This is a genomic window from Pseudomonas sp. IT-P171 (assembly GCF_949767765.1).
Lineage (GTDB): Bacteria > Pseudomonadota > Gammaproteobacteria > Pseudomonadales > Pseudomonadaceae > Aquipseudomonas > Aquipseudomonas fluorescens_B.
Genome location: NZ_CATKQN010000057.1, coordinates 227,958 through 283,054, shown reverse-complemented (window position 1 = coordinate 283,054; position 55,097 = coordinate 227,958). Strand labels below are relative to the sequence as shown.

Here is a 55,097-nt window from a genome sequence, read left to right as displayed (position 1 = left end):
TTTGCAACCGGATGACACCTTGCACACCCTGCTCTCTCGGGCCGATCATGCGATGTATCGGGCCAAGCAATCCGGCCGTAACCGTACCTGCGCGGAAATGCCTCACACCAGTTATGCATAGTCCTACATGAACAAGCCTGAAATCTGCCCCGCTTGCGGCGCCTCCAATGCCTGCACCCTGGCCGACCCGCGAACCGCCGATCGGCCCTGCTGGTGCTACAGCGTCAGCATCGACCCGGCGGTACTCGAAACGCTGCCCGCCGAGCTGCGCGACCAATCCTGCCTGTGCCCACGCTGCGCGCAGGTCGAGTCGCAGTTGTAAGCAGCGGCCCGGCGGATCGCGTAAGATGCGCGGCCCTTTTCCTGCCGATCTCAATTCATGCGCGTTGACCGCTTCCTCAGCAACCTGCCCCGCTTCAACCGTCAGCAGGTTCGCCTGTTGCTGGTGGAAAAACGCGTGCGGGTTGACGGAAAAGTCGTCAGCGACCCGCATGCCGAAGTGCTGGAGTTCAGCCGTGTCGAGGTCGATGAGGAAGTCTTGCAAGTCGGCAAACCCGCCCGCTACTTCATGCTGCACAAACCGCCCGGATGCGTCAGCGCCACCCGCGACCCGGAACACCCGACCGTCCTCGATCTGATCCACGAACCGGACAAGCAAGACCTGCACATCGCCGGCCGCCTCGACTTCAACACCACCGGTCTGATGCTGATCACTAACGACGGCAGCTGGTCGCGACGCCTGACTCAACCGCAGACCAAACTGCCCAAGGTCTATTACGTCGAGACCGAACAGGAGATCGGCCCGGAATACGCCCTGAAATTCACAGAAGGCCTGTACTTCGCCTTTGAAGACCTCACTACCCAACCAGCCGAGCTGATCGTGCTCGGGCCGAGATCGGCACGACTGAGCATCGTCGAAGGCCGTTATCACCAGGTGAAGCGGATGTTCGGCCACTTCGACAACAAAGTGCTGCGCCTGCACCGCGAACGCATGGGCCCGCTGGTGCTCGATAACGCGCTAAAACCGGGCGAGTACCGCGCGTTGCGCACCGAAGAGATCCATTTGATCTAAGCAGCCTACCGCTCAGCAGAAGTTGTCGAACAATTTACCAATGGCACTTGCGCGAACCCCTCTCCCCTGCTTGAATCAGGTCGTCAGCCGAAATGTGACTGACGAGTCACAACATACTTCTAAGAAACTTTTTGTCGGTTAGAGAACCCTCAGGTTCCGCCTCAGACCGGCAGACTGCCCGCCAATAACAATACCCGTCGACCGGACTGCAATGGATCGACATGGGCCTCCAAAATTCCAGGCGTATGCCTACCTGTCACAAAGCTCGTGCAATCTCATTTGCGCGCATACCCGCTTGCCAGGAGTCTTATGACATGAGGCCAGAAATCGCTGTGCTGGATATACAGGGTCAGTATCGGGTTTACACGGAGTTCTATCGCGCAGACGCCGCAGAGAAGACCATTATCTTGGTCAACGGCTCGATGGCCACGACTGCGTCGTTTGCACAAACCGTGAAAAACCTGCACCCGCAGTTCAATGTGGTCTGCTACGACCAGCCCTACGCGGGCAAGTCAAAAGCCCACAACCTGCATGAGAAATTGCTGACCAAGGAAGTCGAAGGGCAGATCCTCCTGGAGCTGATCGACCACTTCGCCGCCGAACACGTGCTGTCGTTTTCCTGGGGTGGCGCCGCGACCCTGGTTGCCCTCGCCCAACAACCGCGACGGATCGAAAAAGCCGTGATCAGCTCGTTCTCCCCGGAGATCAACGCGCACATGCTCGACTACCTCGAGCGCGGTGTGGACTACCTCGGCAGCCGTGACGGCGACCGGGTCGGCAACCTGGTGAACAGCACCATCGGCAAACACCTGCCGACCCTGTTCAAGCGCTTCAACTACCGGCACGTCAGCAGCCTGGCCGATCATGAATACGGGCAGATGCACTTCCACATCAGCGACCTGCTGCACAGCGACCGCCAATGCTTCTTCAAAGCCGCTGAGCAAATCAACGTGCCAGTGCTGTTCATGAACGGCGAATGGGACGAATACACCGCCGCCGATGGTGCCCGGTTGTTCGCCGACCACGTGAAACAAGCCACCTTCACGACGCTGGATGCGACGGGCCACTTTCTCGACATGGAACACAAAGCCGCCTGCCGAGACAGTCGCAACGCATTGCTGGGTTTCCTGAAACCTGAGCAGCAGGCAAGCCGACCGCGTTACCACTACGTCCAGGACCACCATGCATTCGCAATCTGAAAAAGCGTCATCGCGAGCAAGCTTCGCCCTATAGCGTTAAACGCATTCCTGTAGGCGCGAGGCTTGCCCGCGAACGACCGTCACCCGGTCCGATGTCTTGATTCACCTGCGCTAAAGCCATTCCGCGCAAAGAAAAACTTCATTTCCACGCGCACATCTGGTACAAAGTCAGCCGCTCTGAGCGGGTGTCGTATAATGGCATTACTCCAGCTTCCCAAGCTGATAACGAGGGTTCGATTCCCTTCACCCGCTCCAATCGAATTTTTGGTCTCGCGTTAAGATGGTTTTGACGGGGATGTAGAAAGAAAAAAACCGGCCCATGTGGCCGGTTTTTTTATACCCGTCGATTGAGCTGCAGGAGCGCTTCAAGGGGTGCGGCAAAAACCTGCAATACAGAAAACGCCTCATTTGCGGCCATCTCCGAACTCTATCCTCACGCCCTCCTAGACTCGTTTTTCACACCACCTTTCCATCGTGACCGAGAAGGCTCAGTGGTTATAGTGTTGATCATATAAATTCAGTGGGTATAGTAACCACCTAAGCACACCACACGGAGGTGATGTGAATAGCCGATTTTTGATAAGCCAAATTGTTGCGGATGGCTGGTATCTGGTGCGTATCAAGGGCAGTCATCATCACTTCAAGCACCCGACCAAACCGGGGCTGGTGACAGTTCCTCATCCGAAAAAGGACCTGCTCAAAAAAACCGCCTTGAGTATTTTGCAACAGGCGCTGCTCTGACGAATTCAAAGCGCAGCGCCTCAGAGGACAGTGAAGATGCTTTACCCGATTGCGATTTCAATGGGCGATAACGAACACGCTTGGGGCGTGGAGGTACCGGATATTCCAGGGTGTTTCTCCGCAGGTGAGGATCTGGATGATGCGATGGCCATGGCTCGTGAAGCCATTGAGGGCCATTTCGAAATTCTTGCCGAAGACGGTTCACCGATTCCACCTGCGAATAAAGTGACCCTGCATGCGGCGAATCCGCAGTACGCCGGTTGTACATGGGCGGTGGTGGACATCGATGTTACCAAGTACCTGGGCAAAGCCCAGAAGCTGAACATCACCCTGCCGGGGTACCTGCTCAACCGCATTGACGAATACGTATTGCATCACCCGGAAGAGAAAAGCCGTTCAGGTTTTCTGGCATCGGCAGCACTGAAGGTGTTGCAGCAGAGCTGATGCCCTTGTTTCCAAACAGCAAAAACCGGCCCCAACGGCCGGTTTTTTTATGGTTCGGATTCGGTGACACGCCGCATTCATTGCTCGGCTCCGCCTGCCGTTAAATCCTGCCGCTCGTCAGCTGTCCGGCACACTCCCTCGAACCTGCCTTCCAATGAGTACATCCCTCGGACGGAAGGCTTAAGCATGAACACCAAAATCGCTGCTCTGACGCTTGCGGGCCTACTGTCTTCCTGCTCGTTTTATGCGCTAGCGGCTGAGAAGACGACAGGAACTGCCGTTCCTCCTGCCGCTCTTCCCGGTCTTAATCAGGGGCAAAGCGCTGAATCAAACGAGGAGAAGGCCAGCAAAAAGGGCGAGGAGTCTTCGGGTGCAAATTCCGGAGCCGATTCGAAAACGCTGGAGAAAGACTCAGGTTCTTCGCACAAAGCGGAGGAGTACCAGAAAAAACAACGTGAAAGCCATCCTGGTGGCGTGAAGCAACCGGCCTCGTGAGCATCATTAGCCGTTTCAACACGGAAATTAACGTTTTCCCATGAAGTCGGCGTTTTGTTAGCGTTTTCGCTGGCGAATTAAAGGATTGCCGTCACTGACGCCGCAGAGCCAATGCCCATTCTCCGGGGGTTTAAACGAGGCCGTATGCGGAAAAGGCAAGGTCCTACACTACTCTGGGAATTGTCCGTAGACTTGCGCATTGCTGTGCCTTTGTCATGAGACCTATAGTCCGAGCGCGCCCAAATGGCGTATTGGGTTTGGCGACTCGATGACTGGTACAGAAGCCTCCGAGAATTTCTCGGAGTGCATTTGAACGCACTTGGCTGCCTCTTTTTTTGGTGGCTGTGCGTGGGAGACCCCACGGTCTGCCGGTTTTACCATGTCCCGGTTCGCCAACCCACGTACAGCTACCACCCTATTGTTTGGCGACGATTGAGTGGTAGGTCTTCCCTCCGATATGGTGATCACTCATGAATGACTACATGGCTTTAACCAGCAACGCCGACGACCTTCCCACCTTCTACGTCAACACCACCCAACCGCTGCATTCCCTTCTCAGCTCCGCCCGTTACAGAATCGGCGCGGTGACACAGGTCCTGGAAAACCTCGCGATGCGCGGCGAAATCAATTCGGATTCGGTGATTCTCAGCGACTTCGCAATGCTCTGCAGCATCCCCTTGCGCGATAGCTGCGATGTACTGGATGTCATTGCACGACGTATGGATGCGGAACCGTCCTGACACCAAAAGGGGCGTCTTTTTGACGCCCCTTTTGATTTGTAGATCAACTGCTGCGCCGTGAATTTCTTTAACAATAATGTGGCGAGGGAGCTTGCTCCCGCTGGGTCGCGAAGCGGCCCCAAAACAAGGACTGCTGCGCAGTCCAACGGGAGCAAGCTCCCTCGCCACAGGTTTTTTTGGCGCCCCACGTATAGTTTCCGTATAGATCCCCGCCCCCCAGTAAAGAAGCCGTAGCCCAGCATCAACCCCAACCAAAAAACCCCTACCCTGCCCTCTCACCTTTCACGCAGAGATCAGCATGGACAATTCAGAGTTGGGGATCATGATCATTTCAATGATTGGGTTGTTCGGCTTTGCGTCGTTTCTATTCGATTACCTGAGTGCCAAACGAAGGGACAGATAACGTTATCTGTCCCTTTCTGGCATCAGCGGGTCGCGACGATGAACAATCGCGGGAACGGCAGCAGCACCGAACCATCACTCAGGGCCGGATACGCCTGCTCGATCGCGGCGTGATATTGCTTGAGGTATTGCGCCTTTTCCGCATCATCCAGCGGTTCGAGAAACGGCCGCAAACCACTGCCCTTGAACCACTCGACCACGCCGGACGCCCCGCCCGCCAGCGGATGATGGTAGGTGGTGCGCCATACATCGACGCGCGCGCAGTGCGGTCGCAGCATCGAGTAGTAATCGCTGGCACTGGCCATTTCCGTGCGTTGCCCGGCGGCGTCCGCCAGCTTGCTGGCCCACGGGCCATCGGCAGCCACTTCGCGCATCAGGCGATGGGACGCTTCGTTGAGGTTGTCGGGCATCTGAATGGCCAGGCTGCCGCCCTGGGTCAGTCGGGCGGCCAGCGAAGGCAGCAACGTCGCGTGATCGGGCAGCCACTGCAGCACCGCGTTGGCGAAGATCACGTCGAACGGGCCGCTCTCATTCCAGGTGCCAATATCCACGGTATCGAACTGCAATTGCGGCAAACGCTTGCGGGCGGCTTCGATCATGTCGGTCGAACTGTCAACGCCTCGCACTGTGGCGTTCGTGAAGCGCTCCACCAGCAATTCGGTCGAGTTGCCGGGGCCGCAACCGATGTCGATGGCCGAGCGTGCGTCCACAGGCGGGATCGCCGCAAGCAGGTCGCGTGCAGGGCGGGTGCGTTCATCTTCAAAAGCGACGTATTGCTTGGCGGACCAACTCATTGCGTTCTCCTGTCGAATCGTTGTCCGGACCTGGGCCGACAACCGGTTCGCTACGATACAGCGCCTGGCAGGCTCCGCTCTACTCCACCTTCGGTGGGCAATATCACTGAACGCCTCCGCAAAAAATACCGGCTTTACTGGCCGGTTTTTTCGTCGCGGGATAAAGCACTTAATCGTAATACCCAACCGTCTTCTTCAAATGATCCGAGTACTCGTAGATGTCGTCGACCGAGTTGATTGCATGCCGGGTTTCATTCTTCTCTTCGTCAAATATGCCGATGTATTTCTGTGAACGATTGAAGTGCAGACGGCAGATCGGTTTGCGATTGTTGTCGTCCAGCAGAATGCCGAAGTAACTCTGGGTATCGCGCTGAACAATACGTTTGGCATCCACGACTGATCGAACCACTGCACGAACGATGTGATAACCCTCTAGCTCTTCCAAAGTTGTCAGCACCTTATCTTCTGACTCATCCCGCACATCCGGCTGCTCGGTGCCACTGGAAGAAACCGGTAAAGCTGCCAGTGCTGGTTGAATAGAACCACTCATGGCCGATTTGAGCCGGTCATTTATCTGGTCATTGAGAAATTGAACCACAGCCTTTCTAGTCAGCTCATGAAACTGCTCACGGACTTTCTGAGTAATCACGCCGTCGTAGACACGCGAAGCGAACACTTTCACAAAATCATCGTCGGGCTTGCTGACTTGTGAAGCGATGATTTTTTTGATTTGGCTGACGTACTTCAACTCACCAGCGGCACTGATAATCGAATCCACATCGAACGCCGATTTGGTGAGCTTTACTAATTCGGGGACGGAGTATTCGTCGATGTCCAGAAGGTCGAGTTCAAGAAAAGGCTTCTCGTCCATTTTGTTGGGCGCGTCCAGATCGGTGAAAAACTTGTAAACCTGGCCGTTGGTGAGGATGGAGATACGAGCGCTGGTGACATGGAAATAACGAAACAGCTGTGAGGCATGATTGATGTGCAGCGGTTCGCCGATTTTTTTGCACTCGATCAAGATCTGAACCTCACCTCCCTTCATGATCGCGTAGTCAATTTTCTCCCCCTTCTTCGTTCCGATATCACAAACGAATTCAGGAGTAACCTCAGTCGGATCGAAGACATCGTAGCCGAGCACCGTGCTGATAAAGGGCATGACAAAAGCGTTCTTGGTCGCCTCTTCCGTTTGAATTGCAGCGCTCTGCAAACGAACTTTGGCGGCTAGACTTGCTAACTTTTCGAAAAATTCCATGCGTGACCCCTTCCTGTTCGATCCGTGTGTTTGCATGCTGGCAAATTGACTGCCTTTGATACTAGACATAAACCGGCACAAAGAAAGATTCCGCCCAAGAATAGCGAACAACCGCCTCCAGGCTTCGATCCGGGACTTCACCGCTTTTCAGGGAATCAAAGAATGTAAGTAGAATTTTCAACATTCCGTCGCTGTCACAAACTCAGGCGCATCCCTATAAGGACAACGACAATGAAATTCGCAAAAATCTCGCAGAAACTCGCCTTGTGGGCCGGCAGTCCCAAGACGTTCATGGGGGCGTTGATTCTCATCGGTCTGTGGGGGTTGAGCGGGCCGATTTTTGATTACAACGACACCTGGCAACTGATCATCAACACCTCGACCACGATTATTACGTTCCTGATGGTGTTCCTGATCCAGAATACGCAGAACCGCGACACTGACATTTTGCATTTGAAAATCGATGAGTTGTTACGGGTGAACAAGGAAGCGCAGAACGCGATGCTCGGGTTGGAGTTACTCGACCTGAAGCAACTGGAAGCGCTGCGTAGACACTACCGTGCCATGGGCGAAAACGAAGTGCATGGCCTGGCGGGGCTGGCAACCGAGGGCAAGCACAAACAGAACCTGAACGACTGCTGAGCACCAACAAAAACGGCGCGTGATGTAAGTCACGCGCCGTTTTTTTTAAACGCCGTCAGCGTGGTGTCATCGACCCGCTTGCAGCGCCCTGGCCATTTGCAGATGGTTCTGCAGCTTGGGCAGGGTCTCTTCGGCGAAGGCTTTGATTTCCGGCACGTCGGTCGTCTGCGCAGTCTGCTGAAGCTGCTCGATAGCCTCCTGCGTTGTCTTCACCTGACTGGCGGCGTACGCCTGATCAAACGATGCGCCGTCCTGAACTTCCGGCATCAAGGCTTTGGCCTTGTCGACGACCTCTTCCCGTGGGGCCACCGGCAGATCCAGTTGCTTGGCGATTTTCGCCAGGTGCTGGTTGGCGGTAGTGCGGTCGTTGATGACGACGACGGTGTAATCCTTGACCTCTTTGGACTCGGATTTCTGGTGCGCCAGGCGACTGGCCTCGATATCGGCCATGCCTTTGGCCGAGGCATCGTTGATGAATTCGGCGGGGGACTGGGCAAAGGCAGTGCTGGCGCACAGGCCCAGTAACGTGGCAATACTGGCATTGCGTAATCGGGTGGCCATCCGGCTCATGGTCGCGCCCTCCTCTCTATAAATTCAAACGGGAGCTTTCGCTCCCGCCTCTCAATCAAAACCACCTTCACCACTACTTGGATTTCTGGCCGCCTTTGCGGCCCATATCGGGTTTCGCAGGCTCTTTATCGACAGTCGTGGTGGTGGTCTTCCCTCCTTTGCGACCGGCTTCAGACGCCTTCGTTCGATCGTTGGCGAAATTTCCCGAGTTCGAGTTTCTTGAGTTAGGCATGATTCTCTACCTCTTGGTAATGATCGCGGCGAGCAGGAGCCCGCATAGAATCTGAATTTCGATCACTGCAAAGGTTTAGAAAAACTGGGATCGATGCGACGAACGGTGACTGATTTTCAAGCCCTGTACTTCAGGTGATTCTGGCGTTTGGCGCTGTACATGGCCTCGTCGGCATGGCGAAACAATTGCTTTTCTTCCGAACCGTGTTCGGGGTAATGCGCAACGCCGATGCTCGGCTGGATGTTCAGGCTGTGGCCATCCAGCCGCAGCGGCTGAGCCAGTATCTGACGGATTTTTCCGGCAATGCCGTCAGCGTCTTCCGCAGCCTGAATGCTGTGCAACAACACCACAAACTCATCACCGCCGATGCGCGCCACGGTGTCGGTTTCCCGCACGCAGCCTTTCAGACGATTGGCGACCGCTTGCAGCAGCATGTCGCCGACGGCATGGCCGTGGGTGTCGTTGACTTCCTTGAAGCGATCGAGATCGACGTACAGCAGCGCCATGCGCCCGCACTCCAACTTGGCCAGTGTCAGCGAGGCTTTCAGCCGGTCACGGAGCAACTCGCGATTGGGCAGTTGGGTCAGTTGATCGTACTGGGCCATGCGCTGCAGCCGGGCATGCAATTGCTTGCGCTCGATGGCAGTCGCGACCTGGGCGCACACAAACTGCAGCAGTTCCTTGTCTTGCTCGGTGTAGCGCTCGCCGCCCGCCACGCTTTTTACGATCAGCGCGCCGATGGTGCCGTTCTGCGAGTTCAACGGCACGCCCAGCCAGCAGGGCGAGTGCTGGCCGGCGACCAGTAGCTCGAATCCTGCCGGGGCGTCGTCCTGGTCCGGGGTCAGCAGAATCGGCTGGCCGCTGCGGATCACCTCGGCACACAGCCGTCCGGTGACGGTTCCGGGCTGCTCGGGTTGCTGTTCATTGTCATCGACGTGGTAAGGGAAATTGAGCTGCGCGCACTGCTCGTCATACAGCGCGACGGAAAAATTCAGCGCCGGCAGCCATTCACCGATGATCAAGTGGATGCGTTTGAACAACGCCAGCAAATCTTCTGCCGCGTGGGCCGCTTCGGAGATCGCATACAACGCCGCTTGCCGGGACTCGGCCTGCTTGCGCTCGGTGATGTCGCGGGCCACGGCGATGCGCAGTTGATCGACTTCCGACCAGCGCGCAGACCACAGGATGTGTACCACGCGGCCATCTTTGCGCAAGTAGCGGTTTTCGAAGTTGAGTTTGGGGTCACCGCCCATGATTTCCCGCGCAGCGTCGAGGGTGCGCTGGCGATCGGCGGGATGCACCATATCGATCATTGGCAGGCCGACCAGCTCTTCAGGCGTGTAACCGAAAATGCGTTCGCAGGCTGCGCTGACAAAAACAAAGCGACCTTGTTTATCAACCGCGCAAACGGCGTCCAGCAGTAGATCGATGTAACTCGCCAGCGGCGCGGAATTCCTGGATGCCATGGTGCAGAGAGCATGTCCGAACAATGCAACAAAAAAGAACCATCCCTGACCCGTGATGTAGCCGCTGACGCGTCCCTGCGATCAGTTTCAAGCCTTGTTCGGCATCAGCCCCGGCAAGGCATGCGCCAGGGCGTTGATGGCAAAACCGATAAACATCACCCCGCACAGGCGGGTAATCGCCAGTTCATGGCGTTGATACAGGCTGCGCACCTGCCGCGCACCAACGATGCCAATGAGGATAGCGTAGGCGATCAGACCACCGACGAAGCTCAGAACGATCAGCCAGGGCAGCATCGACCAATGCAGCAACTCCGCACGGCTGGACAGTAACGCCGTAAAGGTCGCCACCGCCACCGGATACGCCTTCGGATTGGTCAGACCGAACAGAATGCCGTGCCAGAACGGTTGCCGCGCCGGGCCCTGCGGCGTTTCGGCGCCGCTGCGTTTGGCCCGTACCGCGCGTAAACCGAGCCAGAACAGATACAACCCGCTGAGCACACCCAGCACGTCAAACGCCGTACTGCCGATTTCCCGTGCCCCGACTATCGCGATCAGCGCAGTGCTGCACCAGACCACGTCCCCGAGCAAATGCCCGCACAAAAAACCCGCCCCTGCCCGCCGCCCACGCGCCGCGCCGATGCCGAACACCGCCAACACCCCCGGCCCCGGTGTGATTCCGTAAATGAAGCCCGAGGCGAGAACGGCCATTAGCAGCGATGGGGTCATCGGGGAAATCCTGTTGAACTATTTGGTGAATGGCCGCAAGTCTATATCAGGTCCTTGCGAATCGACTGACTGATCGTCAAAGAACTTCATTCCCGCATAGGGACGCTGCCGGCAAGCTGCCAGTCGTGAGGCCAGATCGCCGACATGGGCTTCAAGCTTGTGACCCTCCGGGTCGAGGAAGTAGAACGACGCGCCTTCGCTGCGGTTGTCGCGCCATTCCCGGACGTTGGCCGCTCGCAGGCGCTCGACGAATGACGAGAAGTCGGGTTCGCCGATGCTGAAGGCGTAGTGGGTGTAATCGGCGGCGGGCCCGGCGTTGCGCAGGGGGTCGAGGGAAAGGCATAGCCAAAGGCCGGGCAGCGAGAGGTAGGCGCCGCTATCCCAAGTGGCTTCGAGCTGAAGTTGCAGGAGGTCGTGATAGAACGCCACGCTGCGGTTCAGGTCGGTGACGGCGAGGGTCAGGTGGTTGAGGCCAGATAACATTTTTTCAGTAACCCTTGAGTTTTTCAGGCACGACGTAGTTTTTACCGTCATGGTGCGGCAACCTCAATCCGCCCGTTCAACCAGTTCAACGCCTGATCCCCGCCTCGCCGCTTGTGCCACGCCAACACGAACGTAAACGACGGAATAGCAAACGGCGGCGGAACAACGACCAGCGACTGTTCATCAATATTGCGCAAGGCGCGCGATGCAACCGTGAGAATCAGGTCCGTGCCACTGATGAACTCCGGCGCCACGCTCCAGTGCGGCAGGCTGATCGCTACGCGGCGGCGCTCACGTATCGCGGTCAACGCCCGTTCGATCTCCGGAGTGCCGCTGCCGCGCATTTCCAACAAGACATGCGGGCGCGACAGGTAGGTTGGCAAGTCGAGCACGCCATCGGCGGGCAGGCTGTTGCGGTCCACGAGGCAGGCGTAATGTTCTTCGAACAAAGGAGTGCTGCGCAACTCGTTCGGCAGCTCTGGAAAGACGCCCGCCGCCACGTCAATGTCGCCGTTGAGCACTGCGTCGAGCATGCCTTCGCGGCTGGCGTGGCTGATTTTCAGGTCGATGCCCGGTGCTTCCCGGCGTAACGTGCGGATCAGGCCTGGCAGGACGATGGCGGCGCCGTAGTCGGACATCGCCAGGCGAAAGGTGCGCTTGGCCGTGGCCGGATCGAAGGCATTGGGCGCCAGCAGCGATTGCACCTGGGCCAGGGCTTCCGCAAGCGGTGCGATCAGTTCGAGGGCGCGTGGGGTGGGTACCAGACCAGCTCCTGCCCTGACCAGCAATGGATCGCCAAGTACATGTCGCAACCGCGCCAGCGCATGACTGACCGCCGGCTGACTGAGGTGCAAACGCTCAGCCGCACGAGTGACATGTTGCTCGCTGAGCAAGGCGTCGAGAATCACCAACAGGTTAAGATCAATACGCCGAAGATCATTCATCCGATGCATGCTCTGGATAGCGATTTGGAATTTAAATCTGCGCGACGAATACTCTAGAGTCCAGCAAAACCTGTTGGAGAATGATCATGAGTACGTTGCATTGGGCCGGTTTGTTGCTGTTGGCGGTGATTGCCGGAGCGGTGGTGCCTTTTCAGAGTGCGATCAACGCCAACCTTACACGTGGGTTGGGTCATCCGCTGTGGGCGACTTTTGCGTCGCTGGTGGTGAGTATTGCGGTGCTGTTGCCGATCATGTTGGCGCTGCGCTTGCCGCTGCCGTCACTGGATTTCATCACTCGGGCACCCTTGTGGATGTGGGCCGGCGGTGCGTTGGGGGTGTGTTTTATTTCACTCGCGCTGATGTTGCTGCCCAAGCTGGGAGCGTCGGGGTTTATTGCCTTGGCGCTGGCGGGGCAAGTGGTAGCGTCGTTGGTGCTGGATCACTTTGGATGGTTTGGGTTGGTGGAGCGGCAGATGACGGTGCCGCGGGTGTTGGGGGCGGCTTTGTTGATCGGTGGTGTTGCGCTGATTCAGTTCAGTGATTCACCCGCCAAAGCGGTGATTGCGACGTCTTGAAAATCAAAAGATCGCAGCCTTCGGTAGATCCTGCGGGGATGCGTGGTCCCTGTAGGCGCTGCCGAAGGCTGCAATCTTTCAAAACTTGTCGAGCGTGCGCAGTTTCTGCGGCAACCCCCACAGCAGCAGGGCAACAGCGATCAGCGCGCAGACCCCGATGACATACAGCGCCGGTGTGGTGCTGCCGGTCAGGTCCTTGATCCGTCCGACCATGACAGGGCTGACGATGCCGCCGAATTGGCCGAGGGTGTTGATCACCGCGATCCCGCCCGCAGCCCCCGCGCCGGCACCGGCCAGCAGTTTCGGCGGCAGGGTCCAGAAACTCGGAATGGAGGCGATGATCCCGGCGCCGAGCAAGCCCAGTGCGACGATCAGGAAGGTCGTGTGGTTGGCGAAGATACCGGCGCAGAAGAAGCCCAGCGCACCCGCTGCCACCAACCCTGCGACAAACTTGCGACGCTCGCCGGTCGAGTCGGACAACCGTCCGATCACCACCATGCTGATTGCCCCGCAGATGTACGGAATCGCCGTCAGCAAACCGATCATCACCGGGCTCTCGGTGCCCGCGCTGCGGATCAGTTGCGGCGCCCAGAAATTCAAGCCGTAGGACGCCACTTGAATGAGGAAGTAGATCAGCCCCAGCGTGAGGAAACCGGGAATCCGCAGCGCCGCGAGCAACGAGCCGCCGCTCTTGTGCGGTTCATGGTGGGCGATGCGGCTGGCCAGCAGGGTTTTCTCCGACGGTGTCAGCCAGTGGGCGTCTTCAATGCGGTCCTTGAGCAGGGTCAGCACCAGCAATCCGAGGCCGATGCAGGGCACGCCGCCGAGCAGAAACAGCCAATGCCAGCCGCGCATGTCGAGGACGCCGTCGAGGTGTTGCAGCACCAGCCCGGAGAACGGTGCGCCGACCAGCCCGGCAAACGCCGATGACAGGAACAGCATCGAGGTGATGCGTCCGCGATAGTGCTGCGGGAACCACAGCGTCAGGTAATACAGCACGCCCGGCGCAAAACCGGCCTCCATCGCGCCGATCACGAAGCGCAGCGCGTAGAACTGCCATTCGCTGTTGACGAAGACCATCGCCGCCGTCGCGAGGCCCCAGGACATCATGATCCGCGCGATCCAGCGGCGGGCGCCGACTTTGTACAGCATCATGTTGCTCGGCACTTCGAAGATCACGTAACCGACCACGAACAGCCCGGCGCCGAGGCCGTAAGCGGTGTCGCTCAGGCTCAGGTCAGTCTGCAACTGGAACTTGGCGAAGCTGATGTTGATGCGGTCGAAAAACGCGAACAGGTAGCAGACCATGATCAGCGGCATCAGGCGCCAGGCGACTTTGCTGACCAGGGCTTTTTCTTCGTCGTGGCTAACGGACGGGCTCGCGCCCGCCTCCAGTACATTGAGGCTCATGGTGCTTTCTCCAGGCGGACTGCCCTTGGGGGTCCGATTGTTTTTGTTGTCTGGTTGAGATGTAGCTTCTGTGGGCGTTGTTCGGTGTGTCAGAAAGGGGTTGGGTGCAAGTCGCAATTGCGTCCGGCCTTGGCCAACTGGCCTGGCACTTCGTGCCCCAACAGCGCGGGTAATCCTCGCGACAACCTCAACAACAGCGGCAGGTCGATGCCGGTGTGAATGCCGATTTCATCGCACAGGTTCACTAGGTCTTCGGTGCAGATATTGCCCGAGGCACCCGGTGCAAACGGGCACCCGCCGAGGCCGCCGAGGGCTGCGTCAAAGCGTCGGGCGCCGGCCTCGTAAGCGGCCAGCACGTTGCACAAACCGAGGCCGCGGGTGTTGTGGAAATGCAGGGTCAGGTCCGCTGGCGAAACCCGCTGCAAGACCCGGCGCACCAGTCGGTCGACCTGACGCGGATTGGCCATGCCGGTGGTGTCGGCCAGGGTGATGCCCTGAATGCCGAGTTCCTGATAGGCCTCGACGATTTGCAGTACACGGTCCTCATCGATCCTGCCTTCGAACGGGCAACCGAACGTGGTGGCGATGCTGCCGTTCAGTCGCACCTGAGTGTCACCCACGTAGTGCACGATCTCGCCGAACGCGGCCAATGAGGCTTCGCACCGCATGCGCATGTTCGCCAGGTTGTGGGTCTGGCTGGCGGACATCACCAGGTTCAGCTCATCGGCCCTTGTCGCCAGCGCCCGTTGCGCACCTTTGAGGTTGGGGATCAACGCGACGTAAATCACTCCCGGTTGACGGGTGATGCCCTTGAACACCAGCTCGCCGTCGCGTAGCGCCGGAATGGCCTTGGGCGACACGAACGAACCGGCTTCGATGCGGCTGAATCCGGCCAGCGACAGCTGATCGATCAGGGCAATCTTGTCGACCGTTTCAACCCACGTCGGCTCGATCTGCAGGCCGTCGCGGGGGGAGACTTCCTGAACGATCAGGGTCTCGGAAAAATCAGTGATCATTGCACCACCCCTTCAGTTTTCAGGCGTTCGATGTCTGCGTCCGTCAGGCCCAACCCCGCGAGAATCCCGTCGGTGTGCTGGCCCAGGCTCGGCCCCGACCAGTTCACGCCACCGGGGGTTTCGGAGAGTTTGGGCACGATGCCCGGCATCGTCACTGTCGCGCCGCCAGGCAGGTCGGCGCTGAGCAGCATGTCCCGCGCCTGATAGTGCGGATCAGCGACGATGTCAGCCACCGAATAGATGCGTCCGGCCGGTACTTCAGCGGCTTCCAGCGCCGACAGGACTTCGTCGATCGGCAGGCTGCTGGTCCAGTGAGTGATGGCAGCATCCAGCACATTGCTCTTGGCTGCGCGACCATCGTTGTGGGCAAACTCCGGCGCGTCGGCCAGATCGCGGCGACCGACGACTTCCATCAAGCGCTTGTAGATCGGATCGCTGTTGCCGGCGATCACCACGTAGGCCCCATCGGCCGTCAGGTAGGTGTTGGACGGCGCGATGCCGGGCAATGCCCCGCCGCTGCGCTCACGCACATGACCGAGCATGTCGTATTCCGGCACCAGGCTTTCCATGACGTTGAACACGCTTTCGGCCAGCGACACATCGACCACTTGCCCGCCGCCCTGCCCGGTCTTGACCCGCAGCAGCGACATCAAGGCACCGATCACCGCGTGCAGCGACGCCAGTGAATCGCCAAGGCTGACACCGACCCGCGCCGGTGGTGAACCGGGGGTGCCGGTGGTGTAGCGAATCCCGCCCATGGCCTCGCCGATGGCGCCGAATCCTGGACGGTCGCGGTACGGACCGGTCTGGCCGTAGCCGGAAATGCGCACCAGAGTCAGGTTGGGATTCAAGGCGTGCAACACGTCCCAGCCCAAACCGAGTTTCTCGAGAGCGCCAGGGCGCAGGTTTTCGATCAGCACGTCGGCGCTGGTCGCCAGTTGCTTGACCAGTTCAATGCCTTCGGGGGATTTCAGATTCAGCGCCAGGGACTTCTTGTTGCGCGATTGCAGGTACCACCACAACGAGGTGCCTTCGTGCAGCTTGCGCCATTTGCGCAGGGGATCGCCCTGGCCCATGGCTTCGATCTTGATCACCTCGGCGCCGAACTCGGCGAGCATGCGCGCGGCGAACGGCGCGGCGATCAGCGTGCCGATTTCGATCACCTTGATTGCACTCAGGGGGGCAGTCATCGCGGGGTACCTCTGTTGTTCTTGGAATATGCGCCAAGGCTAGAGGAGCGAGGGGACTGGAATCCAACCTTCTGTTGGCAACGGGCGTTCGTGAAACGCGAACGCTCGGGGAGATTACCGCGACCTCAGGTCGGTCATCGCTGGCAGGCCAGCTCCCACAGTGATCTGCGGCGTTCACCAATCCTCTGTAGGAGCGGGCTTGCCCGCGATGAGGCCGGCCCCGGCAATGAAAATCTCAGACCTGCCCCCGCAACTGCTCAAACAACATCCTGCTCACCGGCGACAACGCCGCTTCATCGCGCACGACCAGAATCAACGCCCGATCCGACCAGTCATCGGTCAACGGCACCGCACGCAACCCCAGCGCCCGGCCAAACAATTCGTAAGCCTTCTGCGGCAAAATCCCGATGCCCATGTTGGCCTGGACCATCCGGCACATCGCATCGAACCCCGGCACATGAATCCGCAATCGCAACACCTTGCCCGCCTCACGCGCGGCGGCGTGGGTGCGCATGTTGATGGAACTGGCGGAATGCAGGCCGACGTAATCGCTGCCCAGCGTATCGGCGAACGCCAGGCTGGAACGGCTGGCCAATGGATGATCCGGCAGCATCAGCACCATCAGTTTGTCCTGGCGATACAGCACGCTGTGCAGGCCTTTCACATCGCTGTCGCTGGAACAGATCCCGAGGTCCGCCACGCCATCCAGCACGCCTTGAATCACACCGCCGCTGGGACGCTCTTCGAGATCGGTCTTGACCTGCGGATGTCGTTCGGAAAAGCCCCGCAGGTCTTCCGGCAGAAACTGAATGATCGCCGACAGGTTGGCGAGCATCCGCACATAACCACGAACGCCATGGCTGTGTTCACCCAGTTCAAAGCCCATTTTCTCGACGTTGAACAGCATCTGCCGAGCATGGTGCAACAGGGTTTCGCCGGCCGGCGTCAGGGTCATGCCCTTGGCCTGACGCACGAACAGGCTAATGCCCAGCGCCTCCTCCAACTCCATCAACCGCTTGCTCGCCGCCGACACCGCGATGGCCTCGCGGGTCGCAGCACGGGTCAGCGTGCCTTCTTCGTGGACGGCGACGAATAGCTGGAGGGTGATGAGGTCGAGGCGGCGGATCAGGCTTTTTTGCAGCATCTGGGACTCGCGATGTCGGCTCGGACGAAGACGCAGCATAACGTCCTTTGCGCCCGAGCCGTGCGACCGTCAAAACGCGCTGCAGAAAATCTCCTCGATTTGCCGCTGATCCGCGGCCCGTGGATTGGTCACGCCACACGCGTCTTTCAAGGCGTTGGCGGCGAGGGTCGGGATATCGTTGAGCCGGGCACCGAGTTCGCGCAAGCCAGCGGGAATTTCGACGTCTTTCGCCAGGCTACGAATCGCCGCGATGGCCGCCTGGGCGCCCTCTTCCGGGCTGAAGCCGCGGATATCGGCACCCATTGCATGGGCCACGTCGGTCAGGCGGTCGGCGCACACCAGCGCATTGAAACTTTGCACATGTGGCAACAGCACGGCGTTACAGACGCCGTGGGGCAAGTCGTAGAAACCACCCAACTGGTGGGCCATGGCATGCACGTAGCCAAGAGACGCATTGTTGAACGCCATGCCCGCAAGGAACTGTGCGTAAGCCATGTTTTCCCGCGCGGACAGGTCGCTGCCATCTCGCACGGCAAGGCGCAGGTTGTTGCTGATCAACGTGACGGCCTTCAACGCACAGGCATCGGTGATCGGGTTGGCGGCGGTGGACACGTAGGCTTCGATGGCGTGGGTCAGCGCGTCCATGCCGGTGGCGGCCGTCAGGCTTTTGGGCATGGCGACCATCAGCGCCGGGTCGTTGACCGACAACAGCGGCGTGACGTTGCGGTCAACGATGGCCATTTTCACGTGACGCGATTCGTCAGTGATGATGCAGAAACGCGTCATCTCGCTGGCCGTGCCGGCAGTGGTGTTGATGGCGATCAGCGGCAATTGCGGCTTCTCGGATTGATCGACGCCTTCGTAATCGCGGATCTGCCCGCCGTTGGTCGCGCACAAGGCGATGCCCTTGGCGCAGTCGTGGGGCGAACCGCCCCCCAGCGACACGACGAAATCACAGCGACTTTCCTTGAGCAGGCCCAGGCCACTTTCGACGTTGGCGATGCTCGGGTTGGGCTTGGCGCCGTCGAAGATGACCGAGTCGATGTCCTTCATCGCCAGTTTCTCGGCGATCATCGCCGCCACGCCGGCCTTGGCCAGCCCGGTGTCAGTAACAATCAGCGCCTTGCGAAAGCCGTACTTGCCAATCGCGTCCATGGCTTCGTCGAGGCAACCAATACCCATGATGTTCACGGCGGGGATGAAAAACGTGCTGCTCATGGCGAATCTCCAGGGCTAGGACCGTATCGGCTGTTCGATTCGGCGAATACTCACAGGATCGCCTCATCGACCAAACGCTAACTTGATCTGGCTCAAGTCCGGGTCGTGATAAAGTCGCCGCCCATCCGACCTTTTGCTTTTTTGAGACAACGACCGCAATGACCGATTTCCAGGATGTCGATGCCCAGCTTGAAGACTGGAACGCCTTGCGCGCCACCACCTCGATCAGCGGCCTGCTGGTGGGCAACGGTGCCAGCCGTGCGGTTTGGGACGATTTCGGCTACGACTCGCTGTTCGAAAACGCCCGCACCGTGGAAGAAAAGCCACTGAGCCAGTCCGAACTGAGTGTGTTCGATGCGATGCAGACGCGCAGTTTCGAGCAGGTGCTGGGCGCTCTGAAAACCACCAGCCGCGTGAACAAGGCCCTGGCTGTCAGCTCCGCCGCGCCGCGCAATCGCTACTACGCGATCAAGGAAGCGCTGATCAACACCGTGCACGCGGTGCACATCCCGTGGCGGCTGGTGGTGCCCTCGACGCTGACGACGATCAGTCAGGAACTGGTGTGTTACCGGACGGTGTTTACCACCAATTACGACTTGCTCAACTACTGGGCCATTCAACACCAGCCTGATGCCATCACTGACCTCTTCCAGGGTGCCGAGCCGGGTTTTGACCTGAGCGCCACGGCGACCGATAAAACCCGCTTGCTGTACCTGCACGGCGGTTTGCATCTGGTGCGCAATCAGGACGGCACGGCGCGCAAACTGACGTCGACCGAGGGCACGTTGCTGGGCAGTTTCGCGATCAACAACACAATCAAGACGCTGGATGACGTGCCCTTGTTTGTGAACGAAGGGCCGAGCGCGGACAAGCTCAAGACCATCCGCAGTTCGGATTATTTGTCGTTTTGCTATGACCAGCTTTTGGGGCATGGCGAGGGGTTGTGCGTCTTTGGCCACGCGTTGGGTGAGCAGGACAGCCACATCGTTCATGCGCTACGCCAGGCGAAACCGAAGGTGGTGGCGGTGTCGATTTATCCGCGCAGCAAGGCGTTTATCCAGCATCAGAAGCGGCATTACGCGAAGGTGTTTGAAGGGACCGGATCAGAACTGCGGTTTTTTGATTCGAAGACGCATGCGCTTGGCAATCCAAAGCTGACCGTTCCCGTCGAGGTCTGAAGCAAACACCGTACCCGTGGCGAGGGAGCTTGCCCCCGCTCGGGTGCGCAGCCGCCGCAAAACTGGACATTGCTTTCTCTCTGAAAAAAGCAGGGGGCCGCTTCGCAGCCCAGCGGGAGCAAGCTCCCTCGCCACCAAGGCGCCTAATCATTCTTCCGCGCTATGCACCACCACCAGCAACTGCGCCTTGACCTCGCCTATCGAGCGGATGCGGTGCGGTTTCTGCGCATTGAAGTGCAGCGCATCCCCCCGCTCGAGCAGCACGCGCTCGTTCATGAAATCCACTTCCACCTGCCCTTCGTGGACGAACAGAAACTCTTCCCCCAAGTGTTCCTTGAAGGTTTTGTCCGCGAATTCGAACGGCGGATAAATGATAAACGGCAACAGACTGCGCTCACTCACCTGATGCGCCAGCACCGCATAACCAGGACTTTCGTCATTGGCCGCCAACGACTGGCGCTCATGGCTGCGCACCAGGCTGTAGCTATCGAGGCTGACGCTGTCCTCGGAGAACAATTCCTCGACCTTGACGTTCAGCGCCTTGGCCAGTTTCAGCGCGGCCGCGATGGACGGCGTATTCAGCCCACGCTCGACTTTTGACAGATAGCTCTTGGTCATGCCGGATTTTTCGGCCAAGGCCTCGAGCGTCACGCCTAGTTTTTTTCTCAATAATTTCAAACGGATAGACATGGAGATCGATTAACCCATCAAGGAGGCGACGATTTGCCCTTGCCAATGACACAATGTGTCATATAGCCTCGTTAGCGTCATTTGCGTGAAACACCCGAGGACACTGATATGGCGAAGACCTTAGCACTACCCAAAGAGCAACTGGTCAAGCAAGCACTGACCCAGATGCAAAATACCCTGGCGGATAATACGTGGACCGACCGGCAAAAGCTGGCCCTGACCTGCCGTATTCTGTTCGAGAACGGTCACGACTCCGGCCTGGCCGGGCAAATCACCGCCCGCGGCCCGCAACCGGGCACTTACTACACTCAACAACTGGGCCTGGGTTTCGACGAAATCACCGCCAGCAACCTTCTGCTGGTCAACGAAGACCTGGAAGTGCTTGAAGGCCACGGCATGCCCAACCCGGCCAATCGTTTCCACAGCTGGGTGTACCGCGCCCGGCCGGACGTGAACTGCATCATCCACACGCACCCGACCCACGTCGCGGCGCTGTCGATGCTGGAAGTGCCGCTGCAGATTTCCCACATGGACCTCTGCCCGCTCTACGACGATTGCGCCTTTCTCGAAGGCTGGCCGGGTGTGCCGGTCGGTAACGAAGAAGGTGAACTGATTGCCGGTGCACTCGGCGACAAACGGGCGATCCTGCTTTCCCACCACGGCCAGTTGTCGACGGGCACGACCATCGAGGAAGCCTGTGTCATCGCGCAACTGATTGAACGCGCCGCCAGGCTGCAACTGCTGGCGATGAGCGCCGGGACCATCAAGCCGATCATTGCGGAGCTGGGTCGTGAAGCCCATGACTGGATCTCGAAACCCAAGCGCCATGGCGCCGCTTTCAACTACTACGCTCGGCAGAACCTGCGTCAACACGCCGATTGCCTGAACTGACCCCACTCACTTTGAAGAGGAGCGTCGCCATGTCGACCCCAACGATTCACGGCATCATCGGCTACACCATCACTCCGTTCACCGCCAATGGCGAAGGCGTTGATCTTGACGCGCTCGGGCGTTCCATCGACCGCCTGATCGACGGCGGCGTCCACTCGATCGCACCGCTGGGCAGCACCGGCGAAGGTGCCTACCTCAGCGATGCGGAATGGGATCAGGTCGCCGAATTCAGTATCAAGCACGTGGCCAAACGAGTGCCGACCATCGTCAGCGTGTCCGACCTGACCACCGCCAAAGCCGTGCGCCGCGCACGGTTTGCCGAAGCCCACGGCGCCGATGTGGTGATGGTACTGCCGACGTCCTACTGGAAACTCAGCGAAGCGGAAATCCTCGCCCACTACCGCGCCATCAGCGACAGCATCGGCGTACCGATCATGCTCTACAACAACCCGGCTACCAGCGGCACCGACATGTCGGTGGACCTGATCCTGCGCATCGTCAACACCGTGGATAACGTGACCATGGTCAAGGAGAGCACCGGCGACATCCAGCGCATGCACCAACTGCAACGGCTCGGCGAAGGTCAGGTGCCGTTCTACAACGGCTGCAATCCGCTGGCGCTGGAAGCCTTCGCGGCAGGTGCGAAGGGCTGGTGCACGGCGGCGCCGAACCTGATTCCGCAGCTCAACCTGGAGCTGTATGAAGCGGTCCTGGCCAACGATTTGAGCACGGCGCGTGACCTGTTCTATCGCCAGTTGCCGCTGCTGGATTTCATTTTGAAAGGTGGGTTGCCGGCGACCATCAAGGCCGGCTTGCGCGCGACCGGGCTGGAGGCGGGTGATCCGCGGTTGCCGGTGTTTGCGCTCGGTGACGCTGGGCTTGGTCAGCTTCAAGGCTTGTTGAAAGCATTGCGCTGATCCCCGGGCACACACAAAAACCAATGTGGGAGCAAGCCTGCCAGCGATAGCGGCCTGACACTCAACATCTTCGTCGAATGTTAAGCAGACATTGCTAGCAGGTGAGCTCCCACAGTGGATTTGCATTGGGTTTGAAGGGTGCGATCAGAGCACCGGCAAGGTCTTGTCCTTGATCACCGTCGTCGGGCCGTTGGCCTTCACGCTCGCGATGCCTTTGTCCCGGGCGGCATCAGAGGAATAGGTTTCGCTGTTGCCGATAATTTCGTGATTGCCAGCCTTGAGGTTGAAGTACGGCTGACCGTCCTTGGTGGTCTTTTTCTCATAGCGCTCATCCAGCGGGCTGTTCTTCTGCACCGAGGCTATGCCGCCTTCGGCGGCGCTGCGAGTGGTGTAGTGCTCGCTGTTCAGAATGGTTTCGGCATTCGCCGCTTTCAGCACGAAGCGAAACTGGCCGTTGCTGGTTTTGCTTAACTCATACCATCCAGACATGCTCTTTCTCCTTGGCGATTGAGAGGTTTCGCGCTTCAGAGTAAAGACCAGCCCTGTATTTTTGTCGCCTGTACGGCCCCCTTCGCGAGCAAGCCCGCTCCCACATTTGGAATGCGATCAAATGTGGGAGTGGGCTTGCTCGCGAAGGGGGCAACACGGTTTGTGCTACTTCGCAGCCGTCCGCACCACCGACAACTCCGGCGCCTGGACGCGCCGCTGACTCAAATACCGCGTGCAACTCACCCGCAGGAAGGAGGCGAAATTAATCACTTCGCCGCGGTAATCCATCACCTCTTCATACAGTTTGGTGATTAACTGGTTGGTGGTCATGCCATCGACCTCGGCGATTTCGCTGAGGATGTCCCAGAACTGATTCTCCAGCCGCAGGGTGGTGACCACCCCGCAGATGCGCAGCGAGCGGGAGCGCGATTCGTAGAGAATCGGATCGGCTTTGACGTAGAGCTCGCACATGGAATCGTCCCTCGTTACAGCGTGATTTTGGTGCCCAGCAAGCCGAGGAAACCGGCGAGCCAGCTCGGGTGGGCGGGCCAGGCCGGAGCAGTGGCCAGATTGCCTTGAACGTGACCTTCCGTCACCGGGATATCGATGAACGTGCCGCCCGCCAGGCGCACTTCCGGCGCGCAGGCCGGATAGGCGCTGCACTCGCGACCTTCAAGGACACCTGCCGCTGCCAGCAATTGTGCACCGTGACACACGGCGGCGATCGGCTTGCCGGCCTTGTCGAAGGCGCGCACCAGATCCAGGACTTTTTCGTTCAGGCGCAAGTATTCCGGGGCACGACCGCCGGGGATCAGCAGCGCGTCGTAGTCGGCTTCGGCGACCTTGGCAAAATCGAAGTTCAGGGCAAACAGGTGGCCGGGTTTTTCGCTGTAGGTCTGGTCGCCTTCGAAGTCATGGATCGCCGTGCGCACGGTCTGGCCGGCGGATTTGTCCGGGCAGACGGCGTGCACCGTGTGACCGACCATCAGCAAGGCCTGGAACGGCACCATCACTTCATAGTCTTCGACGTAATCGCCGACCAGCATCAGGATTTTCTTGGCAGCCATGGGGAGGACTCCTCTGTGAAATGCGTAGGAGTATTCAAGGTAGTCCTTATCCGTGAGAGTGGGTAATAACCAGCTACTACGAACAATGAGCTTTTGTGGCGAGGGAGCTTGCTCCCTCACCACAGGGATTACTCGCAACTGTACGGATAACTCTGCGCCCAGCTGTAACAGAGCTATCCCTGAGGTTTGTGGCTAGATGAAGCCATCTCCCATCACCCTGAATTCCGGTCCCCATCATGTCCTCGCGCGAAAACACCGGCATGGCCCTCGGCCTGCTTGGCGTTGTGATTTTCAGCCTCACCCTACCCTTCACACGGATCGTCGTGCAGGAACTCCATCCGCTGCTCAACGGCTTGGGTCGCGCGCTGTTCGCGGCCATTCCGGCCGCGATATTGTTACTGTGGCGCCGGGAAAAATGGCCAACCTGGAAACAGGTCAAAGGCCTGGCACTGGTGATCGCCGGGGTGATCCTCGGTTTCCCGGTGCTCTCGGCCTGGGCGATGCAAACGTTGCCTGCGTCCCACGGTGCTTTGGTCAATGGCCTGCAACCGCTGTGCGTGGCGTTGTACGCCGCGTGGTTGTCCCACGAACGACCGTCGAAAGCCTTCTGGGCCTGTGCCGCGCTGGGCAGCGCGCTGGTGCTGGGTTACGCGTTGATCAGCGGCGCCGGCAGCATTCAGGCCGGTGATTTGCTGATGCTCGGCGCAATTGCCGTGGGCGGTCTGGGTTATGCCGAAGGTGGCCGCTTGGCCAAGGAAATGGGCGGCTGGCAGGTGATCTGCTGGGCGCTGGTGCTGTCGACACCGCTGTTGATCGGGCCGGTGGTGTACTTGGCGCTGCAACACCAGGGCGAGATTTCGGCCAAGACCTGGTGGGCGTTTGGTTACGTCTCGCTGTTCTCGCAGTTCATCGGTTTCTTTGCCTGGTACGCCGGTTTGGCGATGGGCGGCATTGCCCGGGTCAGTCAGATTCAGTTGTTGCAGATTTTCTTCACCATCGCGTTCTCGGCGTTGTTCTTTGGTGAACACATCGAGCCGATCACCTGGCTGTTTGCTGCCGGGGTGATCGTGACGGTGATGCTCGGACGCAAGACCGCTGTGCGTCCGGCGCAACCGGGCACGTTACCGGCCGGGGTTCAGCTCAAATAGCCGTCGGCCCGCAGCAAGGTTTCGAGGCAATGTTCGCTGATGTGGTAGAAATCCTTCAGCTCCTGAATCTTCACCAACAGCTGGGCCGGGTCCACCGGCTCGGCGCGTTTGACCGCCAGGATCATCTTGTTCTTGTTGGTGTGGTCCAGTGAGATGAACTCGAACACCTTGGTTTCATAACCGCAGGCTTCGAGGAACAGCGCTCGCAAACTGTCGGTGACCATTTCCGCTTGCTGGCCCAGGTGCAGTCCATATTGCAGCATCGGCTTGAGCAGCGCCGGGCTCTGGATTTGCAGGCGGATCTGCTTGTGGCAGCACGGCGAGCACATGATGATCGACGCGCCGGAGCGGATGCCCGTGTGGATCGCATAGTCCGTGGCAATGTCGCAGGCGTGCAGCGCGATCATCACGTCCAGCTCGCTCGGTGCGACGCTGCGCACGTCACCGCACTTGAACACCAGGCCCGGATGCTCCAGTTTCGCGGCGGCGGCGTTGCACAGCGTGACCATCTCTTCACGCAGCTCGACGCCGGTCACCTCACCTTCGGCGTTCAAGGTGTTGCGCAGGTAATCGTGGATCGCGAACGTCAGGTAACCCTTGCCCGAACCGAAATCCGCGACCCGCACCGGTTTGTCCAGCGCCAGTGGCGAGGTGGTCAGCGCATGGCTGAAGACTTCGATGAACTTGTTGATCTGCTTCCACTTGCGCGACATCGCCGGGATCAGCTCGTGCTTGCTGTTCGTCACACCAAGGTCGGCGAGAAACGGCCGGCTCAGGTCGAGAAAGCGATTCTTCTCGCGGTTGTGCTCGGCAGACGGCACTTCGCGCAATTGCTGAGGTTTGCTCTTGAACAGCGAAGACTTGCCCTTTTTGCTGTATTCGAGCTGGGCTTCGTCGGTCAGCGACAACAAATGCGCATTTTTGAACGAGGCCGGCAACAACGCGGCGATGGTCGCCACGCCCTCGGCCAGCGGCAGGTTCTTGGTGATGTCGCGGGTCTTGTAGCGGTAGACGAAGGACAGGCAAGGCTGATCCTTGACGGTCAGTTGCTTGATGATCAGCCGTTGCAGATCCGCTTCGGTGCCGACGTACTTGGCCAGCACCAGCTTGATGAAGGCGTTGGCGTCGAGGCTGGTTTGCAGCAGGTCGATGAACTGGGCGTGGTGATCCGGCGCGAGGCTGGCGGGAGTGGCGGTGACGGACATGAAAAAAACGGCCTCGGGCGGAGCGAATCGGGAATGGCGGGTATTTTAGGGGGGATGGCCGTTCGGGACACGCAGTTATTTACCGAACGGTGCGAATCCTGAGGGAGTCGAGTCCCCTGTGGCGAGGGAGCTTGCTCCCGCTGGGTCGCGAAGCGGCCCCATTCGATTCATCAGTCAGACCGAGTTCTCAGGTTTTACGACTGCTTTGCAGCCGAGCGGGAGCAAGCTCCCTCGCCACAAAAGCCCGCTCACCACAGAAGGTGTATCAGCCCAACACCACCAACCGATTCGGCAACTCATTCCTCACATGCGTCACCGGCACGTGCACCTTGAGCAATTCGCCACACGCTTCGACACACGTCACAAACCCCTGCAACGTCTGCCCCTGCTTCACCTGCTGGGTGAACGCCGCCACAATCGCGTCCCAGTTCTTGTTGTCCAGCCGTTTGGAAATCCCTTCATCCACCAGGATTTCCACATAACGCTCGGCCTCGCAAACGAAAATCAGCATGCCCGTACTGCCCACGGTGTGGTGCAGGTTCTGCTCCAGAAACTGCCGACGCGCCAGGTTCGAGGCGCGCCAGTGACGTACGGAGCGCGGGATCAAATGGGTGGTGACTTTCGGAATACGGAACACCAGGCACAACACGATGAAGGTGACCCATTGCACCAGCAGCAGGCTGTGCATGGTCAGCCAGCCGGTCAGGTAATGCACGACACCCGGCACCACCAGCGCCAGCAAGCTGGCCCATAGCAGCGGGATGTACGCATAGTCGTCGGCGCGGGCCGCGAGCACGGTCACCAGTTCGGCGTCGGTGTCGCGCTCGACCCGGGCAATTGCCTCGGCGACTTTGCGTTGTTCGTGTTCAGTCAGTAGTGCCATTTTACGAATGCCCGTTCATTGTTGTTATCACCAGCCGCCCGACGAACCGCCGCCCCCGAAACTGCCCCCACCGCCGCTGAAGCCCCCGCCTCCACCGCCGCCGCCAAATCCACCACCGCCGAAACCACCACTCGAGCCGCCCGAGCCACCTCGGCCAGCCGGCAGGATCCCGAACATCTGCAAGACGAATATCGTCAGGATGAACAGCAACACCAGGAACACAAACACCCCGGGATGCCGCGAAACGAAGTCACTCTCCTGATTGCCGCCGGAGTCGTACACCGTCGACGGCTCATCCAGCGGACTGCCGCCCAATACCACCAGCATCGCCGCGACCCCGTCGCTGATACCCTTGCTGAAGTTGCCGGTCTTGAATGCCGGGGTGATCACCTGGTTGATGATCACCGAACTCTGCGCATCGGTCAGGCGATCTTCCAGGCCATAACCGACTTCGATCCGCAACCGGCGCTCGTCGCGAGCGACGATCAGCAGCGCACCGTTGTTCTTGTCCTTCTGCCCGATGCCCCAGTGGCGACCGAGCTGATAGCCGAAGTCTGCAATGTCAGTGCCCTGCAGGTCCGGCAACGTCACCACCACCAATTGTTCACCGGTGGCTTTTTCATGGGCGTTGAGCTGTTGCGTCAACTGCTCGCGCACTGAGGGTTCAATCAATTGGGCGTTATCCACCACCCGCCCGGTCAGCTGCGGAAACTTCAGCTCGGCTTGCGCCGTGGCGACAAACACCCAAAGCAACAGCGCCAGGCCCACTTTCAACAAACGCATTGGCAACCTCATCCGTGGTAATGCATCAGGCCGGTCAGAACTTCACTTCCGGTGCTTTCTCGGCACCGGGGCTGGTGGCTTCGAAGGTTTCACGAATCGGCAGATCGCTGTACATCACGGTGTGCCACAAGCGCCCCGGGAAAGTACGGATTTCGGTGTTGTACTTCTGCACCGCGAGGATGAAATCACGACGCGCCACGGCGATGCGATTCTCGGTGCCTTCCAGCTGCGATTGCAACGCGAGGAAATTCTGGTTGGCCTTGAGGTCCGGATAGCGCTCGGACACCACCATCAGTCGACTCAAGGCGCCGGTCAGCTGATCCTGCGCTTGCTGGAACTGCTTGAGCTTCTCGGGATTGTCGAGGGTGCTGGCATCCACCTGGATCGACGTGGCCTTGGCCCGGGCTTCGATCACCGCTGTCAGGGTTTCCTCTTCATGCTTGGCGTAGCCCTTGACGGTTTCCACCAGGTTGGGGATCAGGTCGGCGCGACGCTGATACTGGTTCTGCACCTGGCCCCAGGCGGCCTTGGCCTGTTCGTCGAGGGTCGGAATGTTGTTGATGCCGCAACCGGCCAGCATCGTGGTCAGCAACATCAAGGCTGCGATCCGCAGGCTTGACCGAGTGTGGTGTCGTACATTCATCTGGTTTGACGCTCCCTTGCACATTCCGTTGAAAAAACAACCAGCGACCTTCTGGACCGCCTCTTGGGGCATAATCTGCCGCCGCCACTGGATTGCATCGAGCCAATGGGCTAAAAGATGCCCCAGCGCAAAGACACGCAGAAGTGTGCTGCATTTACCTGAACAACAATAGTCGCTCCCTAAATTTTGGCTGACCGGCGCATATTCCCCGCCGTTTAGGCTTTAGAGAAAACCATTCATGAAGAAGCTGTGTTTGCTGGGCCTGTTCGTCAGCCTGGCCAGTCATAACGTATTGGCCGCCACGACCCCCGCACCCCTGGAGAACAAGGACGCCTTCATCAGCAACCTGATGAAGCAAATGACCCTCGATGAAAAAATCGGCCAGTTGCGCCTGATCAGCATCGGCCCGGAAATGCCTCGGGAGATGATCCGCAAGGAAATCGCCGCTGGCAACATCGGCGGCACGTTCAACTCCATCACCCGCCCGGAAAACCGTCCGATGCAGGACGCGGCCATGCGCAGCCGGTTGAAGATCCCGATGTTCTTCGCCTATGACGTGATCCACGGCCATCGCACCATTTTCCCGATCCCGATTGCGCTGGCGTCGAGCTGGGACATGGACGCCATCGGCCTGTCCGGGCGCATCGCCGCCAAGGAAGCCGCGGCGGACAGCCTCGACATCACCTTCGCGCCAATGGTCGACATCTCCCGCGACCCGCGTTGGGGTCGGACTTCCGAAGGCTTCGGCGAAGACACTTATCTGGTGTCGCGCATCGCCGGCGTGATGGTCAAGGCTTTTCAGGGCACTGGCGCGAACGCAGCCGACAGCATCATGGCCAGCGTCAAGCACTTTGCCTTGTACGGCGCGGTCGAGGGTGGTCGTGACTACAACGTCGTCGACATGAGCCCGGTCAAGATGTACCAGGACTACCTGCCGCCGTACCGCGCGGCGATTGACGCCGGTGCCGGCGGCGTGATGGTCGCGTTGAACTCGATCAATGGCGTACCCGCCACGGCCAACACCTGGCTGATGAACGACTTGCTGCGCAAGGAATGGGGCTTCAAGGGCCTGGCAGTCAGCGACCATGGGGCGATTTTCGAGCTGATCAAGCACGGCGTCGCTCGTGATGGTCGCGAAGCCGCGAAGCTGGCGATCAAGGCTGGCATCGACATGAGCATGAACGACACCCTGTACGGCAAAGAGCTGCCGGGGCTGTTGAAGGCGGGCGAGATCGAACAGAAAGACATCGATAACGCCGTCCGCGAAGTGCTCGCAGCCAAGTACGACATGGGCCTGTTCAAGGACCCGTACCTGCGCATCGGCAAGGCAGAGGATGATCCGGCCGACACTTACGCCGACAGCCGCCTGCACCGTGCCGAGGCCCGCGACGTTGCGCGTCGCAGCCTGGTGCTGCTGAAGAACCAGGGCGAAACCCTGCCGCTGAAGAAAACCGCGAAAATCATGCTGGTCGGTCCGCTGGCCAAAGCACCGATCGACATGATGGGCAGTTGGGCTGCCGCTGGCCGTCCGGCTCAATCGGTCACTCTGTTTGACGGCATGACCCGCGCGCTGGGCGATAAATCGACGCTGATCTACGCCCGTGGCGCCAACATCACCAGCGACAAGAAGGTCCTGGATTACCTGAACTTCCTCAACTTCGACGCCCCGGAAGTGGTGGACGATCCGCGTTCGGCGCAAGTGCTGATCGACGAAGCAGTGAAAGCCGCCAAGGATGCCGATGTGGTGGTGGCAGCGGTGGGCGAGTCCCGTGGCATGTCCCACGAATCGTCGAGCCGCACCGATATCAACATCCCGGCCAACCAGCGCGATCTGATCAAGGCGTTGAAAGCCACCGGCAAGCCGCTGGTGCTGGTGTTGATGAACGGCCGTCCGCTGTCGATTCTCGAAGAGAAAGACCAGGCGGACGCAATCCTGGAAACATGGTTCAGCGGCACCGAAGGCGGCAACGCCATCGCCGATGTGCTGTTCGGCGACTACAACCCGTCGGGCAAACTGCCGATCACCTTCCCGCGTTCGGTGGGCCAGATTCCGACCTACTACAACCACCTGAGCATTGGCCGGCCATTCACACCGGGCAAACCGGGCAACTACACCTCGCAGTATTTCGATGACACCACCGGTCCCCTGTTCCCGTTCGGCTTCGGTCTGAGCTACACCGATTTCAGCCTGACCGACATGGCCCTGTCATCGACCACGCTGAACAAGACCGGCAAGCTCGACGCCAGCGTCATGGTGAAAAACACCGGCAAGCGTGATGGCGAAACCGTGGTGCAGTTGTACATCCAGGACGTCACCGGCTCGATGATCCGGCCGATCAAGGAACTGAAGAACTTCCAGAAAATCACGCTCAAGGCCGGTGAGCAGAAAGTCGTGCACTTCACCATCACCGAGGATGACCTGAAGTTCTTCAATGCCCAGCTCAAGTACGCGGCGGAGCCAGGCAAGTTCAACGTGCAGATCGGCCTGGACTCCCAGGACGTGACGCAGCAGAGTTTTGAATTGCTGTAATTATTCAAACACCACAAAAACCTGTGGGAGCGAGCCTGCTCGCGATGGCGGCCTGACAGTCAACAATGATGTTGAATGTTATGGCCTCATCGCGAGCAGACTCGCTCCCACAGTGGTTTTGGGGTGTTGAGGAGACTGGGTTCAGCCCCGTCGATCCAGCAGATTCACCACCAGCCGATCCACCCATCCCCACACCCTCTGCTTCACGCGGCGCCACAACGGTCGGCGTTTCCATGCTTCCAGGCTCACCTCCTGGCTCAACGCAAAGTCCCGTTCGAAACTCGCCGCCACCGCCCGCGTCAACCCGGGGTCCAGTGCTTCAAGGTTGGCTTCCAGGTTGAAACGCAGATTCCAGTGATCGAAATTGCACGAACCAATGCTGACCCAGTCATCGACCAGCACCATTTTCAGGTGCAGGAAGCACGGCTGGTATTCGAAAATCTGCACCCCGGCCTTGAGCAATCGCGGGTAGTAGCGATGCCCGGCGTAGCGCACCGAGGGGTGATCGGTGCGCGGCCCGGTCAGCAGCAAACGTACATCAACGCCTCGGCCAGCCGCCCGACGCAACGAGCGGCGGACTTTCCACGTCGGCAGAAAATACGGCGTGGCCAGCCAGATTCGCTTTTGTCCGCTGTTCAGCGCACGAACCAGCGATTGCAAAATGTCGCGGTGCTGACGGGCGTCGGCATACGCCACCCGGCCCATGCCCTCGCCTGTGGACGGCACGCGCGGCAATCGTGGCAGGCCGAAATGCGCAGCAGGTTTCCAAGCGCGGCGGTGGCGGTTGGCGATCCATTGGCGGTCGAACAGCAACTGCCAGTCGATGACCAGAGGGCCGGTAATTTCCACCATCACCTCATGCCATTCGCTGGTGTCTTCGCCTGGCGTCCAGAACTCATCGGTGACACCGGTGCCACCGACCACCGCCATGCTCTGATCGACCAGCAACAGTTTGCGATGATCGCGATAGAAATTGCCGACCCAGCGCCGCCAGCTCAGGCGATTGTAGAAACGCAGCTCCACGCCCGCCGCCATCAGCCGCTGACGCAAGGTCAGGGTAAACGCGAGGCTGCCGTAATCATCGAACAGGCAGCGCACACGAACTCCCCGCTCGGCGGCCTGGACCAATGCCTGAACCATGGCCTCGGCACAGGCGCCCGCCTCCACCAGGTACAGCTCCAGTTCGACTTGTTCCTCTGCGCGAGCGATGGCGACCAGCATGCGCGGGAAAAACTGCGGACCGTCGATCAGCAGCTCGAAGCTGTTGCCTTCACGCCAGGGAAAAATCGCGCCGGCCATGTCAGCGCGCCGTGAAAATCAGTACCGCACCCACCGGCACCGACAGACTGATCGCCGACAAACCGGCGAGCTTGCGCAAACTGTCCAGCCCTGGCGCCAGATCGAAATCCGCGGCGTTGATCACCAGCGGTTCGAGCGTCACCACCTGAAAGCGCCGATCATCGAGACGGGTCGCCAGCAGTTCGGCGTTGTAGTCGTGTTGTTTGCCATGGAGATTGACGGTCACCGGCAAACGCAATTCGAGTTGCGCACCGGGCGCGAGGTCGTTGATCGGGCGCAGATCAATCTGCGCGGTGATCAAGGCTTCGGGGAAGGTCTGGATCTCGAACAGTTCCTTGCGCATGCGTTCGTCACGCAAAGGGATGCCGCTGTTCACCGATTCCAGCTCGACTTCCACCTCGGCCAGGCCTTTGGGACTGACCTTGCCATGCAGCACCAGAAAGCGCTGCACTTCGGAAATGTTGGCGTTTTTGGTGCTGACGAACGACAGCCGTGAAGACTCGCCGTCCAGGTACCAATTGGCCTGGGCCGAGAGTGTGGCTCCGGTCAGCAGCACAAAGGCCAGGGTTTGGATAAGGGACCGCTTGAACATAAAGACTCGTGGGGAAATAAACCTGCACGAACCTTAACCGCCCGTGAGCGCATTGCAAACCGCGAAGATCAAAAGATCGCAGCCTGCGGCAGCTCCTCCATGGGTGGACACACAATCCCTGTAAGAGCTGCCGCAGACTGCGATCTGATCAAGGCATCAACCGACAGCCCTGGCGTTCGCCGACCCACTCGGCGCTGTTGCTGCGCCCCATCCCGCTGACGGTAATTCGTTTTCTGGCGGGGTCATCGGTAAAGCTGCTGGTAGGCAGCCACTGTTTGACATAGCCATGGCAATACTCGACGTCGTTATTCATCACATAGCGGCACGAGCAGTATTCCTTGGCGGTGTAGGCGCTGATGATGTCCGGGAACGCCCACAGCGCCACCCGTTCCTGCCAGATCCAGCCGAGCAAGGCGATCAGCAGGATCAACCCCAGCGAGCTGAACGGTCGGCGGCGGACAAAAGGGCGGCGATTCATGGCTGCACCTTCCCGGCGACTGCCAGGCGCGCGAGTCTGAGCAGTTCGTTGTGTCGATAACTGCCGTCGCGATCATCGCCGTAACGCACGATCACCAGGTGCTCACTGGGGATCACGTACATCGCCTGGCCCCAATGCCCGAGTGCGGCGAAGGTGTCGGCGGGGGCATCGGGCCAAGGTTGTGCGGCACCCTCCGCGGCACGATTGAGCCACCAATGACCACCCGGCACCGCCTCGTCCTGATGGGCTCGATAGCGGTCGAAAGGCTGGAGGTTAAAGGCGACCCAATCCTTGGGCAGCAATTGCCGGTCGCCCCAACGACCGTCGCGGGCCATCAACAGGCCGACTCGCGCCAAGTCGCGCGCGGTGAGGTAGGCGTATGACGAGGCGACGAAAGTACCCGTGGCGTCAGTTTCCCAAACGGCGTGGCGAATGCCCAAGGGTTCGAACAGCGCAGTCCATGGATAGTCGGCATACCGGGCCGGGCCGACGATGTTTTTCAGCGCGGCGGCCAGCAGATTGCTGTCGCCACTGGAATACCGAAAGGCCTGGCCGGGTTGCGCATACTCGGCGTGATCGGCCGTGAATGCGGCCATGTCGCGATGACCGCGGGTGTAAAGCATCGCCACCACCGACGACTTCAGCGGGGCGTATTCGTAGTCTTCCTGCCAGTCCAGGCCGGAGGCCCAGTGCAGCAGATCGGCCAGGGTGATTGCCGGGTGGTTTGTCAGCGCCGGATAGTATTTCAGCACCGGGTCCTGGAGCCTGAACAGGCCTTCGCCATAGGCCACGCCGAGGACCGCGGCCATCAAGCTTTTGCTGACCGACCAGGTCAGGTGCGGCGTCTCGGCAGTGGTCGGGCCGGCGTAGCGTTCGTAAATCAACTGGCCGTCGCGGATCACCAGCAAGGCGTCAGTGCGGATACCTTTTCGGTCGCTCTCGTCGCGGGGTGGGAAGGCGTAGGTTTCCAGGGCTTGAATGGCCGGGCCGCTGAGGGCCGGGCCGGTGGACCATTGCTCGGCGGGCCAGTTTTCGGCCTGGGCTGTGAGACTTAGCAGCATGAACAGCAGGGGCAAGCCTTTGAACATGGAGGGGGCTCGAAAAGTTGAACCTGCTGAGCCTAGTCGAGGTTGATGACAGTTTTGAAGTTTGTGTTGACCGTGCCGCCCGCCATCGCGGTCAATTCAGCGAATATCCGGCAAGTGCCTTGGCCAACCGCTTCCCCCGTGCCCCCGCCGCCAGATCCATCACCGCCTGATCCCGCTGCCACATCACCGCCCACTCCGGCGGTCCATCGGCCAACGCTTGATTCACTTCAACCTTCAACCCCTCAAACTGCGCAAACAACCCGCCCAACAACACATGCCCGGCCGGGTTGTTCGGCGCCTGCCGGCTGACTTCCGCGCACCCGGCCAACAGCGCCAGCAAACGCAATGACAAGCCCTGCGGCCAGTCACTGTCCTGACCCACCCCATACAACCACGCCGTCATGGCGCTCAGCACATAGACATCTTCCAGCGTCCGGAACGGTTTGACGTACGCGTCCCAGCCATCCCCCGCCAGCAATTCACACAAGGCGCTCTCGAGAAACAACCGACCGTGGCTGATGTCCGGCATCAGCGGGATCGCCGGGAGTTTTTCCACCCGCACACCCGGTTCGCCGGGATAAACGACGGCCAGGCTCAAGCGCGGAGCCTCGCCGGGGCCTTCACTGCGGGCGGCAATCAATAGCCAGTCCGCGGCATCGCCGGCGGTGACGAAATCCTTGCGCCCGCTCAGGCGCAGGTCAGTCAGACGTGTCTGCATGTCCGCCACCCGCAGGCTGCGCTGTTCGGTCGCGCACAACGCGCCGAGGCTAGGCGGCGCGCTCGGCCAGAGCATGCGCAACGCCGCCTGATAACCCACCAGAAAGGCCAGCCCCGGTGTTGCCATCAGGCGTCCACCAACCACCGCCAGCTCGAACGGCGAGACCGCGCCCAACTGCTGCAACAAGGTCGCGAAACCCTCTGCGAGGTCCGGGTTGGCGGGCAAGCGATCGCGACGTTTCAACAGGGTTTGCCAGGGCATAAGAGGCTCCTCATGGGCTGTCATATAAGCATCACCAAAGCTTCATGGCGATGACACCGGGGCTACATAGCCTGACTTTGCACAACACGGCCGCATAAAGAAAGTCGATCGGCTCTAACCCAAGACGGGTGACCAGCCCGCACGGAGATTCGCAATGACTCAGATCGCCCGCATCAGCGACACCGGCAACGAACGCCGCCTGCAAGCCGAACGCCTGGTGGGCGCCGAGGCCTTGCAGGAAGCCCAGGCTTTGCGCTTCAACGTGTTCAGCGGCGAGTTCAACGCCAAGCTGAAGGGCGCGGAACTGGGTCTGGACATGGATGACTATGATGTTCACTGCGCCCATATCGGCGTGCGTGACCTGAACACCGGACGCCTGGTGGCAACCACTCGCTTGCTCGACCACACCGCCGCCAGCAGCCTGGGCAGGTTTTACAGCGAAGAAGAATTCAGCCTGCACGGCCTGGTCCACCTCAAAGGCCCGATCCTTGAAATCGGTCGCACCTGCGTCGACCCGGCCTACCGCAACGGCGGCACCATCGCCGTGCTTTGGGGTGAACTGGCCGAAGTCCTGAACCAGGGCGGCTACAGCTATTTGATGGGTTGCGCGAGCATCCCGATGCAGGACGGCGGCATTCAGGCCCACGCGATCATGCAGCGTCTGCGCGAACGTTACCTGTGCACCGAAAACCTGCGCGCCGAACCGAAAAAACCGCTGCCTGTTTTAGACATCCCCTCCAACGTCATCGCGGAAATGCCGCCGCTGCTCAAGGCCTACATGCGCCTCGGTGCGAAGATCTGCGGCGAGCCGTGCTGGGATGAAGATTTCCAGGTGGCCGACGTGTTCATCCTGCTCAAGCGCGACGAACTCTGCCCGCGCTACGCCAAGCACTTCAAGGCGGCTGTGTAATGAGCCGTCTGCGGGTGTACGCGCGGATTGCGCGAGTGTTGGTGGTGGTTGCGCTGGGCTTGAGCATGGCCAGCATCTTTGGGCTGTTCGAACGCTTGGGCATCGCCCATTCGATGGTCCGCCGTCAGCGTTGGTCGCGTTTCTTCATGGCGCGGCTGGCCAATGCCCTGCCCTTTCGCGTGACCGTGCACGGTGAATTGCCGAAGGAATCGATGCTCTGGGTCAGCAACCATGTGTCCTGGACCGACATCCCGCTGCTGGGCATGCTGACGCCGCTGTCGTTTCTGTCAAAAGCCGAAGTGCGTACCTGGCCGGTCGCGGGCTGGTTGGCGGCCAAGGCTGGCAGCCTGTTTATCCGTCGTGGTTCGGGCGACAGCCAGTTGATCCGCAAACAGATGACCCGTCATCTGGAACAGGAACATGCGTTGCTGATGTTTCCGGAGGGCACCACCACCGATGGCCGTTCGTTGCGCACCTTTCATGGTCGCTTGCTGTCGGCGGCGATTGATTCGCAAGTGAAGCTGCAGCCGGTAGCGATTCGTTATCTGCGCGAGAGTCAAGTGGACTCGCTGGCACCGTTCATTGGCGACGATGATTTGCTCTCGCACCTGATGCGCTTGTTTGCCAATGATCGGGGTGAGGTGGAGATTCATCTGCTCAAGCCGATCGCTTGTGAAGGTCGCGAACGGGCGGCGCTGGCGTTTGAAGCACAGCAGGCGGTGCAGAAGGCGTTGTTTGGGGCGATTCCGGAGAAACAGCAGGTTCCGATGCGGCCGGCTATCGCGGCCTGACGCAATTCCCCCGGAAAAACACAAATCCCCTATGGGAGCGAGCCTTCTCGCGATAGCGGTGTATCAGTCGACAACTATGTTGGATGACAGACCGCAATCGCGAGCAGGCTCGTTCCCACAGGGCTTATTTTGCTGGATGTTTCTGCACAAAGAGCTGAAGTTGAGGGTAGAACAACCGAAAATCCTCGCTCAACGGCTCATACAACACCCGCAACTCCTGCATCGCCGCCGCCAACTCCTCAGGCTTGGTCAGCCGCCGCGAAATCCCCCGCAAAACCTGCTCCAGCACGTCGAACTCCCGGTAAGAACCCAACCAGTCATTTGCCATCATGTGCGGCGCGATCCTTGCCAATCGCTCCGGCAATTGCGGCTCATTGGACAGCACCCGATACACGTCGCGGGTGAACAGCGCCAGTGGCCGGTCGGCATACAGCGTCCAGTCCCGCGCCAGGCAATGGTCAAAAAACACATCGAGCACGATCCCGGCGTACCGCCGGCGGGTCAGGGAAAACCGCGACAGTGCCACATCCACCAACGGATGGCGGTCGGTAAACACGTCGATGCTGCGATGCAGCTGGATGGCCGCCTCGACCTCCGGGTCGAACTGCCCCTGCAGCCGACCCTTGACGAAATCGCCATACAGACTGCCGAGCAATTGACCGGGACGCTGGCCACCGAGGTGAAGATGTGCGAGATAGTTCATGAGCGCAGCTTAGCACCGCCCAGGCTGGTCTTTACACTCATCGTATCGTTATAACCCGATATACCGATTTACACGGTTATCGGAGCAAAATCATATTGGTATATCGCGAACTAACGATTTAAAGTTCGGTCCATCGCGATATAGCGTTATTCACATCACGAGCCCCCACACCATGAACCTCGACCTCGACGAAATAATAAAAGCCCTGGCACACCCGGTACGGCGAGAAATCCTGCACTGGCTCAAAAACCCGGACGTCGAATTTCCCGATCAGTCTCACAGCAATGAGCACGGTGTCTGCGCCGGTCAGATCGATCAACGCTGCGGCTTGTCGCAGTCCACGGTGTCCGCTCACCTGGCGACCCTGCAACGCGCGGGCCTGATCAGCAGCCGCAAAGTCGGCCAGTGGCACTTTTTCAAACGCAACGAGGAAACCATCCAGGCATTCCTCAGCACCTTCAGCAAAGAGCTCTGACCCTTTACGTCAGTACGCCGATAAGGAATCACCCATGCCCCTCTCGCTTCTCATTCTGGCCTTGAGCGCCTTTGCCATCGGCACCACCGAGTTCGTCATCATGGGCCTGCTGCCCGATGTGGCGGCCGACCTCGGCGTGTCGATCCCCGGTGCCGGCTGGCTGGTGACCGGTTACGCCCTCGGCGTGGCCATCGGTGCGCCGTTCATGGCACTGGCCACCGCGAAGCTGCCACGCAAGGCCGCCCTGGTGGCGTTGATGGGCATCTTCATCATCGGCAATCTGCTCTGCGCCGTGGCCAGTGACTACAACGTACTGATGTTTGCCCGGGTGGTGACTGCCCTCTGCCACGGCGCCTTCTTCGGCATCGGCTCGGTGGTGGCAGCAGGCCTGGTCCCGGCGAACAAACGCGCGTCGGCCGTGGCCCTGATGTTTACCGGCCTGACCCTGGCCAATGTCCTCGGCGTGCCACTGGGCACCGCGCTCGGTCAACACGCCGGCTGGCGCTCGACCTTCTGGGCCGTGACCGTGATCGGCGTAATTGCCCTGATCGGCCTGATCCGCTTCCTGCCAGCCAAGCGCGACGAAGAAAAACTCGACATGCGCGCCGAACTGCGCGCACTCAAAGGCGCCGGCATCTGGCTGTCGTTGAGCATGACGGCATTGTTCGCGGCATCGGTGTTCACCTTGTTCACCTACGTCGCACCGCTGTTGGGCGAAGTGACCGGAGTCTCGCCACGCGGCGTGACCTGGACCCTGATGCTCATCGGCCTGGGCCTGACCGTCGGCAACATCATCGGCGGCAAGCTGGCGGACAAAGGCCTGGCGGCGACGCTGATCGGCGTGTTCATCAGCATGGCGGTGGTCTCCACCGTGTTGACCTGGACCAGCGTTGCACTGATCCCGACCGAAATCACCCTGTTCCTCTGGGCTACCGCGTGCTTCGCCGCCGTGCCAGCCCTGCAAGTGAACGTGGTGACCTACGGCAAGGCTGCACCGAACCTGGTGTCGACCCTGAACATCGGCGCGTTCAACGTCGGCAACGCACTCGGCGCCTGGGTCGGCGGCAGCGTCATCGCCCACGGCTACGGCCTGACCAGCGTACCTCTCGCGGCCGCCGCACTGGCGGTACTCGCCCTGCTGGTGACCCTGATTACTTTCCGTCAGAGCGGTAATCCCGAACTGGCCTCTGCTACCAACTGACTCACTGATACCTCACGAGGGTGCATTTCATGACGACTATTTTCGATCCGATCAAACTGGGCGACCTCGAGTTGGCCAACCGCATCATCATGGCGCCGCTGACCCGCTGCCGCGCCGACGAAGGCCGAGTGCCGAACGCGCTGATGGCCGAGTACTACGTGCAACGTGCCTCGGCCGGCCTGATCCTCAGCGAAGCCACCTCGGTCACGCCGATGGGCGTCGGCTACCCTGATACTCCGGGTATCTGGTCCAACGACCAGGTGCGCGGCTGGGCCAACGTGACCAAAGCGATCCACGGCGCGGGCGGCAAGATCTTCCTGCAACTGTGGCACGTTGGCCGGGTGTCCCACGAGTCGTACCTGAACGGTGAAGCGCCGGTCGCACCGAGCGCCATCCAGCCAAAAGGTCACGTCAGCCTGGTTCGCCCACTGGCCGACTACCCAACGCCGCGTGCTCTGGAAACCGCTGAAATCGCCGATATCGTCGACGCCTATCGCACCGGTGCAGAAAACGCCAAGGCGGCCGGTTTTGACGGCGTGGAAATCCACGGCGCCAACGGTTACCTGCTCGACCAATTCCTGCAAAGCAGCACCAACCAGCGCACCGACAACTACGGCGGCTCCCTGGAAAATCGTGCTCGCCTGTTGCTGGAAGTGACTGACGCAGCGATCGAAGTCTGGGGCGCCGGCCGCGTCGGTGTGCACCTGGCACCGCGCGCCGACTCCCATGACATGGGCGACGACAACCTGGCCGAGACTTTCACCTACGTCGCTCGCGAGCTGGGCAAACGTGGCATTGCGTTCATCTGCTCGCGCGAAAAAGAAGCCGGCGACAGCCTTGGCCCACAATTGAAAGAAGCCTTCGGCGGCCCCTACATCGTCAACGAACGCTTCACCAAGGACAGCGCCAACGCCTGGCTGGCCAGTGGCAAGGCTGACGCGGTCGCCTTCGGCGTGCCGTTCATTGCCAACCCGGACTTGCCTGCACGTTTGAAGGCCGATGCACCGCTGAACGAAGCACGTCCGGAATTGTTTTATGCCAAAGGTCCGGTGGGTTATATCGACTATCCAATGATGTAAGTCCTGCCTGTATAAAAAAGCCCCGGGTAGAAATACCTGGGGTTTTTTATTTAATAACGCTCAACTCATGAAACAACCTCTTCATTGCAGCAGAACTTAGAGCGAGGTTACTTTCAGCGTCCCCTAATTTGATCGAAAGGAATCGATATGAACGACATCAAACAAACCAGTAACCCACACGAAGACTTGCTATCGTTTTTCAACTACACCTCCATTGGCACACTGTACAACCTGACACCGCTGTTTTTCAGCGAGGAGAATCAGCAGGCACTGGACGAGTTGATCGGGGTCGCCAAGGTCGAGTTAATCGACTTTCTTGAAGGGATTGAGTCAGAGCGTGCGCTGAAACAGAGCATCGAGCTGTGGCGAAATGAAGATAAAAGCACGAAGACCACTCGCGTGATCGTCAAGCTCATTAACAACACGCCGCACACTTTTAAAATTGCACAAACCAGCCTGCCTTTGCACACATCAGAGCGCCAGTCATTCCAGCTTCCCCCTCGCACAAAAACCGCATTGAAATCCGATTTCGCCTATACGTACGGTTACCCTTGGCCCAAAAATAAAATCATGTTCAATCAGTTCGTTGATTTTATCGATCAGAACGTCGGGGTCCGTTTTGACCTGGGCATGATCATGAACAAATCCTTCGGCGTCATTTCGCCAAGACACAGGGCAACGGTAAAAAATACCGTCACTTCCATTGGCTCATCCAGGATCGATTGTTCAACCAGAATCACCCGCATGGCAGAGGAAGAACCGTTCAGCTTCGAGGTGGAAATCACGCTCGGCTGAAGCAGCGACCATTCGGGATCACTCTCACCTTTTCACATCTGCGACACAAATTTCCTACAAAATACGTAGCTCGCTACCTGTCATCCCGGAGCGCGTCCGTATATAAAAGCACTCCATCACAACAACGCGGGCGACGTGTTGATCTTCGCCCGCGTCTATTGACAGATTCGGATCCAATTAAGCATTTTGTTTCATTTGCGCAGGCTGGGGCTCAGGCGCAGCATGTCCAACGCTGCATCGACCCAACGCTCGGCTTCGGTATGCAGTTGAAAGCTGTCGGGCGCCAATAGCCATTGATACAAAATGCCATCGATGTAGGCATGCAGACTGATGGCCGCGCGGGCCGTGTCGAGGTTGTCCGGCAACTGCCCCCGATTCACCGCATTACTCAGGGCCAGGCCGATACGCACATTGCAATCGAGGCTGACCTCCCGGCGCTGCTGGCGCAAGTCGCACATTTCATCGGTGAATTCGCACTTGTGAAACAAAATCTCATTGATGCGTCGGGTTTTCGGGTCCAGGGCAACTTGATGAAACAAATGAATCAGCAGCTTGCGCATGCAACCCAGTGGGTCGAGTTCATCTTCGCTTTCACTCGCCTTGGCCATTTCATCCAGCGGCTCATGCAATGTATCGAGCATGGCCTGCACCAGATCCGCCTTGTTACTGAAATGCCAGTAGATGGCCCCGCGCGTCACGCCCGCCAGCGTCGCGATGTCCGCCAGCGTGGTGCGTGCTACGCCCCGTTCGTAAAAGGCCTTTTCTGCCGCTTCGAGTATCTGGCTACGGGTTTCCTGAGCTTCCTCTTTGGTACGACGGACCATGGCAGTACAACCTCAATCAGGGTGCTTCAGCGATGCCTGAACAGCCGCTGAATAAAAGTGGGGCGAACGCTCTTGGGTGTCGTCCCCGGCCTACAATTCGAACCTTTGAAACGGCTTTTGTAACGATGTGGGTACGCAGCCAAGGTATTTACAAACAACCATGAACGTAAGTATATTCCTTAGCAAGCTACTTATCCACTCAGCGCACATTTTTTACCCTTACACATTTCTAGTGCGCAATTTGCGCGCCTGACCCGAGGATTTTCATGCAATTCAAGCCAGCTGTTACCGCTCTGGTCACTGCCGTCGCCTTGGCATCGCTGCTCAGCGGATGCAAAAAGGAAGAAGCGGCACCGGCCGCGCCACCCCCTCAGGTCGGCGTTGTAACCTTGCAACCCCAAGCCTTTACCCTGACGTCCGAGCTGCCGGGCCGCACCAGCGCCTATCGCATCGCCGAAGTTCGCCCTCAGGTCAATGGCATCATTCTCAAGCGCCTGTTCAAGGAAGGCGGCGACGTCAAGGCCGGTCAGCAGCTGTATCAGATCGATCCAGCCGTCTATGAAGCCACGTTGAAAAGCGCCGAAGCCAATCTGCAGCAGACCAAATCGATCTCCGATCGCTACAAGCAGCTGGTCGACGAACAGGCGGTGAGCCGTCAGGAATACGACACGGCCCTGGCCAACCGGTTGCAATCGGAAGCCGCGCTGCAAAGCGCCCAGATCAATGTGCGCTACACCAAAGTGTACGCGCCACTGTCCGGTCGCATCGGCCGCTCCAACGTGACCGAAGGCGCTCTGGTCACCAGCGGTCAAGCGGACGCCATGGCGGTGATCCAGCAACTCGATCCGATCTACGTCGACGTCACCCAGTCTTCCGTGGAGCTGCTTGAACTGCGCCGCGAACTGGAAAGCGGTCGCCTGCAAAAGGCCGGCGACAACTCGGCCGCGGTCAAGCTGACCCTCGAAGACGGCAGCCAGTACAAGCTGGACGGCAAGCTCGAGTTCTCCGAAGTCTCGGTTGACCAGACCACTGGCTCCGTGACCTTGCGTGCGGTGTTCCCCAACCCTGATCACACCCTGCTGCCTGGCATGTTCGTTCACGCCCAGCTTCAGGCCGGCGTCAACGCCGCCGCCATTCTGGCACCGCAACAAGGCGTGACCCGCGACCTCAAAGGCACCCCGACCGCGCTGGTCGTCGGTCCCGACAACAAGGTCGAACTGCGTCAGCTCAAGGCCAGCCGCACTGTCGGCAGCCAATGGCTGATCGAAGACGGCCTGAAGGCCGGCGACCGCCTGATCACCGAAGGACTGCAATTCGTCAAACCTGGCATTGAAGTCAAGGCCACCGAGGCGACTAACGTTGGCGCAAAGAACCCGGCCCCCGCACAGGCAGCTAGCAAGGCTTCCAGCGGCAAAGGGGAGTAAACCATGTCCAGATTTTTTATCGACCGTCCGATTTTTGCCTGGGTCATAGCCCTGGTGATCATGCTGGTCGGGGCTCTATCGATCCTCAAACTGCCGATCAACCAATACCCGAGCATTGCGCCTCCGGCCATTGCAATTCAGGTGACTTACCCAGGCGCGTCCGCACAAACCGTGCAGGACACCGTGGTGCAGGTCATCGAGCAGCAGCTCAACGGTATCGACAACCTGCGCTATGTCTCCTCGGAAAGTAACTCCGACGGCAGCATGACCATCACCGCGACCTTCGAGCAAGGCACCAACTCCGATACCGCGCAGGTCCAGGTCCAGAACAAGCTGAACCTGGCCACCCCGCTGCTGCCGCAAGAAGTGCAGCAACAGGGTATTCGCGTGACCAAGTCAGTGAAGAACTTCCTGCTGGTGATCGGCGTGGTGTCGCGCGACGGCAGCATGACCAAGGACGACCTGTCCAACTACATCGTGTCGAACATGCAGGACCCGATCTCGCGGACCGCCGGTGTCGGTGACTTCCAGGTCTTCGGTTCCCAGTACGCGATGCGTGTCTGGCTCGACCCGGCCAAGCTGAACAACTTCAGCCTGACGCCAGTGGATGTGAAAGCGGCTATCGCGGCGCAGAACATCCAGGTGTCCTCCGGTCAACTGGGCGGCCTGCCTGCCGCGCCCGGCCAGCAGTTGAACGCCACCATCATCGGCAAGACCCGTCTGCAGACCGCCGAGCAGTTCAACAAGATCCTGCTCAAGGTCAACAAGGACGGTTCGCAAGTGCGTCTGTCCGATGTTGCCGATGTGGGTCTGGGCGGTGAAAACTACAGCATCAACGCTCAGTTCAACGGTGCACCGGCTTCCGGCCTGGCGGTGAAACTGGCCAACGGTGCCAACGCCCTCGACACGGCCAAAGCGCTACGCAACACCATTAACACGCTCAAGCCGTTCTTCCCGCAAGGGATGGAAGTGGTGTTCCCGTACGACACCACGCCGGTGGTGACCGAATCGATCAAGGGTGTGGTTGAAACCCTGGTCGAAGCGATCGTGCTGGTGTTCCTGGTGATGTTCCTGTTCCTGCAAAACTTCCGCGCCACGGTCATCACCACGATGACGGTGCCGGTGGTATTGCTGGGTACGTTCGGCATCCTCGCAGCGTTCGGTTTCAGCATCAACACCCTGACCATGTTCGGCATGGTGTTGGCCATCGGCCTGCTGGTGGATGACGCCATCGTCGTGGTGGAAAACGTCGAACGGGTCATGAGCGAAGAAGGCCTGTCACCCAAGGAGGCCACCAAGAAATCCATGGGGCAGATCCAGGGTGCATTGGTCGGTATCGCCCTGGTGCTGTCGGCAGTATTGCTGCCGATGGCGTTCTTCAGTGGCTCCACGGGTGTGATCTACAAGCAGTTCTCGATCACCATCGTGTCCGCCATGGCCCTGTCGGTGCTGGTTGCCCTGATCTTCACACCGGCGCTTTGCGCGACCATGCTCAAGGCCATTCCGAAAGGCGAGCACGGCACACCGAAACGCGGCTTCTTCGGCTGGTTCAACCGCAGCTTCGACCGTGGCGTCAAAAGCTACGAGCGGGGCGTGGGCAACATGCTGGCGCACAAGGCGCCATACCTGCTGGCCTACCTGATCATTGTCGTCGGCATGATCTGGCTGTTCACCCGTATTCCAACGGCGTTCCTTCCGGAAGAAGACCAGGGCGTTCTGTTTGCCCAAGTGCAGACCCCGGCCGGTTCCAGCGCCCAGCGCACGCAGGTGGTGATCGATGAAATGCGCTCTTACCTGCTGGACAAGGAATCGAGCGCCGTGGCGTCGGTGTTTACCGTCAACGGCTTCAACTTCGCCGGTCGCGGCCAAAGCTCGGGCCTGGCGTTCATCATGCTCAAGCCGTGGGATCAGCGGGATGCGGAAAACAGCGTGTTCAAACTCGCCGCCCGTGCCCAGCAGCACTTCTTCACCTTCCGCGATGCCATGGTGTTCGCCTTCGCGCCACCTGCGGTATTGGAGTTGGGTAACGCCACCGGTTTCGATGTGTTCCTGCAAGACCGAGCCGGTATCGGTCACGAGAAGTTGATGGAAGCTCGCAACCAGTTCCTCGGCATGGCGGCACAGAGCAAGGTGCTTTACCAGGTGCGTCCGAACGGACTGAACGACGAGCCGCAATATCAGCTGGAAATCGACGACGAGAAGGCCAGCGCGCTGGGCATTACCCTCTCTGACATCAACAGCACCTTGTCGATTGCCTTGGGCAGTAGCTACGTCAACGACTTCATCGACCGTGGTCGGGTGAAGAAAGTCTACGTGCAAGGCCAACCCGATTCGCGGATGAGCCCGGAAGACATCAAGAAATGGTATGTGCGTAACAGCGCAGGCACCATGGTGCCCTTCTCCGCCTTCGCCAAGGGGCAGTGGATCTACGGGGCGCCGAAGCTTTCGCGTTACAACGGCGTAGAAGCGATGGAAATCCTCGGTGCCCCGGCGCCGGGCTACTCCACCGGTGAAGCCATGGCGGAAGTCGAAGCCCTGGCCAAAAAACTGCCGGCCGGTGTCGGTATTTCCTGGACAGGTCTGTCGTACGAAGAACGGCTGTCCGGCTCACAGGCACCGGCGCTTTACGCCCTGTCGCTGCTGATGGTGTTCCTGTGTCTGGCAGCGCTGTACGAAAGCTGGTCGATCCCGATCGCGGTGATGTTGGTGGTGCCGTTGGGGATCATCGGTGCACTGTTGGCCACCAGTCTGCGCGGCCTGTCGAACGACGTTTACTTCCAGGTGGGCCTGTTGACGACGATCGGTCTGGCGGCGAAAAACGCCATCCTGATCGTCGAATTCGCCAAGGAACTGCATGAGCAAGGGCGCAGCCTGCGCGACGCGGCGATCGAAGCCTGCCGCATGCGTTTGCGACCGATCATCATGACCTCGCTCGCTTTCGTCCTCGGCGTGGTGCCACTGGCGATTTCCACTGGTGCCGGTTCAGGCAGCCAACATGCGATCGGAACCGGCGTTATTGGCGGTATGATCACGGCCACGGTTCTGGCGATCTTCTGGGTCCCACTTTTCTTTGTCACCGTGTCGTCGATTGGTCAGCGTAAAACCGCCGATCAGGACGACGCTATTGAACCTTCTAAAGAGGCTGGCTAATGAGCAAGTCGCTACTCTCCATCGCAGTCGCGGCCTTCGTGCTGAGCGGCTGCTCGCTGATACCCGATTATCAGCAGCCTGAAGCACCGGTGGCAGCGCAGTACCCACAAGGTCCGGCGTATTCGCCGACCCAGGCGCCTGCACAGGCCGCCGCCGAACAGGGCTGGAAGCAGTTTTTCCATGACCCGGCGTTGCAACAGCTGATCCAGGTCGCCCTGGAAAACAACCGTGACCTGCGTGTCGCGGCGCTGAACATCGATGCGTTCGCGGCGCAGTACCGCATCCAGCGTGCGGACCTGTTCCCGGCCGTGTCGGCCAATGGCACCGGCAGCCGTCAGCGGGTTCCGGCGGATGCATCGCAGACCGGTCAGGCAGGCATCACCAGTTCCTACTCCGCCACCGTCGGCATCAGCGCTTATGAACTCGACCTGTTCGGTCGGGTTCGCAGCCTGAGCGAAGAAGCGCTGCAGAAGTACTTCGCCACTGAAGAAGGCCGTCGCAGCACGCAAATCAGCCTGGTCGCCAGCGTGGCAAATGCCTACCTGACCTGGCAGGCTGACAAAGAGCTGCGCAAGCTCACTCAAGACACCCTCGGCGCGTTCGAGGAGAGCTACAAGCTCACCTCCCGCAGCAACGAAGTGGGTGTAGCTTCGGCCCTGGATCTGGCTCAGTCGCGTACCTCGGTGGAAAACGCCCGTGCACAACTGGCCCGTTACACGCGTCAGGTTGCCCAGGATGAAAACAGCCTGGTGCTGCTGCTCGGCACTGGCATCCCGGCCAATCTGCGAGAAGCCAAGCCGCTGTCTGACGACCTGCTGAGCGACGTACCGCCCGGCCTGCCGTCGGACTTGCTGCAACGTCGTCCGGACATCCTTCAGGCCGAATACAACCTGAAAGCGGCCAACGCCAACATCGGCGCGGCACGGGCGGCGTTCTTCCCGAGCATCAGCCTGACCGCCAACGCCGGTACCCTGAGCCCTGACCTCTCCGGCCTGTTCAAGGGTGGTTCGGGTACGTGGTTGTTCCAGCCGCAGATCAATCTGCCGATCTTCAACGCCGGCAGCCTGCGCGCCAGCCTGGATTACTCGAAAATCCAGAAAGACATCGGCGTGGCGAACTACGAGAAGTCCATTCAAACGGCCTTCCAGGAAGTCGCCGACGGCCTGGCCGCCCGCCAGACCTACACCGAGCAGTTGCAGGCCCAGCGTGATTTCGTCACCGCCAACCAGGACTACTACCGTCTGGCCGAGCGTCGTTATCGCATTGGCGTCGACAGCAACCTGACCTTCCTCGATGCTCAGCGTCAGCTGTTCAGTGCCCAACAGGCGCTGATCACCGATCGCCTGGCGCAACTGACCAGCGCCGTGAATCTGTACAAGGCACTGGGCGGTGGCTGGAATGAGCAGACTGCGAAAGTCGAGCCACTGAAAGAAGAAGCGCCGAAGCTGAAATTGTTCTGATCACGCCGTAAATAAGAAGCCCACCTTTTGGTGGGCTTTTTGTTGGCTGCGGGAAAGGGTGTGCCGACCACATTGGCCGCGATGAGCCGGCGCAAACAACACCAATTCCCCAGCCCAATCTTGCGTTCGATAACCGCCCAAAACCCGCTTTCCCCGATTGAACCATCCAGTTCATTCCCCGCACCATTCGCCTCACAAAACCAATAACAACAGGTTCTACACCATGCCCCCGCGCCCTGCCCTGTCCGGCTGATCTCGTCCCGTTCCGTTCGAATCCGAAGCTTTTGTCTGCAACCCGTCGGTTGCGGCATCAACCCGTTTCATCCCCAAGAATCAGAGAGACCCGAGCACATGACCCCTTCCACTGCGCAGTACGTCTTTCCCGGCCTGATCGCCATCGCGCTGACCGGCGCAGCCCTTCCCGCCACGGCCGAAGAGTCAGGTTTTGTCGAAGGTGCCAAGGTCAACCTCAACCTGCGCAACTTCTACATCAACCGCAACTTCACCAACCCGACCAAGGCCCAGGGCAAGGCTGAAGAGTGGACGCAAAGTTTCATCCTCGACGCGAAGTCCGGGTTCACCCAGGGCACCGTCGGGTTCGGCATGGATGTGCTGGGGCTGTACTCGGTGAAGCTCGACGGCGGTAAAGGCACCGGCGGTACGCAACTGCTGCCGCTGGATCACGACGGTCGCCCGGCAGACAGCTTCGGTCGCACCAACGTAGCGTTCAAGGCCAAGCTGTCGCAGACCGAAGTGAAGGTCGGCGAATGGATGCCGGTGCTGCCGATCCTGCGTTCGGACGATGGTCGCTCATTGCCGCAAACCTTTCGCGGCGGCCAGATCACGTCGAAGGAGATCAATGGCCTGACGCTCTACGGCGGCCAGTTCCGCCAAAACAGCCCGCGTGACGACAGCAGCATGAGCGATATGTCGATGACCGGCAAAGCGGCGTTCACCTCGGACCGCTTCAACTTCCAGGGCGGCGAATACCTGTTCAACGAAAAGCGCACGCAAATCGGCCTGTGGAACGCCGAGCTCAAGGACATCTACAGTCAGCAATACCTCAACCTGATTCACACCCAACCCATCGGCGACTGGACCCTGGGCGCCAACCTCGGTTTCTTCTACGGCAAGGATGACGGCAGTGCCCGCGCCGGTGATCTGGACAACAAGACCTGGTCAGGGATGTTCTCCGCCAGGTACGGCGGCAACACCTTCTACGTCGGCCTGCAAAAACTCACCGGCGACAGCGCCTGGATGCGGGTCAACGGCACCAGCGGCGGCACCCTGGCCAACGACAGCTACAACGCAAGCTATGACAACGCCCAGGAAAAATCCTGGCAGGTGCGTCATGACTACAACTTCGTCGCGCTCGGCATTCCCGGCCTGACCCTGATGAACCGCTACATCAGCGGCGACAACGTCCACACCGGCACCGTCACCGACGGCAAGGAATGGGGACGCGAAAGTGAACTGGGCTACACCGTGCAGAGCGGCGTGCTGAAGGACCTGAACGTCAAATGGCGCAACTCGACCATACGCCGCGACTACAGCAACAACGAGTTCGATGAGAACCGGTTGATCGTCAGCTATCCCATCAGCCTTTTGTAAACCTCACCATCGCCATCGCGGGCAAGCCCGCGATGGCGTCAGATCAAACACCCCACATCGCGAGGAGTCACTCCCGCGATTCAACCCCCAACTCATCCCAAACCGACTCCGCCAGGTGGAACGTCGCATTCGCCGCCGGGATGCCACAGTAGATCGCGCTCTGCATGATCACTTCCTTGATCTCGCCGCGGGTCACGCCGTTGTTGGCGGCGGCGCGCAAGTGCAACTTGAGTTCCTCATTGCGGTTCATGCCGATCAGCATGGCCAGGGTGATCAGGCTGCGGGTGTGCCGTGGCAGGCCCGGACGCGTCCAGATGTCGCCCCAGGCGTGGCGGGTGATCATTTCCTGAAACTCCGAGTTGAACTCGGTCAGCGCGTTCAGGCTGCGGTCGACATGGGCGTCGCCGAGCACGGCACGGCGGACGTTCAGGCCCTCGTCGTAACGTTGTTTCTCGTCCACAACAAATCCCCTCAATCAGCTGACAGAAACGCCAGCACCCGCTTGCTGAACTCAGCACCGGCCTGAACGTTGGACAGGTGCGCGGCGTAGAACTCGGCGTACTCGGCGCCCTGCACGTGTTCCTGGATAAAGTGTCCACCGGATGGCGGCGTTACGGCGTCTTCAGTGCCGGCGATCACCAGCAACGGTACCTTGATCGAGGACAGCTGATCACGGAAATCGGCATCGCGTACCGCCGCACAATTGGCCGCATAACCTTCTGGCGAAGTGGCCGCGAGCATGTCGGTAATTTTCTTCGCAGCCGCAGGATTGGCTTGGGCGAAATCCGCGGTGAACCAACGCGCAATCGACGCATCGCGCAGCGCGACCATGGCCGCCGCGCCATCACGCAGCACGGTTTCGATACGTGGGTTCCAGATCGACGGATCGCCGATTTTCGCCGCGGTGTTGCACACCACCAGCTTGTTCAATCGATCACCGGCATGGATGCCCAGCCACTGGCCGATCAGCCCTCCCATCGACAGGCCGCAGAAATGCGCTTTTTCGATGTGCAACGCATCCAGCAACGCGAGCACGTCACGGCCCAGTTGCTCGATGGTGTACGGCCCCGGTGTGACCAGCGATTTGCCGTGCCCGCGCGTGTCGAAACGCAGCACCCGGAAATGCTCGGTGAATGCCGCCATCTGCGCGTCCCACATGTGCAGGTCGGTGCCCAGCGAGTTGGACAGCACCAGCACCGGCGCGTTTTCAGGTCCGTCGAGTTGGTAATTCAGTTCGCCCTCGGCGAGTTGTACGAAAGCCACAGCAATCTCCTTCAGGCAGTCAACGCAGAATGTTCAGCCACCGCTCGCTCGACCCATGTACGGGATTGACCGAGGTAGTGGGCGGGATCCAGCAGATCATCGAGTTCAGCAGGTGAGAGTTCGGCGGTCACTTGCGGCTCGTCGCCGAGGACCGCACGCAATTGCCGTTGCTCGGCCACGGCGCGTTTGCAGCAGTGTTCCAACAGATGGTGTGCGGTGTCGCGGCCGACCCGTTGCGCAAGGACGATGCTCACCGCTTCGGCCAACACCAGGCCCTGGGTCAGGTCGAGGTTGCGGGCCATGCGTTCGACGTCCACTTCCAGTCCGTCCGCCACCAGCAACGCTTGTTTGAGGCTGCCGGACACCAGGCAGCAAATCTCCGGCAGGGTTTCCCACTCGGCATGCCACAGGCCCAGACTGCGCTCATGTTCTTGCGGCATCGCGCTGAACAGGGTCGAGAGCAAACCGGGCACGCGCGTAGCGGCACCGATCAGCACCGCAGCTCCCACCGGGTTGCGTTTATGCGGCATGGTCGAAGAGCCGCCCTTGCCCGGCGCCGACGGTTCGAACACTTCGCCCGCTTCGGTCTGCATCAACAGGCTGATGTCGCGGCCGAGTTTGCCGAGGCTGCCGGCGATCAATCCCAGTACCGAAGCGAACTCCACCAGACGATCGCGCTGGGTGTGCCAGGGCTGGTCGGGCAAGGTCAGTTGCAGTTCCCCGGCCAGCGCTTCGGCAATCGGCATCGCCTGTGAGCCGAGGGCCGCGAGGGTTCCGGAGGCGCCGCCGAATTGCAGCACCAGCAAACGCGGTTTGAGCGCTTGCAGGCGTTGCCGGCTGCGGGTGACCGCGCCCAGCCAACCGGCGATTTTCATGCCCAGGGTGACCGGTGTCGCATGTTGCAACCAGGTGCGCCCGGCCAGCGGCGTGGCGACGAAGCGTAACGCTTGGGTCGCCAACGTTTCGCCCAGTTGTGCCAGATCGCCTTCAATCAGTTCCAGCGCCCGGCGCAGTTGCAACACCAGGCCAGTGTCCATTACGTCCTGACTGGTCGCGCCCAGATGCACATAGCGCTCGGCTTCGGCGTCGGTGGTTGCGATCTGCTTGCCCAACGCTTTCACCAGCGGAATCGCCGAATTGCCGGCCGTGGCAATCGCCTCGCCGAGGGCCGCGAAATCAAAATGTTCGGCGCGGCAGGCGGCTTCGATAGACGCCACAGCCGTCTGCGGAATCAAGCCAACCTTCGCCTCGGCCCGAGCCAGCGCCGCTTCGAAATCGAGCATGGCCTGAACCCGGCCCTGATCGCAAAACACCTCACGCATATCGCGGGCAGTGAAATAGGCATCGAACAATTGATTGCCCGGTCGCTGGTTCATAAACAGTCCCTGAAGGCGTGGGCCGGTGCGGCCCACGCAGATGGATCAAAGGTCGTGATGCAGGTATTTCGCCTGTCTCGGCAAGCGCAGGCTGAACAGGAACGCCACCGCCATCATCACCGTGACGTACCAGTAGAAAGAGTTTTCCATGCCTACGGCTTTGAGGCTCAGCGCCACGTATTCTGCCGAGCCGCCGAAGATCGCATTCGCCACCGCGTACGCCAGGCCTACGCCCAATGCGCGCACTTCCGGCGGGAACATTTCAGCTTTCACCAGACCGCTGATGGAGGTATAGAAACTGACGATTGCCAGCGCCACGGTGATCAACACAAAAGCCAGGAACGGACTGCTGACGCTTTTCAGGCTCAATAGAATCGGCACGGTGAACAACGTACCCAAGGCACCGAACCACAGCATCGAATTACGTCGGCCGATCTTGTCGGCGAGCATGCCGAACAGTGGCTGCATGCACATATAAAGGAACAGCGCGCCGGTCATGATGTAGCTCGCCGTCTTGGCGTGCATGCCGGCGGTGTTCACCAGGTATTTCTGCATGTACGTGGTGAAGGTGTAGAAAATCAGCGAGCCCCCGGCGGTGTAACCCAGCACGGTAATGAATGCGGCTTTGTGGTCGCGGAACAACGCGCGGATGCTGCCGGCGTCTTTGTTCTCGCGCATTTCCTTGCTGGTGGTTTCTTTCAGCGAGCGACGCAGGAACAACGAAATCAACGCGGCCACCGCACCGACCACAAACGGGATCCGCCAGCCGTAGGCACGCAGGTCATCTTCGGTGAGGAACTGTTGCAGGATCACCACCAGCGACACCGCCAGCAGTTGCCCGCCAATCAACGTCACGTACTGGAACGAGGCAAAGAAACCGCGCTGGCCCTTGAGCGCAACTTCGCTCATGTAGGTCGCCGTGGTGCCGTACTCGCCGCCCACCGACAAGCCCTGAAGCAAACGGGCGAACAGCAGCATGATCGGCGCCCAGACGCCGATGTCCTTGTAGGTTGGCAGGCACGCGATGAGCAACGAGCCGAAGCACATCATCAGAATCGAAATCAGCATCGAATTCTTGCGCCCGTGCTTGTCCGCGACACGGCCGAAAATCCAGCCGCCGATCGGTCGCATCAGGAACCCGGCGGCGAACACGCCTGCCGTATTGACCAGTTGCACGGTCGGGTTATCGGACGGAAAAAACGCGGGCGCAAAGTAGATCGCGCAAAAGGCGTAGACGTAGAAATCGAACCATTCGACGAGGTTGCCGGACGAGGCGCCGACAATCGCGAAGATCCGCTTGCTGCGCTCTTCGCCGGTGTAATGCGCTGGAATCGCGGTTGGGGTTGTCATTGTTCTTCACTCTTTGGGGACAGTGACAGTCTAGACACACTTTGCAACAGTCCCGTTCCACAGATCACTCATCAGAAGCCTGCTACACATCCGGTGGCGAGGGAGCTTGCTCCCGCTGGCTTGCGGAGCAAGCCCAAAACCTTCAAACGTGCTCTGTCACTCGCCAGCCGGTTTTACGACGGCTTCGCAGCCGAGCGGGAGCAAGCTCCCTCGCCACAGGTGTAGTGCTTTCACTCAATAATCGAAGAACACCGTCTCGGCGTCGGTGCCCTGTAAAATCACATTCCACTGATACACACCGCTCGCATCCTGCTTCGCCAGCAAGGTACCGCGACGCTCAGCCGGCACGCACTCCAGCAGCGGGTCCGATACGTTCGCCGGCTCGCCCTCAAAATAAATCCGCGTCAGCAAGTGCTTCACCAACCCGCGAGCGAACACCAGCACCACCAGATGCGGCGCCTGGGTCGTGCCTTTCAGCCCTTGCACCGTGCCCGGCTTGATCGTAGTGAAGCGGAAGCGCCCTTCGGCATCCACCGGAATCCGGCCAAAGCCTTCGAAGTTCGGGTCCAGGGGTTTGTCCTGATCGTCTTCGGGGTGGTCGTACTTGCCGGCGGCGTTGGCCTGCCAGACTTCCAGCATGGCGTCGTTGACGATGTCACCGTTGCCATCGACGACTTGCCCGGTGATCGCCACGCGCTCGCCCAGGGTTTGCTCGACGGTCAGGTTTTCGCGGTTCAGCCAGGTCAGGCCGATGTGGTAATACGGCCCGACGGTGTGGGACGTGGTCGCAGTCAGCGTCATCTTATTTCTCCATCGGCGTGGCATCGCGGCCGCGCAAGACGATGTCCCAGCGATAACCGAGGGCGTAGGAAGGGATGGTTTTTTCCAGGTCGAAACTGGCGATCAGGCGCTCTTTGGCGCGGGTGTCCGGCACGCAGTTGTAGATCGGGTCATACGCAAGAAGCGGGTCGCCGGGGAAATACATCTGCGTGACCAGCCGCGTCAGAATGCTCGGCCCGAACAGCGAGAAATGGATGTGCGCCGGGCGCCAGGCATTGTGGTGGTTG

At 59.8% G+C, this 55,097-nt stretch carries 59 protein-coding genes and 1 tRNA gene (2 of these 60 cut by a window edge); 26 read left to right on the top strand and 34 right to left on the bottom strand.

The window, feature by feature from the left end; genetic code table 11:
• The 9 genes from ACM6I5_RS25640 to ACM6I5_RS25600 form a co-directional block, all read left to right on the top strand.
• Positions 1-121, top strand: the final stretch of a protein-coding gene (locus ACM6I5_RS25640) for a sensor domain-containing diguanylate cyclase (protein ID WP_017336945.1). The gene continues 1,367 nt to the left of window position 1, outside the view; 121 of the gene's 1,488 nt are visible here — the last part of the coding sequence; its start codon lies beyond the left edge, outside the window; its stop codon occupies positions 119-121.
• 6 nt (positions 122-127) lie between these two features.
• Positions 128-322, top strand: coding sequence for a cysteine-rich CWC family protein (locus ACM6I5_RS25635; RefSeq protein ID WP_414884932.1), 195 nt, complete (start codon positions 128-130; stop codon positions 320-322).
• Between the two features lie 57 nt (positions 323-379).
• Positions 380-1,072: a pseudouridine synthase gene (locus tag ACM6I5_RS25630; RefSeq protein WP_414884931.1), complete on the top strand. Its 693-nt coding sequence runs from the start codon at positions 380-382 to the stop codon at positions 1,070-1,072.
• A gap of 314 nt (positions 1,073-1,386) precedes the next feature.
• Positions 1,387-2,271 (top strand): alpha/beta fold hydrolase, encoded by an 885-nt coding sequence (locus ACM6I5_RS25625; protein ID WP_414884930.1) that lies wholly within the window; start codon positions 1,387-1,389, stop codon positions 2,269-2,271.
• Between the two features lie 181 nt (positions 2,272-2,452).
• Positions 2,453-2,526 (top strand) — tRNA-Gly (locus ACM6I5_RS25620).
• 306 nt (positions 2,527-2,832) lie between these two features.
• On the top strand, positions 2,833-3,012 hold the full coding sequence (locus tag ACM6I5_RS25615) for a type II toxin-antitoxin system HicA family toxin (protein ID WP_017336896.1): 180 nt from the start codon (positions 2,833-2,835) through the stop codon (positions 3,010-3,012).
• A gap of 36 nt (positions 3,013-3,048) precedes the next feature.
• On the top strand, positions 3,049-3,456 hold the full coding sequence (locus tag ACM6I5_RS25610; protein ID WP_031318476.1) for a type II toxin-antitoxin system HicB family antitoxin: 408 nt from the start codon (positions 3,049-3,051) through the stop codon (positions 3,454-3,456).
• Positions 3,457-3,642: 186 nt separating this feature from the next.
• Positions 3,643-3,951, top strand: coding sequence for a hypothetical protein (locus ACM6I5_RS25605; protein ID WP_017336894.1), 309 nt, complete (start codon positions 3,643-3,645; stop codon positions 3,949-3,951).
• A 470-nt stretch (positions 3,952-4,421) separates the two neighbouring features.
• Entirely contained in the window at positions 4,422-4,691 is a 270-nt protein-coding gene (locus ACM6I5_RS25600; protein WP_414884929.1) for a short-chain dehydrogenase, read from the top strand.
• A gap of 425 nt (positions 4,692-5,116) precedes the next feature.
• Here the strand turns inward: ACM6I5_RS25600 and tam are convergent, their stop codons facing one another.
• Entirely contained in the window at positions 5,117-5,887 is a 771-nt protein-coding gene (gene tam / locus ACM6I5_RS25595; RefSeq protein ID WP_017336891.1) for a trans-aconitate 2-methyltransferase, read from the bottom strand.
• Positions 5,888-6,056: 169 nt separating this feature from the next.
• On the bottom strand, positions 6,057-7,142 hold the full coding sequence (locus ACM6I5_RS25590) for a type I restriction endonuclease (RefSeq protein ID WP_414884928.1): 1,086 nt from the start codon (positions 7,140-7,142) through the stop codon (positions 6,057-6,059).
• 231 nt (positions 7,143-7,373) lie between these two features.
• Between ACM6I5_RS25590 and ACM6I5_RS25585 the strand changes: the two genes are divergently transcribed.
• Positions 7,374-7,784: a low affinity iron permease family protein gene (locus ACM6I5_RS25585; RefSeq protein ID WP_017336888.1), complete on the top strand. Its 411-nt coding sequence runs from the start codon at positions 7,374-7,376 to the stop codon at positions 7,782-7,784.
• Between the two features lie 66 nt (positions 7,785-7,850).
• Here the strand turns inward: ACM6I5_RS25585 and ACM6I5_RS25580 are convergent, their stop codons facing one another.
• From ACM6I5_RS25580 to ACM6I5_RS25555, 6 genes are all read right to left on the bottom strand, one after another.
• On the bottom strand, positions 7,851-8,354 hold the full coding sequence (locus ACM6I5_RS25580; RefSeq protein ID WP_414884927.1) for a DUF4142 domain-containing protein: 504 nt from the start codon (positions 8,352-8,354) through the stop codon (positions 7,851-7,853).
• A gap of 73 nt (positions 8,355-8,427) precedes the next feature.
• Entirely contained in the window at positions 8,428-8,586 is a 159-nt protein-coding gene (locus tag ACM6I5_RS25575; protein ID WP_080995118.1) for a KGG domain-containing protein, read from the bottom strand.
• Positions 8,587-8,702: 116 nt separating this feature from the next.
• Entirely contained in the window at positions 8,703-10,052 is a 1,350-nt protein-coding gene (locus ACM6I5_RS25570) for a diguanylate cyclase domain-containing protein (protein WP_414884926.1), read from the bottom strand.
• A gap of 87 nt (positions 10,053-10,139) precedes the next feature.
• Positions 10,140-10,778, bottom strand: coding sequence for a LysE family translocator (locus tag ACM6I5_RS25565; protein WP_414879579.1), 639 nt, complete (start codon positions 10,776-10,778; stop codon positions 10,140-10,142).
• Positions 10,779-10,796: 18 nt separating this feature from the next.
• Positions 10,797-11,261, bottom strand: a complete 465-nt coding sequence (gene fos / locus ACM6I5_RS25560; RefSeq protein WP_414884925.1) for a fosfomycin resistance glutathione transferase — start codon at positions 11,259-11,261, stop codon at positions 10,797-10,799.
• Between the two features lie 47 nt (positions 11,262-11,308).
• Complete coding sequence (locus ACM6I5_RS25555; RefSeq protein ID WP_414884924.1) at positions 11,309-12,214, bottom strand: LysR family transcriptional regulator; 906 nt, start codon at positions 12,212-12,214, stop codon at positions 11,309-11,311.
• Positions 12,215-12,291: 77 nt separating this feature from the next.
• Here ACM6I5_RS25555 and ACM6I5_RS25550 point away from each other — a divergent pair, with 77 nt between their 5' ends.
• On the top strand, positions 12,292-12,780 hold the full coding sequence (locus tag ACM6I5_RS25550; protein WP_017336882.1) for a DMT family transporter: 489 nt from the start codon (positions 12,292-12,294) through the stop codon (positions 12,778-12,780).
• A 78-nt stretch (positions 12,781-12,858) separates the two neighbouring features.
• Here ACM6I5_RS25550 and ACM6I5_RS25545 read toward each other — a convergent pair whose 3' ends face one another.
• The 5 genes from ACM6I5_RS25545 to yiaY form a co-directional block, all read right to left on the bottom strand.
• Positions 12,859-14,190, bottom strand: a complete 1,332-nt coding sequence (locus tag ACM6I5_RS25545; RefSeq protein ID WP_414884923.1) for an MFS transporter — start codon at positions 14,188-14,190, stop codon at positions 12,859-12,861.
• Positions 14,191-14,279: 89 nt separating this feature from the next.
• Positions 14,280-15,206, bottom strand: coding sequence for a hydroxymethylglutaryl-CoA lyase (locus tag ACM6I5_RS25540; RefSeq protein ID WP_414884922.1), 927 nt, complete (start codon positions 15,204-15,206; stop codon positions 14,280-14,282).
• Positions 15,203-16,396, bottom strand: a complete 1,194-nt coding sequence (locus ACM6I5_RS25535) for a CaiB/BaiF CoA transferase family protein (protein WP_414879574.1) — start codon at positions 16,394-16,396, stop codon at positions 15,203-15,205. Before ACM6I5_RS25535 ends, ACM6I5_RS25540 begins: the two co-directional genes overlap by 4 nt.
• 235 nt (positions 16,397-16,631) lie before the next feature.
• Entirely contained in the window at positions 16,632-17,540 is a 909-nt protein-coding gene (locus ACM6I5_RS25530) for a LysR family transcriptional regulator (RefSeq protein WP_414884964.1), read from the bottom strand.
• A gap of 69 nt (positions 17,541-17,609) precedes the next feature.
• Positions 17,610-18,758: an L-threonine dehydrogenase gene (gene yiaY, locus ACM6I5_RS25525; RefSeq protein ID WP_414884921.1), complete on the bottom strand. Its 1,149-nt coding sequence runs from the start codon at positions 18,756-18,758 to the stop codon at positions 17,610-17,612.
• 158 nt (positions 18,759-18,916) lie between these two features.
• Here yiaY and ACM6I5_RS25520 point away from each other — a divergent pair, with 158 nt between their 5' ends.
• Positions 18,917-19,936 (top strand): DUF4917 family protein, encoded by a 1,020-nt coding sequence (locus ACM6I5_RS25520; RefSeq protein ID WP_414884920.1) that lies wholly within the window; start codon positions 18,917-18,919, stop codon positions 19,934-19,936.
• 147 nt (positions 19,937-20,083) lie between these two features.
• Here the strand turns inward: ACM6I5_RS25520 and ACM6I5_RS25515 are convergent, their stop codons facing one another.
• A complete protein-coding gene (locus tag ACM6I5_RS25515) occupies positions 20,084-20,626 on the bottom strand; it encodes a helix-turn-helix domain-containing protein (RefSeq protein ID WP_414884919.1) in 543 nt (180 codons plus the stop codon).
• A gap of 108 nt (positions 20,627-20,734) precedes the next feature.
• Between ACM6I5_RS25515 and ACM6I5_RS25510 the strand changes: the two genes are divergently transcribed.
• Both ACM6I5_RS25510 and ACM6I5_RS25505 read left to right on the top strand, forming a co-directional pair.
• Positions 20,735-21,517 (top strand): aldolase, encoded by a 783-nt coding sequence (locus ACM6I5_RS25510; protein WP_017336874.1) that lies wholly within the window; start codon positions 20,735-20,737, stop codon positions 21,515-21,517.
• Positions 21,518-21,546: 29 nt separating this feature from the next.
• Positions 21,547-22,434 carry a dihydrodipicolinate synthase family protein gene (locus ACM6I5_RS25505; RefSeq protein WP_414884918.1) on the top strand — a complete coding sequence of 296 codons (888 nt, stop codon included), beginning with the start codon at positions 21,547-21,549 and terminating at the stop codon, positions 22,432-22,434.
• 144 nt (positions 22,435-22,578) lie between these two features.
• On the opposite strand, the gene ACM6I5_RS25500 is transcribed toward ACM6I5_RS25505, so the two are convergent.
• From ACM6I5_RS25500 to ACM6I5_RS25490, 3 genes are all read right to left on the bottom strand, one after another.
• Positions 22,579-22,923 carry a YegP family protein gene (locus tag ACM6I5_RS25500; RefSeq protein WP_017336871.1) on the bottom strand — a complete coding sequence of 115 codons (345 nt, stop codon included), beginning with the start codon at positions 22,921-22,923 and terminating at the stop codon, positions 22,579-22,581.
• Positions 22,924-23,088: 165 nt separating this feature from the next.
• The gene (locus ACM6I5_RS25495) at positions 23,089-23,394 is read right to left on the bottom strand and encodes a ribbon-helix-helix domain-containing protein (protein ID WP_414884917.1); all 306 of its coding nucleotides are present in this window, start codon (positions 23,392-23,394) and stop codon (positions 23,089-23,091) included.
• Positions 23,395-23,408: 14 nt separating this feature from the next.
• Positions 23,409-23,990 carry a DJ-1/PfpI family protein gene (locus ACM6I5_RS25490; protein ID WP_008025704.1) on the bottom strand — a complete coding sequence of 194 codons (582 nt, stop codon included), beginning with the start codon at positions 23,988-23,990 and terminating at the stop codon, positions 23,409-23,411.
• Between the two features lie 236 nt (positions 23,991-24,226).
• Here ACM6I5_RS25490 and ACM6I5_RS25485 point away from each other — a divergent pair, with 236 nt between their 5' ends.
• Positions 24,227-25,138: a DMT family transporter gene (locus tag ACM6I5_RS25485; protein WP_017336868.1), complete on the top strand. Its 912-nt coding sequence runs from the start codon at positions 24,227-24,229 to the stop codon at positions 25,136-25,138.
• Here the strand turns inward: ACM6I5_RS25485 and ACM6I5_RS25480 are convergent.
• The 4 genes from ACM6I5_RS25480 to ACM6I5_RS25465 form a co-directional block, all read right to left on the bottom strand.
• Positions 25,126-26,343: a class I SAM-dependent methyltransferase gene (locus ACM6I5_RS25480; protein ID WP_414879570.1), complete on the bottom strand. Its 1,218-nt coding sequence runs from the start codon at positions 26,341-26,343 to the stop codon at positions 25,126-25,128. The two genes, ACM6I5_RS25485 and ACM6I5_RS25480, sit on opposite strands and share 13 nt — an antisense overlap.
• A 265-nt stretch (positions 26,344-26,608) precedes the next feature.
• Positions 26,609-27,226 (bottom strand): TPM domain-containing protein, encoded by a 618-nt coding sequence (locus ACM6I5_RS25475; protein ID WP_414884916.1) that lies wholly within the window; start codon positions 27,224-27,226, stop codon positions 26,609-26,611.
• A gap of 27 nt (positions 27,227-27,253) precedes the next feature.
• A complete protein-coding gene (locus ACM6I5_RS25470; protein ID WP_414879569.1) occupies positions 27,254-28,009 on the bottom strand; it encodes a TPM domain-containing protein in 756 nt (251 codons plus the stop codon).
• Positions 28,010-28,043: 34 nt separating this feature from the next.
• A complete protein-coding gene (locus ACM6I5_RS25465) occupies positions 28,044-28,652 on the bottom strand; it encodes a LemA family protein (RefSeq protein WP_414884915.1) in 609 nt (202 codons plus the stop codon).
• 238 nt (positions 28,653-28,890) lie between these two features.
• Here ACM6I5_RS25465 and bglX point away from each other — a divergent pair, with 238 nt between their 5' ends.
• Complete coding sequence (gene bglX, locus ACM6I5_RS25460; RefSeq protein WP_414884914.1) at positions 28,891-31,182, top strand: beta-glucosidase BglX; 2,292 nt, start codon at positions 28,891-28,893, stop codon at positions 31,180-31,182.
• A gap of 141 nt (positions 31,183-31,323) precedes the next feature.
• On the opposite strand, the gene ACM6I5_RS25455 is transcribed toward bglX, so the two are convergent.
• The 5 genes from ACM6I5_RS25455 to ACM6I5_RS25435 all read right to left on the bottom strand — a co-directional run bounded on the left by ACM6I5_RS25455 (position 31,324) and on the right by ACM6I5_RS25435 (position 35,618).
• Positions 31,324-32,481, bottom strand: coding sequence for a phospholipase D-like domain-containing protein (locus tag ACM6I5_RS25455; protein WP_017336862.1), 1,158 nt, complete (start codon positions 32,479-32,481; stop codon positions 31,324-31,326).
• Between the two features lies 1 nt (position 32,482).
• Positions 32,483-33,073, bottom strand: a complete 591-nt coding sequence (locus ACM6I5_RS25450) for a YceI family protein (RefSeq protein WP_017336861.1) — start codon at positions 33,071-33,073, stop codon at positions 32,483-32,485.
• Positions 33,074-33,221: 148 nt separating this feature from the next.
• Positions 33,222-33,551, bottom strand: a complete 330-nt coding sequence (locus tag ACM6I5_RS25445) for a hypothetical protein (protein ID WP_017336860.1) — start codon at positions 33,549-33,551, stop codon at positions 33,222-33,224.
• A complete protein-coding gene (locus ACM6I5_RS25440) occupies positions 33,548-34,639 on the bottom strand; it encodes a serine hydrolase domain-containing protein (RefSeq protein WP_414884913.1) in 1,092 nt (363 codons plus the stop codon). The genes ACM6I5_RS25445 and ACM6I5_RS25440 overlap by 4 nt, the downstream gene beginning before the upstream one ends.
• A 91-nt stretch (positions 34,640-34,730) precedes the next feature.
• Positions 34,731-35,618 carry an acyl-CoA dehydrogenase family protein gene (locus ACM6I5_RS25435; RefSeq protein ID WP_017336858.1) on the bottom strand — a complete coding sequence of 296 codons (888 nt, stop codon included), beginning with the start codon at positions 35,616-35,618 and terminating at the stop codon, positions 34,731-34,733.
• A gap of 154 nt (positions 35,619-35,772) precedes the next feature.
• Here ACM6I5_RS25435 and olsB point away from each other — a divergent pair, with 154 nt between their 5' ends.
• Together olsB and ACM6I5_RS25425 are read left to right on the top strand one after the other, a co-directional pair.
• Complete coding sequence (gene olsB, locus ACM6I5_RS25430) at positions 35,773-36,528, top strand: L-ornithine N(alpha)-acyltransferase (protein ID WP_017336857.1); 756 nt, start codon at positions 35,773-35,775, stop codon at positions 36,526-36,528.
• The gene (locus tag ACM6I5_RS25425; RefSeq protein WP_017336856.1) at positions 36,528-37,319 is read left to right on the top strand and encodes a lysophospholipid acyltransferase family protein; all 792 of its coding nucleotides are present in this window, start codon (positions 36,528-36,530) and stop codon (positions 37,317-37,319) included. The genes olsB and ACM6I5_RS25425 overlap by 1 nt, the downstream gene beginning before the upstream one ends.
• Before the next feature lie 124 nt (positions 37,320-37,443).
• Here the strand turns inward: ACM6I5_RS25425 and ACM6I5_RS25420 are convergent, their stop codons facing one another.
• Positions 37,444-38,022 carry an ACP phosphodiesterase gene (locus ACM6I5_RS25420; RefSeq protein WP_017336855.1) on the bottom strand — a complete coding sequence of 193 codons (579 nt, stop codon included), beginning with the start codon at positions 38,020-38,022 and terminating at the stop codon, positions 37,444-37,446.
• A gap of 172 nt (positions 38,023-38,194) precedes the next feature.
• Between ACM6I5_RS25420 and ACM6I5_RS25415 the strand changes: the two genes are divergently transcribed.
• The 4 genes from ACM6I5_RS25415 to ACM6I5_RS25400 all read left to right on the top strand — a co-directional run bounded on the left by ACM6I5_RS25415 (position 38,195) and on the right by ACM6I5_RS25400 (position 41,572).
• Positions 38,195-38,497 carry an ArsR/SmtB family transcription factor gene (locus ACM6I5_RS25415; RefSeq protein ID WP_017336854.1) on the top strand — a complete coding sequence of 101 codons (303 nt, stop codon included), beginning with the start codon at positions 38,195-38,197 and terminating at the stop codon, positions 38,495-38,497.
• Between the two features lie 34 nt (positions 38,498-38,531).
• Entirely contained in the window at positions 38,532-39,698 is a 1,167-nt protein-coding gene (locus ACM6I5_RS25410) for an MFS transporter (RefSeq protein WP_017336853.1), read from the top strand.
• A gap of 29 nt (positions 39,699-39,727) precedes the next feature.
• Complete coding sequence (locus ACM6I5_RS25405) at positions 39,728-40,777, top strand: alkene reductase (protein WP_414879564.1); 1,050 nt, start codon at positions 39,728-39,730, stop codon at positions 40,775-40,777.
• Positions 40,778-40,924: 147 nt separating this feature from the next.
• A complete protein-coding gene (locus tag ACM6I5_RS25400) occupies positions 40,925-41,572 on the top strand; it encodes a hypothetical protein (RefSeq protein ID WP_414884912.1) in 648 nt (215 codons plus the stop codon).
• 191 nt (positions 41,573-41,763) lie between these two features.
• Here ACM6I5_RS25400 and emhR read toward each other — a convergent pair whose 3' ends face one another.
• Positions 41,764-42,396: an efflux system transcriptional repressor EmhR gene (gene emhR, locus ACM6I5_RS25395; RefSeq protein ID WP_017336850.1), complete on the bottom strand. Its 633-nt coding sequence runs from the start codon at positions 42,394-42,396 to the stop codon at positions 41,764-41,766.
• A 266-nt stretch (positions 42,397-42,662) separates the two neighbouring features.
• Between emhR and emhA the strand changes: the two genes are divergently transcribed.
• The 4 genes from emhA (at position 42,663) to ACM6I5_RS25375 (ending at position 50,041) form a co-directional block, all read left to right on the top strand.
• Entirely contained in the window at positions 42,663-43,820 is a 1,158-nt protein-coding gene (gene emhA, locus ACM6I5_RS25390; protein ID WP_017336849.1) for an efflux RND transporter periplasmic adaptor subunit EmhA, read from the top strand.
• A 3-nt stretch (positions 43,821-43,823) separates the two neighbouring features.
• Positions 43,824-46,970, top strand: coding sequence for an efflux RND transporter permease subunit EmhB (emhB, locus tag ACM6I5_RS25385; protein WP_414879562.1), 3,147 nt, complete (start codon positions 43,824-43,826; stop codon positions 46,968-46,970).
• Entirely contained in the window at positions 46,970-48,430 is a 1,461-nt protein-coding gene (gene emhC / locus ACM6I5_RS25380; protein WP_017336847.1) for an efflux RND transporter outer membrane subunit EmhC, read from the top strand. Before emhB ends, emhC begins: the two co-directional genes overlap by 1 nt.
• A 351-nt stretch (positions 48,431-48,781) precedes the next feature.
• Entirely contained in the window at positions 48,782-50,041 is a 1,260-nt protein-coding gene (locus ACM6I5_RS25375) for an OprD family porin (protein WP_017336846.1), read from the top strand.
• Between the two features lie 67 nt (positions 50,042-50,108).
• On the opposite strand, the gene pcaC is transcribed toward ACM6I5_RS25375, so the two are convergent.
• The 6 genes from pcaC to pcaH form a co-directional block, all read right to left on the bottom strand.
• Positions 50,109-50,501, bottom strand: a complete 393-nt coding sequence (gene pcaC / locus ACM6I5_RS25370) for a 4-carboxymuconolactone decarboxylase (protein ID WP_017336845.1) — start codon at positions 50,499-50,501, stop codon at positions 50,109-50,111.
• An 11-nt stretch (positions 50,502-50,512) separates the two neighbouring features.
• Positions 50,513-51,304, bottom strand: coding sequence for a 3-oxoadipate enol-lactonase (gene pcaD / locus ACM6I5_RS25365; RefSeq protein WP_414879561.1), 792 nt, complete (start codon positions 51,302-51,304; stop codon positions 50,513-50,515).
• Positions 51,305-51,315: 11 nt separating this feature from the next.
• Entirely contained in the window at positions 51,316-52,680 is a 1,365-nt protein-coding gene (locus ACM6I5_RS25360) for a 3-carboxy-cis,cis-muconate cycloisomerase (protein ID WP_017336843.1), read from the bottom strand.
• A 45-nt stretch (positions 52,681-52,725) separates the two neighbouring features.
• Entirely contained in the window at positions 52,726-54,030 is a 1,305-nt protein-coding gene (locus ACM6I5_RS25355) for an MFS family transporter (protein WP_017336842.1), read from the bottom strand.
• Positions 54,031-54,264: 234 nt separating this feature from the next.
• Positions 54,265-54,831 carry a protocatechuate 3,4-dioxygenase subunit alpha gene (pcaG, locus tag ACM6I5_RS25350; protein ID WP_017336841.1) on the bottom strand — a complete coding sequence of 189 codons (567 nt, stop codon included), beginning with the start codon at positions 54,829-54,831 and terminating at the stop codon, positions 54,265-54,267.
• 1 nt (position 54,832) lies between these two features.
• Positions 54,833-55,097, bottom strand: partial view of a protocatechuate 3,4-dioxygenase subunit beta gene (gene pcaH, locus ACM6I5_RS25345; protein ID WP_414879559.1) — the end only. It continues 440 nt past the right edge of the window; 265 of the gene's 705 nt are visible here — the last part of the coding sequence; its start codon lies off the right edge, out of view; it ends in the stop codon at positions 54,833-54,835.

Coding starts and splice junctions, on each gene's coding strand:
- ACM6I5_RS25635 (WP_414884932.1), top strand. CDS start 128: ATGAACAAGCCTGAAATCTGCCCCGCTTGCGGCGCCTCCAATGCCTGC.
- pcaG (WP_017336841.1), bottom strand. CDS start 54,831: ATGACGCTGACTGCGACCACGTCCCACACCGTCGGGCCGTATTACCAC.
- ACM6I5_RS25470 (WP_414879569.1), bottom strand. CDS start 28,009: ATGCGTTTGTTGAAAGTGGGCCTGGCGCTGTTGCTTTGGGTGTTTGTC.
- ACM6I5_RS25530 (WP_414884964.1), bottom strand. CDS start 17,540: ATGCTGCAAAAAAGCCTGATCCGCCGCCTCGACCTCATCACCCTCCAG.
- ACM6I5_RS25505 (WP_414884918.1), top strand. CDS start 21,547: ATGTCGACCCCAACGATTCACGGCATCATCGGCTACACCATCACTCCG.
- ACM6I5_RS25600 (WP_414884929.1), top strand. CDS start 4,422: ATGAATGACTACATGGCTTTAACCAGCAACGCCGACGACCTTCCCACC.
- ACM6I5_RS25495 (WP_414884917.1), bottom strand. CDS start 23,394: ATGTGCGAGCTCTACGTCAAAGCCGATCCGATTCTCTACGAATCGCGC.
- ACM6I5_RS25630 (WP_414884931.1), top strand. CDS start 380: ATGCGCGTTGACCGCTTCCTCAGCAACCTGCCCCGCTTCAACCGTCAG.
- ACM6I5_RS25510 (WP_017336874.1), top strand. CDS start 20,735: ATGGCGAAGACCTTAGCACTACCCAAAGAGCAACTGGTCAAGCAAGCA.
- emhR (WP_017336850.1), bottom strand. CDS start 42,396: ATGGTCCGTCGTACCAAAGAGGAAGCTCAGGAAACCCGTAGCCAGATA.
- ACM6I5_RS25355 (WP_017336842.1), bottom strand. CDS start 54,030: ATGACAACCCCAACCGCGATTCCAGCGCATTACACCGGCGAAGAGCGC.
- ACM6I5_RS25490 (WP_008025704.1), bottom strand. CDS start 23,990: ATGGCTGCCAAGAAAATCCTGATGCTGGTCGGCGATTACGTCGAAGAC.
- emhA (WP_017336849.1), top strand. CDS start 42,663: ATGCAATTCAAGCCAGCTGTTACCGCTCTGGTCACTGCCGTCGCCTTG.
- olsB (WP_017336857.1), top strand. CDS start 35,773: ATGACTCAGATCGCCCGCATCAGCGACACCGGCAACGAACGCCGCCTG.
- ACM6I5_RS25485 (WP_017336868.1), top strand. CDS start 24,227: ATGTCCTCGCGCGAAAACACCGGCATGGCCCTCGGCCTGCTTGGCGTT.
- ACM6I5_RS25420 (WP_017336855.1), bottom strand. CDS start 38,022: ATGAACTATCTCGCACATCTTCACCTCGGTGGCCAGCGTCCCGGTCAA.
- ACM6I5_RS25520 (WP_414884920.1), top strand. CDS start 18,917: ATGACCGATTTCCAGGATGTCGATGCCCAGCTTGAAGACTGGAACGCC.
- ACM6I5_RS25610 (WP_031318476.1), top strand. CDS start 3,049: ATGCTTTACCCGATTGCGATTTCAATGGGCGATAACGAACACGCTTGG.
- ACM6I5_RS25575 (WP_080995118.1), bottom strand. CDS start 8,586: ATGCCTAACTCAAGAAACTCGAACTCGGGAAATTTCGCCAACGATCGA.
- ACM6I5_RS25590 (WP_414884928.1), bottom strand. CDS start 7,142: ATGGAATTTTTCGAAAAGTTAGCAAGTCTAGCCGCCAAAGTTCGTTTG.
- ACM6I5_RS25545 (WP_414884923.1), bottom strand. CDS start 14,190: ATGAGCCTCAATGTACTGGAGGCGGGCGCGAGCCCGTCCGTTAGCCAC.
- ACM6I5_RS25435 (WP_017336858.1), bottom strand. CDS start 35,618: ATGCCCTGGCAAACCCTGTTGAAACGTCGCGATCGCTTGCCCGCCAAC.
- ACM6I5_RS25605 (WP_017336894.1), top strand. CDS start 3,643: ATGAACACCAAAATCGCTGCTCTGACGCTTGCGGGCCTACTGTCTTCC.
- ACM6I5_RS25410 (WP_017336853.1), top strand. CDS start 38,532: ATGCCCCTCTCGCTTCTCATTCTGGCCTTGAGCGCCTTTGCCATCGGC.
- ACM6I5_RS25415 (WP_017336854.1), top strand. CDS start 38,195: ATGAACCTCGACCTCGACGAAATAATAAAAGCCCTGGCACACCCGGTA.
- ACM6I5_RS25535 (WP_414879574.1), bottom strand. CDS start 16,396: ATGACTGCCCCCCTGAGTGCAATCAAGGTGATCGAAATCGGCACGCTG.
- ACM6I5_RS25450 (WP_017336861.1), bottom strand. CDS start 33,073: ATGTTCAAGCGGTCCCTTATCCAAACCCTGGCCTTTGTGCTGCTGACC.
- ACM6I5_RS25445 (WP_017336860.1), bottom strand. CDS start 33,551: ATGAATCGCCGCCCTTTTGTCCGCCGCCGACCGTTCAGCTCGCTGGGG.
- ACM6I5_RS25515 (WP_414884919.1), bottom strand. CDS start 20,626: ATGTCTATCCGTTTGAAATTATTGAGAAAAAAACTAGGCGTGACGCTC.
- ACM6I5_RS25480 (WP_414879570.1), bottom strand. CDS start 26,343: ATGTCCGTCACCGCCACTCCCGCCAGCCTCGCGCCGGATCACCACGCC.
- ACM6I5_RS25580 (WP_414884927.1), bottom strand. CDS start 8,354: ATGAGCCGGATGGCCACCCGATTACGCAATGCCAGTATTGCCACGTTA.
- bglX (WP_414884914.1), top strand. CDS start 28,891: ATGAAGAAGCTGTGTTTGCTGGGCCTGTTCGTCAGCCTGGCCAGTCAT.
- emhB (WP_414879562.1), top strand. CDS start 43,824: ATGTCCAGATTTTTTATCGACCGTCCGATTTTTGCCTGGGTCATAGCC.
- yiaY (WP_414884921.1), bottom strand. CDS start 18,758: ATGAGCAGCACGTTTTTCATCCCCGCCGTGAACATCATGGGTATTGGT.
- emhC (WP_017336847.1), top strand. CDS start 46,970: ATGAGCAAGTCGCTACTCTCCATCGCAGTCGCGGCCTTCGTGCTGAGC.
- ACM6I5_RS25405 (WP_414879564.1), top strand. CDS start 39,728: ATGACGACTATTTTCGATCCGATCAAACTGGGCGACCTCGAGTTGGCC.
- ACM6I5_RS25400 (WP_414884912.1), top strand. CDS start 40,925: ATGAACGACATCAAACAAACCAGTAACCCACACGAAGACTTGCTATCG.
- ACM6I5_RS25500 (WP_017336871.1), bottom strand. CDS start 22,923: ATGTCTGGATGGTATGAGTTAAGCAAAACCAGCAACGGCCAGTTTCGC.
- ACM6I5_RS25375 (WP_017336846.1), top strand. CDS start 48,782: ATGACCCCTTCCACTGCGCAGTACGTCTTTCCCGGCCTGATCGCCATC.
- ACM6I5_RS25565 (WP_414879579.1), bottom strand. CDS start 10,778: ATGACCCCATCGCTGCTAATGGCCGTTCTCGCCTCGGGCTTCATTTAC.
- ACM6I5_RS25360 (WP_017336843.1), bottom strand. CDS start 52,680: ATGAACCAGCGACCGGGCAATCAATTGTTCGATGCCTATTTCACTGCC.
- ACM6I5_RS25455 (WP_017336862.1), bottom strand. CDS start 32,481: ATGGCCGGCGCGATTTTTCCCTGGCGTGAAGGCAACAGCTTCGAGCTG.
- ACM6I5_RS25425 (WP_017336856.1), top strand. CDS start 36,528: ATGAGCCGTCTGCGGGTGTACGCGCGGATTGCGCGAGTGTTGGTGGTG.
- ACM6I5_RS25625 (WP_414884930.1), top strand. CDS start 1,387: ATGAGGCCAGAAATCGCTGTGCTGGATATACAGGGTCAGTATCGGGTT.
- tam (WP_017336891.1), bottom strand. CDS start 5,887: ATGAGTTGGTCCGCCAAGCAATACGTCGCTTTTGAAGATGAACGCACC.
- ACM6I5_RS25440 (WP_414884913.1), bottom strand. CDS start 34,639: ATGTTCAAAGGCTTGCCCCTGCTGTTCATGCTGCTAAGTCTCACAGCC.
- fos (WP_414884925.1), bottom strand. CDS start 11,261: ATGTTATCTGGCCTCAACCACCTGACCCTCGCCGTCACCGACCTGAAC.
- ACM6I5_RS25570 (WP_414884926.1), bottom strand. CDS start 10,052: ATGGCATCCAGGAATTCCGCGCCGCTGGCGAGTTACATCGATCTACTG.
- ACM6I5_RS25475 (WP_414884916.1), bottom strand. CDS start 27,226: ATGGCACTACTGACTGAACACGAACAACGCAAAGTCGCCGAGGCAATT.
- ACM6I5_RS25465 (WP_414884915.1), bottom strand. CDS start 28,652: ATGAATGTACGACACCACACTCGGTCAAGCCTGCGGATCGCAGCCTTG.
- ACM6I5_RS25555 (WP_414884924.1), bottom strand. CDS start 12,214: ATGCATCGGATGAATGATCTTCGGCGTATTGATCTTAACCTGTTGGTG.
- ACM6I5_RS25540 (WP_414884922.1), bottom strand. CDS start 15,206: ATGATCACTGATTTTTCCGAGACCCTGATCGTTCAGGAAGTCTCCCCC.
- ACM6I5_RS25585 (WP_017336888.1), top strand. CDS start 7,374: ATGAAATTCGCAAAAATCTCGCAGAAACTCGCCTTGTGGGCCGGCAGT.
- ACM6I5_RS25550 (WP_017336882.1), top strand. CDS start 12,292: ATGAGTACGTTGCATTGGGCCGGTTTGTTGCTGTTGGCGGTGATTGCC.